Source organism: Streptomyces sp. NPDC005004 (assembly GCF_053600675.1).
Map to the genome: position 1 here is coordinate 114,036 of NZ_JBSGAH010000014.1, position 57,671 is coordinate 171,706.

At 71.0% G+C, this 57,671-nt stretch carries 48 protein-coding genes (1 of these 48 only partly in view); 31 read left to right on the forward strand and 17 right to left on the reverse strand.

Going from position 1 to position 57,671, the window contains the following annotated elements:
• Together scpA and ACWEEU_RS21260 are read right to left on the reverse strand one after the other, a co-directional pair.
• Positions 1-288: the beginning of a methylmalonyl-CoA mutase gene (scpA, locus tag ACWEEU_RS21255; protein WP_451734229.1), read on the reverse strand. The gene continues 1,887 nt to the left of window position 1, outside the view; 288 of the gene's 2,175 nt are visible here — the first part of the coding sequence; the start codon lies at positions 286-288; its stop codon lies off the left edge, out of view.
• A complete protein-coding gene (locus ACWEEU_RS21260) occupies positions 288-2,090 on the reverse strand; it encodes a methylmalonyl-CoA mutase family protein (RefSeq protein WP_451734231.1) in 1,803 nt (600 codons plus the stop codon). Before ACWEEU_RS21260 ends, scpA begins: the two co-directional genes overlap by 1 nt.
• Positions 2,091-2,329: 239 nt before the next feature.
• Here ACWEEU_RS21260 and ACWEEU_RS21265 point away from each other — a divergent pair, with 239 nt between their 5' ends.
• From ACWEEU_RS21265 to ACWEEU_RS21300, 8 genes are all read left to right on the forward strand, one after another.
• Positions 2,330-2,716 carry a cell division protein SepF gene (locus ACWEEU_RS21265; RefSeq protein ID WP_385745968.1) on the forward strand — a complete coding sequence of 129 codons (387 nt, stop codon included), beginning with the start codon at positions 2,330-2,332 and terminating at the stop codon, positions 2,714-2,716.
• A 153-nt stretch (positions 2,717-2,869) separates the two neighbouring features.
• Entirely contained in the window at positions 2,870-4,120 is a 1,251-nt protein-coding gene (locus ACWEEU_RS21270; protein ID WP_451734233.1) for an ATP-binding protein, read from the forward strand.
• Positions 4,117-4,461 (forward strand): nucleotide pyrophosphohydrolase, encoded by a 345-nt coding sequence (locus ACWEEU_RS21275; protein ID WP_385745972.1) that lies wholly within the window; start codon positions 4,117-4,119, stop codon positions 4,459-4,461. The genes ACWEEU_RS21270 and ACWEEU_RS21275 overlap by 4 nt, the downstream gene beginning before the upstream one ends.
• 209 nt (positions 4,462-4,670) lie before the next feature.
• The gene (locus ACWEEU_RS21280; RefSeq protein WP_385745973.1) at positions 4,671-5,141 is read left to right on the forward strand and encodes a DUF6099 family protein; all 471 of its coding nucleotides are present in this window, start codon (positions 4,671-4,673) and stop codon (positions 5,139-5,141) included.
• A gap of 46 nt (positions 5,142-5,187) precedes the next feature.
• Positions 5,188-6,111, forward strand: a complete 924-nt coding sequence (locus ACWEEU_RS21285) for an LLM class F420-dependent oxidoreductase (protein ID WP_385745975.1) — start codon at positions 5,188-5,190, stop codon at positions 6,109-6,111.
• A 91-nt stretch (positions 6,112-6,202) separates the two neighbouring features.
• A complete protein-coding gene (locus ACWEEU_RS21290; protein ID WP_385745978.1) occupies positions 6,203-6,736 on the forward strand; it encodes a hypothetical protein in 534 nt (177 codons plus the stop codon).
• A complete protein-coding gene (locus ACWEEU_RS21295; protein ID WP_451734236.1) occupies positions 6,727-8,313 on the forward strand; it encodes a 3' terminal RNA ribose 2'-O-methyltransferase Hen1 in 1,587 nt (528 codons plus the stop codon). The genes ACWEEU_RS21290 and ACWEEU_RS21295 overlap by 10 nt, the downstream gene beginning before the upstream one ends.
• Positions 8,310-10,853, forward strand: coding sequence for a polynucleotide kinase-phosphatase (locus tag ACWEEU_RS21300; RefSeq protein WP_451734238.1), 2,544 nt, complete (start codon positions 8,310-8,312; stop codon positions 10,851-10,853). The genes ACWEEU_RS21295 and ACWEEU_RS21300 overlap by 4 nt, the downstream gene beginning before the upstream one ends.
• Positions 10,854-10,892: 39 nt before the next feature.
• Here the strand turns inward: ACWEEU_RS21300 and ACWEEU_RS21305 are convergent, their stop codons facing one another.
• Entirely contained in the window at positions 10,893-12,260 is a 1,368-nt protein-coding gene (locus tag ACWEEU_RS21305) for an alkaline phosphatase PhoX (RefSeq protein ID WP_451734240.1), read from the reverse strand.
• Between the two features lie 224 nt (positions 12,261-12,484).
• Here ACWEEU_RS21305 and ACWEEU_RS21310 point away from each other — a divergent pair, with 224 nt between their 5' ends.
• The 3 genes from ACWEEU_RS21310 to ACWEEU_RS21320 all read left to right on the forward strand — a co-directional run bounded on the left by ACWEEU_RS21310 (position 12,485) and on the right by ACWEEU_RS21320 (position 16,426).
• Positions 12,485-13,708: an arginine deiminase gene (locus ACWEEU_RS21310; protein WP_385745985.1), complete on the forward strand. Its 1,224-nt coding sequence runs from the start codon at positions 12,485-12,487 to the stop codon at positions 13,706-13,708.
• 121 nt (positions 13,709-13,829) lie between these two features.
• Positions 13,830-14,858, forward strand: coding sequence for an ornithine carbamoyltransferase (argF, locus tag ACWEEU_RS21315; RefSeq protein ID WP_385745987.1), 1,029 nt, complete (start codon positions 13,830-13,832; stop codon positions 14,856-14,858).
• A gap of 110 nt (positions 14,859-14,968) precedes the next feature.
• Positions 14,969-16,426 (forward strand): amino acid permease, encoded by a 1,458-nt coding sequence (locus ACWEEU_RS21320; protein WP_451734243.1) that lies wholly within the window; start codon positions 14,969-14,971, stop codon positions 16,424-16,426.
• Here ACWEEU_RS21320 and ACWEEU_RS21325 read toward each other — a convergent pair.
• The gene (locus ACWEEU_RS21325; RefSeq protein WP_385745991.1) at positions 16,386-16,841 is read right to left on the reverse strand and encodes an ATP-binding protein; all 456 of its coding nucleotides are present in this window, start codon (positions 16,839-16,841) and stop codon (positions 16,386-16,388) included. The genes ACWEEU_RS21320 and ACWEEU_RS21325 overlap by 41 nt on opposite strands.
• A 344-nt stretch (positions 16,842-17,185) precedes the next feature.
• Complete coding sequence (locus ACWEEU_RS21330; protein ID WP_451734245.1) at positions 17,186-17,998, reverse strand: PaaX family transcriptional regulator; 813 nt, start codon at positions 17,996-17,998, stop codon at positions 17,186-17,188.
• A 185-nt stretch (positions 17,999-18,183) separates the two neighbouring features.
• On the opposite strand from ACWEEU_RS21330, the gene ACWEEU_RS21335 reads away from it, so the two are divergent.
• Positions 18,184-18,612 (forward strand): DUF6299 family protein, encoded by a 429-nt coding sequence (locus ACWEEU_RS21335; RefSeq protein WP_385745994.1) that lies wholly within the window; start codon positions 18,184-18,186, stop codon positions 18,610-18,612.
• 48 nt (positions 18,613-18,660) lie between these two features.
• Here ACWEEU_RS21335 and ACWEEU_RS21340 read toward each other — a convergent pair whose 3' ends face one another.
• Complete coding sequence (locus tag ACWEEU_RS21340; protein ID WP_451734248.1) at positions 18,661-19,449, reverse strand: hypothetical protein; 789 nt, start codon at positions 19,447-19,449, stop codon at positions 18,661-18,663.
• A gap of 213 nt (positions 19,450-19,662) precedes the next feature.
• Here ACWEEU_RS21340 and ACWEEU_RS21345 point away from each other — a divergent pair, with 213 nt between their 5' ends.
• From ACWEEU_RS21345 to ACWEEU_RS21360, 4 genes are all read left to right on the forward strand, one after another.
• Positions 19,663-19,989, forward strand: coding sequence for a hypothetical protein (locus ACWEEU_RS21345; protein WP_451734250.1), 327 nt, complete (start codon positions 19,663-19,665; stop codon positions 19,987-19,989).
• 23 nt (positions 19,990-20,012) lie between these two features.
• A complete protein-coding gene (locus tag ACWEEU_RS21350; RefSeq protein WP_451734252.1) occupies positions 20,013-20,294 on the forward strand; it encodes a hypothetical protein in 282 nt (93 codons plus the stop codon).
• Positions 20,295-20,437: 143 nt separating this feature from the next.
• Positions 20,438-20,926 carry an effector-associated constant component EACC1 gene (locus ACWEEU_RS21355; protein WP_451734253.1) on the forward strand — a complete coding sequence of 163 codons (489 nt, stop codon included), beginning with the start codon at positions 20,438-20,440 and terminating at the stop codon, positions 20,924-20,926.
• A gap of 163 nt (positions 20,927-21,089) precedes the next feature.
• On the forward strand, positions 21,090-22,124 hold the full coding sequence (locus ACWEEU_RS21360) for a Gfo/Idh/MocA family protein (protein WP_451734254.1): 1,035 nt from the start codon (positions 21,090-21,092) through the stop codon (positions 22,122-22,124).
• A 71-nt stretch (positions 22,125-22,195) separates the two neighbouring features.
• Here the strand turns inward: ACWEEU_RS21360 and ACWEEU_RS21365 are convergent, their stop codons facing one another.
• Both ACWEEU_RS21365 and ACWEEU_RS21370 read right to left on the reverse strand, forming a co-directional pair.
• Positions 22,196-22,690 (reverse strand): PaaI family thioesterase, encoded by a 495-nt coding sequence (locus ACWEEU_RS21365; protein ID WP_451734299.1) that lies wholly within the window; start codon positions 22,688-22,690, stop codon positions 22,196-22,198.
• A gap of 179 nt (positions 22,691-22,869) precedes the next feature.
• The gene (locus ACWEEU_RS21370; RefSeq protein WP_451734256.1) at positions 22,870-23,361 is read right to left on the reverse strand and encodes a winged helix-turn-helix transcriptional regulator; all 492 of its coding nucleotides are present in this window, start codon (positions 23,359-23,361) and stop codon (positions 22,870-22,872) included.
• Positions 23,362-23,469: 108 nt separating this feature from the next.
• Here ACWEEU_RS21370 and ACWEEU_RS21375 point away from each other — a divergent pair, with 108 nt between their 5' ends.
• From ACWEEU_RS21375 to ACWEEU_RS21385, 3 genes are all read left to right on the forward strand, one after another.
• Complete coding sequence (locus ACWEEU_RS21375) at positions 23,470-24,168, forward strand: SDR family oxidoreductase (protein WP_385746010.1); 699 nt, start codon at positions 23,470-23,472, stop codon at positions 24,166-24,168.
• Positions 24,169-24,180: 12 nt separating this feature from the next.
• On the forward strand, positions 24,181-25,764 hold the full coding sequence (locus ACWEEU_RS21380; protein ID WP_451734259.1) for an MFS transporter: 1,584 nt from the start codon (positions 24,181-24,183) through the stop codon (positions 25,762-25,764).
• 677 nt (positions 25,765-26,441) lie between these two features.
• Complete coding sequence (locus tag ACWEEU_RS21385; RefSeq protein ID WP_385746014.1) at positions 26,442-26,789, forward strand: STAS domain-containing protein; 348 nt, start codon at positions 26,442-26,444, stop codon at positions 26,787-26,789.
• Between the two features lie 235 nt (positions 26,790-27,024).
• Here ACWEEU_RS21385 and ACWEEU_RS21390 read toward each other — a convergent pair whose 3' ends face one another.
• The 4 genes from ACWEEU_RS21390 to ACWEEU_RS21405 all read right to left on the reverse strand — a co-directional run bounded on the left by ACWEEU_RS21390 (position 27,025) and on the right by ACWEEU_RS21405 (position 30,154).
• The gene (locus ACWEEU_RS21390; RefSeq protein WP_199584154.1) at positions 27,025-28,554 is read right to left on the reverse strand and encodes a helix-turn-helix domain-containing protein; all 1,530 of its coding nucleotides are present in this window, start codon (positions 28,552-28,554) and stop codon (positions 27,025-27,027) included.
• Between the two features lie 67 nt (positions 28,555-28,621).
• Positions 28,622-28,819 carry a DUF4236 domain-containing protein gene (locus ACWEEU_RS21395; RefSeq protein ID WP_385746016.1) on the reverse strand — a complete coding sequence of 66 codons (198 nt, stop codon included), beginning with the start codon at positions 28,817-28,819 and terminating at the stop codon, positions 28,622-28,624.
• A gap of 80 nt (positions 28,820-28,899) precedes the next feature.
• Positions 28,900-29,472, reverse strand: coding sequence for a hypothetical protein (locus ACWEEU_RS21400; RefSeq protein WP_385746018.1), 573 nt, complete (start codon positions 29,470-29,472; stop codon positions 28,900-28,902).
• A 100-nt stretch (positions 29,473-29,572) separates the two neighbouring features.
• Complete coding sequence (locus ACWEEU_RS21405) at positions 29,573-30,154, reverse strand: DinB family protein (RefSeq protein ID WP_451734262.1); 582 nt, start codon at positions 30,152-30,154, stop codon at positions 29,573-29,575.
• A 384-nt stretch (positions 30,155-30,538) separates the two neighbouring features.
• Between ACWEEU_RS21405 and acnA the strand changes: the two genes are divergently transcribed.
• From acnA to ACWEEU_RS21420, 3 genes are all read left to right on the forward strand, one after another.
• Positions 30,539-33,256, forward strand: a complete 2,718-nt coding sequence (acnA, locus tag ACWEEU_RS21410; protein ID WP_385746022.1) for an aconitate hydratase AcnA — start codon at positions 30,539-30,541, stop codon at positions 33,254-33,256.
• 406 nt (positions 33,257-33,662) lie between these two features.
• Entirely contained in the window at positions 33,663-36,932 is a 3,270-nt protein-coding gene (locus ACWEEU_RS21415) for a GH92 family glycosyl hydrolase (protein WP_385747687.1), read from the forward strand.
• Positions 36,933-37,024: 92 nt separating this feature from the next.
• On the forward strand, positions 37,025-37,450 hold the full coding sequence (locus ACWEEU_RS21420) for a DUF6003 family protein (protein WP_451734265.1): 426 nt from the start codon (positions 37,025-37,027) through the stop codon (positions 37,448-37,450).
• Positions 37,451-37,456: 6 nt separating this feature from the next.
• Here ACWEEU_RS21420 and ACWEEU_RS21425 read toward each other — a convergent pair whose 3' ends face one another.
• The 4 genes from ACWEEU_RS21425 to ACWEEU_RS21440 form a co-directional block, all read right to left on the reverse strand.
• Positions 37,457-38,221 (reverse strand): phosphatase PAP2 family protein, encoded by a 765-nt coding sequence (locus ACWEEU_RS21425; protein WP_385747691.1) that lies wholly within the window; start codon positions 38,219-38,221, stop codon positions 37,457-37,459.
• Positions 38,221-39,174 (reverse strand): YihY/virulence factor BrkB family protein, encoded by a 954-nt coding sequence (locus ACWEEU_RS21430; RefSeq protein WP_451734267.1) that lies wholly within the window; start codon positions 39,172-39,174, stop codon positions 38,221-38,223. Before ACWEEU_RS21430 ends, ACWEEU_RS21425 begins: the two co-directional genes overlap by 1 nt.
• A gap of 1 nt (position 39,175) precedes the next feature.
• Positions 39,176-40,897 carry a diacylglycerol kinase family protein gene (locus ACWEEU_RS21435; RefSeq protein ID WP_451734269.1) on the reverse strand — a complete coding sequence of 574 codons (1,722 nt, stop codon included), beginning with the start codon at positions 40,895-40,897 and terminating at the stop codon, positions 39,176-39,178.
• Positions 40,898-41,046: 149 nt separating this feature from the next.
• The gene (locus ACWEEU_RS21440; RefSeq protein ID WP_451734301.1) at positions 41,047-44,790 is read right to left on the reverse strand and encodes a GH92 family glycosyl hydrolase; all 3,744 of its coding nucleotides are present in this window, start codon (positions 44,788-44,790) and stop codon (positions 41,047-41,049) included.
• Positions 44,791-45,181: 391 nt separating this feature from the next.
• On the opposite strand from ACWEEU_RS21440, the gene ngcE reads away from it, so the two are divergent.
• From ngcE to ACWEEU_RS21485, 9 genes are all read left to right on the forward strand, one after another.
• Positions 45,182-46,627 carry an N-acetylglucosamine/diacetylchitobiose ABC transporter substrate-binding protein gene (gene ngcE / locus ACWEEU_RS21445; protein ID WP_385747145.1) on the forward strand — a complete coding sequence of 482 codons (1,446 nt, stop codon included), beginning with the start codon at positions 45,182-45,184 and terminating at the stop codon, positions 46,625-46,627.
• A gap of 54 nt (positions 46,628-46,681) precedes the next feature.
• A complete protein-coding gene (locus ACWEEU_RS21450) occupies positions 46,682-47,608 on the forward strand; it encodes a carbohydrate ABC transporter permease (protein ID WP_385747143.1) in 927 nt (308 codons plus the stop codon).
• Between the two features lie 5 nt (positions 47,609-47,613).
• Entirely contained in the window at positions 47,614-48,540 is a 927-nt protein-coding gene (locus tag ACWEEU_RS21455) for a carbohydrate ABC transporter permease (RefSeq protein ID WP_385747141.1), read from the forward strand.
• A 197-nt stretch (positions 48,541-48,737) separates the two neighbouring features.
• A complete protein-coding gene (locus ACWEEU_RS21460; RefSeq protein WP_385747139.1) occupies positions 48,738-49,949 on the forward strand; it encodes an ROK family transcriptional regulator in 1,212 nt (403 codons plus the stop codon).
• Between the two features lie 133 nt (positions 49,950-50,082).
• Positions 50,083-51,180 (forward strand): substrate-binding domain-containing protein, encoded by a 1,098-nt coding sequence (locus ACWEEU_RS21465; RefSeq protein WP_385747149.1) that lies wholly within the window; start codon positions 50,083-50,085, stop codon positions 51,178-51,180.
• Between the two features lie 193 nt (positions 51,181-51,373).
• Positions 51,374-52,165 carry an ATP-binding cassette domain-containing protein gene (locus ACWEEU_RS21470; protein ID WP_199584193.1) on the forward strand — a complete coding sequence of 264 codons (792 nt, stop codon included), beginning with the start codon at positions 51,374-51,376 and terminating at the stop codon, positions 52,163-52,165.
• On the forward strand, positions 52,162-53,454 hold the full coding sequence (locus ACWEEU_RS21475; protein ID WP_451734273.1) for a sugar ABC transporter permease: 1,293 nt from the start codon (positions 52,162-52,164) through the stop codon (positions 53,452-53,454). The genes ACWEEU_RS21470 and ACWEEU_RS21475 overlap by 4 nt, the downstream gene beginning before the upstream one ends.
• Before the next feature lie 179 nt (positions 53,455-53,633).
• Complete coding sequence (gene dxs, locus ACWEEU_RS21480) at positions 53,634-55,553, forward strand: 1-deoxy-D-xylulose-5-phosphate synthase (RefSeq protein ID WP_385747137.1); 1,920 nt, start codon at positions 53,634-53,636, stop codon at positions 55,551-55,553.
• A 176-nt stretch (positions 55,554-55,729) separates the two neighbouring features.
• Positions 55,730-57,244, forward strand: a complete 1,515-nt coding sequence (locus tag ACWEEU_RS21485) for an amino acid permease (protein WP_451734276.1) — start codon at positions 55,730-55,732, stop codon at positions 57,242-57,244.
• Positions 57,245-57,274: 30 nt separating this feature from the next.
• Here the strand turns inward: ACWEEU_RS21485 and ACWEEU_RS21490 are convergent, their stop codons facing one another.
• Positions 57,275-57,667 carry a PIN domain-containing protein gene (locus tag ACWEEU_RS21490; protein WP_385747133.1) on the reverse strand — a complete coding sequence of 131 codons (393 nt, stop codon included), beginning with the start codon at positions 57,665-57,667 and terminating at the stop codon, positions 57,275-57,277.
• Positions 57,668-57,671: the final 4 nt, after the last annotated feature.

Here is a 57,671-nt window from a genome sequence, read left to right on the forward strand (position 1 = left end):
CTCGGCCGTGGAGAAACCCGCGTACTGCCGGATCGTCCAGGGCTGGTTGACGTACATCGTCGGGTAAGGACCGCGCAGATACGGCGCGATGCCCGGGTACGTCTCCAGGAAGTCCAGGCCCTCCAGGTCCCGCCCGGTGTACAGCGCCTTCACCCCGATGCCCTCGGGGGTCTCCCACACCGGCTCACCGCCCCCGGTCGCCCGCTCGACGGCGGCCCGCCACTCCTCGGCACCACCGTCCACGGCCGGGGTGCCCAGCTCGATCCCGGAGAAGTCGGGGATTCCCATCAGGACACTCCCATGCGGTCGAGAGTCGCGGACAGTACGGCGACGGCGTCGCAGCCCGCGAAGACGTAACTGTCGACGCCCGCGTACCCGGCGGGGCGTCCGGCCAGGGCCACATGGCGGGCGCCCGCCGCGCGCAGCGCCTCGGCGGCCCGCTCGGCCTCCTCCGCGTACCGGCTGTCGCTGGAGCAGAGGACCGCCTCGGTGGCGCCGCTGTCCTCGAACTTCCCGGCGGCGACGGGTTCGATGCCGCCCGCCTGGAAGAGGTTGGCGGCGAAGGAGGCGCGCGCGGTGTGCTCGGCGGCGGGCCCGAGCGTGGCGAGGTAGACGCGGGGACGGGTACCGGTGGCCGCGAGATGGGCGTCCGAGCGGGCCCGCAGCGCCTCGTACGCCTCGTCCCGGCGCACGCGCGGCAGACCGCCGGAGCGCGGTTCGGGGGCGGGCTCGCGCACGACCGGCTTCTCCGCCAGGAACGGGAACTCGCTGACACCCGTGATGGGTTCGCGCCGCTTGGCGAGCTTCGCGGACCGCTCCCGCCAGGTCTTCGCGAGGTCCTCGCGGAGCCTGCCCGAGCGCAGCACGGCCGCCTGGCCGCCGTCCTGCTCGATGGAGCGGAAGAACTCCCAAGCGGCTTTGGCGAGTTCGTCGGTCAGTCGCTCCACGTACCAGGAGCCGCCCGCAGGGTCGATCACCCGGGCCAGATGCGACTCCTCCAGCAGGATCGTGGAGGTGTTGCGCGCGATACGGCGGGCGAACGCGTCGGGGAGACCGAGGGCGTGGTCGAAGGGCAGCACGGTCACCGAGTCGGCGCCGCCCACCCCGGCCGCCAGGGTGGCGACCGTGGTGCGCAGCATGTTCACCCACGGGTCGCGGCGGGACATCATCACCGGCGAGGTCACCACGTGCTGGGTCTGCGCGCCCGGAGCCCCGCACACCTCCGCCACCCGCGCCCACAGCCGGCGCGCGGCGCGCAGCTTGGCGACGGTCAGGAACTGGTCGGCGGTGGCCGCGTACCGAAACTCCATTTGAGCGGCCGCCTGTTCGACGCTCAGCCCGGCCTCGGTCAGCTCCCGCAGACACGTCACGGCGGTGGCCAGCGAGGCACCCAGCTCCTGCGCGGCCGAGCCGCCCGCCTCGTGGTACGGCAGCGCGTCCACCGTGAGCGTGCGCAGCCCCGGGTACGCCTCGGCCACCCGCTTGGCGAGCGCGGCCACGGGGGCGAAGTCCAGCGCAGTGCCGGTGCGGGCCTCGTGGCCCAGCGGGTCGGCGCCGAGGCTGCCGCGTACGGCCTCGGGGGCCACGCCCCGCTCCTCGTACAGCCGCAGCAGCGCGGACGCGGCGGCCTCGGTGTCGGCGCCCGCGTCCAGCACGACGGGCGCGAGGTCCAGATAGACGCCGTCGAGCGCCCGGCCGAGGTCCGCGACGGGGATGCCGCCCTCGCCCAGGACCAGCCAGAGCGAGGTGGCGCCGTTCTCCAGGTCGGCCAGCACGGTGCCGTCGCCGAGCGTGGCGTGCCGCTGCCGTACGTCCCAGCCGCCCGCGGTGTTGCCCTCGGGCCTGCCGCCGCGCGTGAACGGGGCGAAGCCCGGCAGCCCGGGGTCGGGGGCGGCGTCGCGCGCGGTGTACAGCGGGCGGGTGCGCAGCCCGTCCTCCAGCGTCGTGGACAGGGCGTCCTCAGCCGCGCCGCCGGAGACTTCCTTGCCGGACTTGCGCAGTACACCCTCGACCAGGCGTTGCCACTGCTCGTGCGTCGCGTCAGGGAACTCGGCGGCCAGGGAGAGCCCGTCGTCAGGCAGGACCGTCATGCTCGGATGTTAGGACAGGGGGCTCAGATGACAGCAGAAGGCCGGGCTGTGACGTTTCCCTCGTTGCGGTTGTGATCCGGACCTCTGGACGGGCCATGTGGCGCCGTGCGCACGGCGGATGGCGCCGCGAGCGGACATGCGGGGGGTCGCACAGTGTGTCGCTGTTGGGCTGAACGGGTGACTTGGCGTAAGAATTGGCAGGTGCAGGCATCGCAAGCGAGTCAGGTCAGGGGGAGCCGGTGAGCCGTTACGACGTCACCGATGAACAGTGGGAAGGGCTCGCCCAGGTCGTGCCGCTGCGGGGCCGGGACGCGTGGCCGTCCGCGGTGAACCACCGCTCGCTGCCGGACGCCGACACCGAGACACGCCGCCGCTTCGTCGTCCTGAGGGTCAATGTGTTCGCGGACGCGCGCGACGTGGCCGAGACCCTGATGGCCGGCATCCCGGTACTGCTCGACCTGTCCAGCGCGGAGACCGAGGTCGCCAAGCGCGTCCTCGACTTCAGCACCGGCGTCGTCTTCGGCCTGGCCAGCGGGATGCACCGGGTGGACCGGAACGTCTTCCTGCTGACGCCGCCCGGGACCGAGGTCAGCGGGCTGATGGGCATGGAGGCGTCGGGCGGCTGAGGAGCCGTCACGACCCCTCGCGCGTGCCGCTCGTAGGGTCGTAGGACTTGGCCGGGGTGGACGGTGTGCCCCGTTTTGACCCGGTCGCCCGATCGTGGGAAGGTCCGCGGGACAAAACGGTTCGCCGGTCCGGGGCGGTCCTACGGTCCGCGTATGCCCGTGCCTTCCCTGACCGCCGAGCCGTCCGCCGGAGCCCCCGGCGAGCCGTTCGCCGCGCCGCCTGCCGCGACTTCCGCGGAACGCGCCGCCGGACCCGCCGCGTCGGCGGACCCCGATCTCGGCGCCCTCACCGACGTCCGCGCCCGGATCACCGAACTGCGGCTGTCCGCCTTCGCCGGGCACCGCCGGGCCGCGTTCCCGCTCGGCGCCGTCACCCTGTTCGCCGGGCCCAGCGGTACGGGCAAGTCCACCGCCCTCGCGGCCTTCGAGGCGCTGGCCCGGCTCGGCGGCGGCGCGCGCCTGGCGGAGGTGTTCCCGGACCCGCTCGCCTGGGTGCCCGAGCGGGCGCGCCCGGACCGCGAGGGCAGGCGCGGCTTCCGCATCGGCTGTACGGCGGACGGGGTCGCCGGGCCGGTGCTGCTCGACGTCGCGGTCCAGGCCGAGCCGCAGCTCAGGATCGTGGGGGAGCGGCTGACGGCGCGCGGGGTGGTCCTGCTGGAGACCGCGCTGCGCGATCCGGCGCGCCGGGCCGTGCAGGCCGCCTGGCACACGGCGGGCGCCGCCCCGGTGACCCGCGCCCCGCTCCCCGACGACCGCCTGGGCACCCCGCTGCTGCCCCTGCGCGTGGCCGGGGCGACCGACGGGCAGCGCCGGGTGCTGGCGGCGGCAGAGCAGATGGTCGTCGCGCTGCGCTCGGTCTTCCCCTGCGATCCGCGCCCCGAGTTCATGCGCGTACCCGTCCCCAGCGGGTCGGGACATCTGCTGCCGGGCTGCGACAACCTGGCCGACGTCGTCGCCCGCACCCGCACCGAATGCGGGCGGCGGCACGCCCTGCTGGTCGAGACGGTGCGCGCGGGCTGCGCGGGCCCGGTCGCCGACCTGCTGGCCGAACGGCTTGCGGACGGCACGGTGCGGGCGCTGCTCGACCGGGGTGACGGCCACCGCACCGACCTGGCCCGCCTCGGCGAGGGCGAGCTGCGCTACATCGCCCTCGCCCTCGTGCTGATGACCGGTCCCGGCGTGCTGGACGTGGACGCGCCGGGGGAGGTGCCCGACGCGCTGCGCACCCTCACCGTGCTGGCCGACGGCTTCGACCGCTGCCTCGATCCCGGCCGGCGCCGCGAACTCCTCGCCCTCGCGGCCCGGATGGGCGAGCGGGGCCACGTCCGCTGCGTGGGGGCGGTGAACGACGCGACCTGGGCCTCGGGGACGCCGGGCGTCACGGTGGTACACCTGGGGGCGTGACCGAACGCCCCGATCTCCCCGGACTCCAGCGCAGGCTGGCCGAGTTCGCCGCCGCGCGCGACTGGCAGCCGTACCACACCCCCAAGAACCTCGTCTCCGCGCTCAGCGTCGAGGCGTCCGAACTGCTGGAGATCTTCCAGTGGCTGACGCCCGAGGAGTCGTCCCGGGTGATGGCGGACCCGGACACCGCGCACCGTGTCACCGACGAGGTGGCCGACGTGCTCGCCTATCTCCTCCAGTTGTGCGAGGTGCTCGGCGTCGACCCGCTGACGGCGCTCGCGGCCAAGATCGAGCGGAACGAGAAGCGGTTTCCGGTGGGAGGCGACGGAGGGGTCGCCTGAGGTGGGCGGGGGAGGGGCGGCGTCCCTCAATAACCGGACTATCAGACTCCGTTGTCACTCTATGGAGTCAATCTCCCTGCCGATTCCGAATTGTTGTCCACAGATTTCCGCCTTCCTCTGGCTTTTCGCACCAAGCACCCTCACTCTGGGTAGTGAACAGAAAGAGTGCGGACAGGTGTACGGCAACTTCGGCGAACCGGGGGCAGCGGATGGATGCGGTGCGGCTCATCGAGACGAGCAGGCGTGCCCTGGCGGAGGAGGCCGAGGCGCCCGAGGGCATGGTGGAGGTGTGGCAGGCACAGGCCCTGGCCCAGGCGATAGGCAGCCGCCTCGCGGTCTCCGGTCCGCCGGAGCTGCGCGGGGAGGCGCTGGGGCTCACCGAGCTGGCGGGCCGGGGCTGCGGCGTCCTGGACCCTCCCGAGCTGGAGCTGGGCGACCTGCGCGCCGCCCAGCTCACCGAACTCGCCGACGCCCGCCAGACCCTGCTGTGCCTGTGCGGACTCCTCGGCGAGGTGGGCATCGCCCTGGTCGGCATGGCCAGCGCGGCGGCGGACGAGACGACGTACTGGCAGTGCATGGAGGCCATCGACGCCGCCGACGAGTCCCGCGACCGAGTTCTGGAGATGCTGCGCAAGCTCGCGGCACGGGAGGAGATGGTGCATGACAGAGAGGCGGGCTGAGCGGGGTTGCCGCTGGTAGGGCGCGCGGGTGTTGCAGGATGGATGTATGGACCTTCGAATCTTCACCGAGCCCCAGCAGGGGGCCACCTACGACACCTTGCTGACCGTGGCGAAGGCCACCGAGGACCTCGGTTTCGACGCCTTCTTCCGCTCCGACCACTACCTCCGCATGGGCAACGTCAGCGGTCTGCCCGGCCCCACCGACGCCTGGATCACCCTGGCGGGCCTCGCTCGCGAGACCCGGCGCATCCGCCTCGGCACGCTCATGACGGCCGGCACCTTCCGGCTGCCCGGCGTGCTCGCCATCCAGGTCGCCCAGGTGGACCAGATGTCCGACGGCCGTGTCGAACTCGGCCTGGGTGCGGGCTGGTTCGAGGACGAGCACAAGGCGTACGGCATCCCGTTCCCCAAGGACAAGTTCGCCCGCCTGGAGGAGCAGCTCGAGATCGTCACCGGGCTGTGGGCGACCGAGGCCGGCAAGACGTACGACTTCCACGGGAAGTACTACGACCTCACCGAGTCGCCCGCGCTGCCCAAGCCCGCCCAGTCCAAGGTGCCGGTGATCATCGGCGGCCACGGCGCGAAGCGCACCCCGCGCCTCGCGGCACGCTTCGCGGACGAGTTCAACATCCCCTTCGCCTCCGTCGAGGACTCCGCCCGCCAGTTCGGCCGGGTCCGCGCCGCCGTCGAGGAGGAGGGGCGCGCGCCCGACTCGCTCGTCTACTCCAACGCGCTCGTGGTGTGCGTCGGCCGTGACGACCAGGAGGTCGCCCGCCGCGCCGCCGCCATCGGCCGCGAGCCCGAGGAGCTGAAGGCCAACGGCCTGGCGGGCACCCCGGCCGAGGTCGTCGAGAAGATCGGCCGCTACGCCGAGACCGGCTCCGAGCGGATCTACCTCCAGCTCCTGGACCTGACCGACCTCGACCAGTTGGAGCTGATCTCCGCCGAGGTCATGCCCCAGCTCTCGTAGAGCGGTCCCCGAGGTCGGCTGTGACGGTCCTGTGACCGGAACTGTGGCTTCCATCACGGCCCCTGGCGGGCCGTGATGGTCGTCTCGGGCGATGGAAGCGTTGCGCTCGCTCGTCTTCGTCATGATGCTGTTCCCGGCCGCCATCGGGGCCCTCGTCTGGCCTGTCGTCCTGCTCGGCAAGATCGTCTCGGTCGCGCTCCCGGGACGCCGCCCCGACTGGCGGTACGGCCTGCTGCGCTGGGGAGCCTGGATGGCGGGGGCGGCGGCGCTGATCCTCTACTTCCTCGGTGCCGGAAGCGTCGCGATCTCCGTGAACGAGTCGTCCCACGGCGCGGACTCCACTCCCGCCCAGGAGTGCCGGGACGACTACTCGATGGACCGGCTGAGGGGCCAGCGGGGCTCCTACCTCCCCCTCGGCTTCGACTGCGTCCTCGACGACGGCAGCACCGGCCCGAGCACGAACGCCTACTTCTGGCTCAACACCTCCGTCGCCGTCTCCGCGCTGACCGCCTTCGGCCTGGTGATCACCATGGGCGGGATCAGTGAACACAGAGCCCGTATCGCTCTGCGAAAACCACTGGTCACCACGGTGGACGATCCACCAGACTCGGACAGGTGTTCCTGACGATCTCCACGCGCGGCACCGCCGCCACCCCGGCCACCGACCTCGGGTATCTGCTGCACAAGCACCCCGATCACGCCCAGACGTTCGCCACGTCCCACGGCACGGCGCACGTCTTCTACCCCCAGGCGGACGCCGAGCGCTGCACGGCGGCGCTGCTGCTGGAGATCGATCCCGTCGCGCTGGTCCGCAAGGGCAAGGGGAAGGGCCGGGGCGGCGCGCCCGACACCGCGCTCGCGCAGTACGTCAACGACCGCCCCTACGCGGCCTCCTCGCTCCTCGCGGTCGCGCTCAGCTCGGTCTTCTCCAGCGCCATGCGCGGCGTCTGCAAGGCCCGCCCGGAGCGCGCCGCCGCCCCGCTGCCGCTGCGCGTCGAGGTGCCAGCGCTGCCCGCCCGGGGCGGCCCGGAGCTGGTACGGCGCCTCTTCGAGCCGCTCGGCTGGACCGTGGGCGTCGAACCCGTCGCGCTGGACACCCGCTTCCCGGAGTGGGGCGACTCGCGCTACGTCCGGCTGGTCCTGGAGTCCGACACCCTCACCCTGGCCGAGGCGCTGCGCCATCTGTACGTCCTGCTCCCGGTCCTCGACGACGCCAAGCACTACTGGGCCTCCGCCGACGAGGTGGACAAGCTGCTGCGCGCCGGTGAGGGCTGGCTGCCGGATCACCCCGAGCAGAAGCTCATCACCAGCCGCTACCTCTCCCGCCGCTGGTCCCTGACCCGCCAGGCGATGGAGCGACTGGAGCTGGCCCGCCTCGCCGAGGCCGACGACAGCGAGGTCGAGGACATCGACAACGCGGTGGCACAGGAGACGCCGGAGACGGAGGAGACCGGGGCCGCGGACGGCACCGGTGCCGAAGCGGGCACTCCCGCCGCCGAAGCCGCCCGGACCACCGACGCTCCCCGGACCGCCGAAGGCACCGCCTCCGACGCCAAGCCCCTCCCGCTCGCCGTCCATCGCCGCGAGGCGATCCTCGCCGCCCTCCACGACTCCGGCGCCGCCCGCGTCCTCGACCTCGGCTGCGGCGAGGGCACCCTGCTGCGCGCGCTGCTCCAGGACCCCCGGTTCACCGAGATCGTCGGCATGGACGTCTCCGCCCGCGCCCTCGCCATCGCCGCGCGCAGGCTGAAACTGGACCGCATGGGCGAGCGCCAGGCGTCCCGGATCAGCCTGCTCCAGGGCTCGCTGGCCTACACCGACAAGCGGCTCGCGGGGTACGACGCCGCCGTGCTCAGCGAGGTGATCGAACACCTCGACCTGCCCCGGCTGCCCGCGCTGGAGTACGCGGTCTTCGGCGCCGCCCGGCCGCGCACGGTGGTCGTGACGACCCCGAACGTCGAGTACAACGTCCGCTGGGAGTCGTTGCCCGCCGGACACGTCCGGCACGGCGACCACCGCTTCGAGTGGACCCGCGCCGAGTTCCGTTCCTGGGCGGAAGCCACCGCCCAACGGCACGACTACGCCGTCGAGTTCCGTGCCGTCGGACCCGACGACCCCGAGGTGGGGCCGCCCACCCAGATGGCCGTGTTCCACCGGCACACCACCCCGCAGGAAGAGAAGAAGGAGGCGAAGGCGGCATGACCGAGAACAGCGAGGGGCGCGTGCTGCCCGTCACCGACCTCTCCCTGGTGGTGCTCGTGGGCGCCTCCGGCTCCGGCAAGTCCACCTTCGCCCGGCGGCACTTCAAGCCCACCGAGGTGATCTCCTCCGACTTCTGCCGGGGTCTGGTCTCCGACGACGAGAACGACCAGAGCGCCACCCGTGACGCCTTCGACGTCCTGCACTACATAGCGGGCAAGCGGCTCGCGGCAGGACGCCGCACCGTCGTCGACGCCACCAGCGTGCAGCAGGACGCCCGCCGTCAACTGATCGACCTGGCCAGGCAGTACGACGTGCTGCCCATCGCCATCGTGCTCGACGTACCGGAGGAGGTGTGCGCCGAGCGCAACGCGGCCCGGCCCGACCGCGCCGACATGCCCCGCCGGGTCGTCCAGCGACACACCCGTGAACTCCGACGCTCCCTGCGGCACTTGGAGCGCGAGGGCTTCCGCAAGGTGCATGTGCTGCGTGGCGTGCAGGAGGTCGAGCACGCCACCGTCGTCACCGAGAAGCGCTTCAACGACCTGCGCCACCTCACCGGCCCGTTCGACATCATCGGCGACATCCACGGCTGCTCGTCCGAACTGGAGTCGCTGCTGGCCAAGTTGGGCTACGAGGACGGCGTGCACCCCGAGGGCCGTACCGCCGTGTTCGTCGGCGACCTGGTCGACCGGGGGCCCGACTCCCCGGGCGTGCTGCGCCGGGTCATGGGCATGGTCCGCGGCGGCAGCGCGCTGTGCGTGCCGGGCAACCACGAGAACAAGTACGGCCGTCACCTCAGGGGCCGCAAGGTCCAGCACACCCACGGCCTCGCCGAGACCATCGCCCAGATGGAGGGCGAGAGCGAGGAGTTCAAGGACGAGGTGCGCCGCTTCCTGGACGGACTGGTCAGCCACTACGTCCTCGACGGCGGCCGGCTGGTCGTCTGCCACGCGGGCCTGCCGGAGAAGTACCACGGCCGCACCTCGGGCCGCGTCCGCTCGCACGCCCTGTACGGCGACACCACCGGCGAGACCGACGAGTTCGGCCTGCCCGTGCGCTACCCCTGGGCCGAGGACTACCGGGGCCGCGCCGCCGTGGTATACGGCCACACCCCGGTCCCCGAGGCCACCTGGCTCAACAACACCCTCTGCCTGGACACCGGCGCCGTCTTCGGCGGCAAGCTCACCGCGCTGCGCTGGCCGGAGCGCGAGGTGGTGGACGTGCCCGCCGAGCGGGTCTGGTACGAGCCGGCCAAGCCGCTGCGCACCGAGGCGCCCGGCGGCCGCGACGGCCGTCCGCTGGACCTCGCCGACGTGCGCGGACGCGGTGGCGTGGAGACGCGCCACCTGGGCCGGGTCGCCGTCCGCGAGGAGAACGCGGCCGCCGCCCTGGAGGTGATGAGCCGCTTCGCGGTCGACCCGCGCCTGCTGCCGTACCTCCCGCCCACCATGGCCCCGACCCCGACCTCGCGGGAGGAGGGGTACCTGGAGCACCCGGTGGAGGCGTTCGCGCAGTACGCGCGGGACGGTGTCGCGCGGGTGGTGTGCGAGGAGAAGCACATGGGCTCGCGGGCGGTCGCCCTGGTCTGCCGGGACGCGGCGGCCGCGCGCGAGCGGTTCGGCGTCGAGGACGGCCGCACGGGCTCGCTGTACACCCGCACCGGGCGCCCCTTCTTCGACGACGGGAAGGTGACCGAGGAGATCCTCGGCCGGGTCCGCTCGGCGGTCACGGAGGCGGGTCTGTGGGACGAACTCGCCACCGACTGGCTTCTGCTGGACGCCGAGCTGATGCCGTGGTCGCTGAAGGCGGGCGGGCTGCTGCGCCGCCAGTACGCGGCCGTGGGCGCCGCCTCCGGTGCGGTCTTCCCGGACGCGCTCGCCGCCCTGGAGTCCGCCGCCGCGCGCGGTGCCGACGTGGCGGACCTGCTCGGCCGGCAGCGCGAACGCGCCGTGGACGCCGCCGCGTTCACCGACGCCTACCGCCGCTACTGCTGGACCACCGACGGTCTTGAGGGCGTCCGCCTGGCGCCCTTCCAGGTGCTCGCGGCGCAGGGCCGCAGCCTCGCCGGACTCCCGCACGACGAGCAACTGGCCCTCCTCGACCGGCTGGTGGAGCACGACTCGTCCGGGCTTCTCCAGACCACCCGGCGCCTCTACGTCGACACCGGCGACCCGGAGTCGGTGCGCGCGGGCGTCGACTGGTGGCTGGAGATGACCGGGCGGGGCGGTGAGGGCATGGTCGTCAAGCCGCTCGGCGCCCTGGTCCGTGACGACAAGGGCCGCCTGGTGCAGCCCGGCGTGAAGTGCCGGGGCCGGGAGTACCTGCGGATCATCTACGGCCCCGAGTACACCCGCCCGGACAACCTCGACCGCCTCCGGCAGCGCTTCCTGAACCACAAGCGCTCCCTCGCGGTCCGCGAGTACGCCCTCGGCCTGGAGGCCCTGGACCGCCTCGCCGACGGCGAGCCGCTGTGGCGGGTGCACGAGGCGGTCTTCGGGGTGCTCGCGCTGGAGTCGGAACCGGTGGACCCGCGCCTGTGACCGACCGGTCCCCTGGCGCGGGCCCGCCGACCGGGCGGTCTACCCGTGCCAGGGCCCGGTCACCGCGAACGTGGTGCCGGGCGTGTAGCAGTTGACGTACATCGTGCCCCCGTCGGGGGAGAAGGTGACGCCCGCGAACTCGCCCCACTCCGGCTTCTCCGGCGTGCCGATGTTCTGCCTGCCCCGGGCCATCGCGTAGACCTCGCCGCCCCGGGTGACGCCGAAGACGTGCTGGGCGCCGTTGCCGTCCTCGCACACCATCAGGCCGCCGCTCGGGGCGAGGCAGATGTTGTCCGGGGACTCGCCGGGCAACTGCACGTCCGTGTCCGGGCCGAAGACGATCACCAGGGTGAGGCGGCGCCGGTGCGGGTCGTAGCGCCAGATCTGGCCGAAGTGGTCGGCGGCGGAGCCCTCCGCGCTGTGGGCGAAGGACGACACGAAGTAGACGCAGGTGCCGCCCCAGTAGCAGCCCTCCAGCTTCTGGGCGTGGGTGATGCCGCCGGAGCCGTAGTCCTGGAGGCGGGTCGGGGTGGCGGCGGCCAGCGGGTCGGGGACGTCCACCCACTCGATGCCGTCGAAGCTCGCCCCCGTCTCCCGCACGGCCGACAGATCGGGCACCCCGGGCACCCGCATCGCCTGGAGCCGGCCGCCCGCGCGCAGCGAGCCCACCCCGCCGAGCGGCTTGTGCGGCAGGAAGCGGTAGAAGAGGCCGAAGGGCTTGAGGAAGGCGTCCTCGGTCTCGTAGACGACGCCGGAGCGCGGGTCGACCGCGATCGCCTCGTGCTGGAAGCGGCCCATCGCGGTCAGCGGGACGGCGCCGGTGCGGTGCGGGTCGGTGGGGTGGACCTCGAAGATGAAGCCGTGGTCCTTGGTGTGGCCGTTGTCGCCTGCCCGGTCCTCGGTCTCCTCGCAGGTCAGCCAGGTGCCCCAGGGGGTGCGGCCGCCCGCGCAGTTCACGGCCGTACCGGCGATGGCCACCCGCTCCGACAGCACCCGGTTGCGTGAGTCCAGCTCCAGGGCCGTACAGCCGCCGTGGCCCTCCGGGTCGTAGGTGAGCCCCTCGACGGCCGGCACCCGGATCTCCGCGGTCGGGCGGTTCTCGTGGTTGCGCACGAGGTGGGTACGGCCGCCCCGGCCGGAGAAGGCGGCCATGCCGTCGTGGTGGGAGGGCACCGGGCCCTCGCCGGAGCGCAGCGGGGCACCCTCACGGGAGAGCACCTGGTAGCGGAAGCCCTTCGGCAGGTCGAGCAGGCCGTCGGGGTCGGGGACGAGCGGACCGTAACCGGTACGGCCCAGCGAGCGCGCGGCGGCGGTGCCCGCGAAGAGTTCGGAGAGAGCGCCGGTGAAGACGATGCCCGCCCCCACCGCGCTCGCGGAGGCCAGGACCTGACGTCGTGATGCGGACATGCGGGAGCAACCTTCCTGCTGGCGGACAGGAACACGTGCGTTCCGCTGTGTGTACCACCCGTCACGGATCACGGGAACCACGCGTGCGCCACCTGTCACTCTCCGAGCACACGCCACGCGGGCTCCGCCGGCTCCCGTCGCCCGGCGCGACCCACGGTGAAAACCGGGGCACGCAAACGGTCGGGAAGCGCGTGAACCCGGTCGCGGACGGCCAGGATGAAGGCATGGCATTCCACGTCGATTCCGAGGCCGGACGGCTGCGCCGGGTGATCCTCCACCGCCCCGACCTCGAACTGAAACGGCTCACCCCGAGCAACAAGGACGCCCTGCTCTTCGACGACGTGCTGTGGGTGCGCCGGGCGCGCGCCGAGCACGACGGGTTCGCCGACGTGCTGCGCGACCGCGGGGTGGAGGTCCATCTCTTCGGCGACCTGCTCACCGAGACCCTCGCGGTCCCCGAGGCACGCGCCCTGGTCCTGGACCGGGTCTTCGACGAGAAGGAGTACGGCCCGCTCGCCACCGACCACCTGCGCGCCGCCTTCGACCGGATGGCCCCGGACGCGCTGGCCGAGGCGCTGGTCGGCGGCATGACCAAGCGCGAGTTCCTGGACGCGTACCCGGAGCCCACCTCGGTCCGCTTCCATGTCATGGACCTGGACGACTTCCTGCTGGGCCCGCTGCCCAACCACCTCTTCACCCGAGACACCTCGGCGTGGATCTACGACGGTGTGTCCATCAACGCCATGCGCTGGCCCGCCCGGCAGCGCGAGACCGTGCACTTCGAGGCGATCTACCGGCACCATCCGCTCTTCCGCGACGAGACCTTCCATGTCTGGTCGCGCGGCCAGGCGGACTACCCCTCCACCATCGAGGGCGGCGACGTGCTGGTGATCGGCAACGGCGCGGTCCTCATCGGCATGAGCGAGCGCACCACACCGCAGGCCGTGGAGATGCTCGCGCACAAGCTGTTCGCGGCGGGCTCCGCGCGCACCATCGTGGCGCTCGACATGCCCAAGCGGCGCGCCTTCATGCACCTCGACACCGTGATGACCATGGTCGACGGCGACACCTTCACCCAGTACGCCGGGCTCGGCATGTTGCGCTCGTACACGATCGAGCCGGGCGTGGGCGACAAGGAACTGAAGGTCACCGACCACCCGCCGGAGCACATGCACCGGGCCATCGCCGCCGCCCTCGGGCTCGGGGAGATCCGCGTGCTCACCGCCACCCAGGACGTGCACGCCGCCGAGCGCGAGCAGTGGGACGACGGCTGCAACGTGCTCGCCGTCGAACCCGGCGTCGTCGTCGCCTACGAGCGCAACGCCACCACCAACACGCATCTGCGCAAGCAGGGCATCGAGGTCATCGAGATCCCGGGCAGCGAACTGGGCCGGGGCAGAGGCGGGCCGCGCTGCATGAGCTGTCCGGTGGAGCGCGAGGCGGTGTGAGGCGGGGCCGCGTCGGCGGAGCACTGTGAGACTCCGCATAATCATGCTGCGAAATGAATAGCCATGCTGAGCTTCGGATAGAATCACCGCAGCCCCCGTACCCGGACCCCTGGAGCGCCCCATGGCGACAGTCCCGACCGCCCTCGCCGGCCGCCACTTCCTCAAGGAGATCGACTTCTCCGCCGAGGAGTTCCGCGGTCTGGTCGAGCTGGCCGCGGAACTGAAGGCCGCCAAGCGCGCCGGGACCGAGACGCGGCATCTGACCGGCAAGAACGTCGCGCTGATCTTCGAGAAGACCTCCACGCGCACCCGCTGCGCGTTCGAGGTCGCCGCCGCCGACCAGGGCGCCCACACCACCTACCTCGACCCGGCCGGCTCCCAGATCGGGCACAAGGAGTCCGTCAAGGACACCGCCCGGGTGCTCGGCCGGATGTACGACGCCATCGAGTACCGGGGCCACGGTCAGGGCGTCGTCGAGGAGCTGGCCGCGCACGCGGGCGTCCCCGTCTACAACGGGCTGACCGACGAGTGGCACCCCACCCAGATGCTCGCCGACGTGCTCACCATGACCGAGCACAGCGACAAGCCCCTGGACGGGATCGCCTTCGCCTACCTCGGCGACGCCCGCTACAACATGGGCAACTCCTACCTGGTCACCGGCGCCCTGCTCGGCATGGACGTGCGGATCGTCGCCCCCCGGCTGCTGTGGCCGGACGAGACCATCGTCGCCCTGGCCCGGCAGCTCGCCGAAGCCTCCGGCGCCCGCGTCACCCTCACCGAGGACGTGAAGGAGGGCGTGCGCGGCGCCGACTTCGTCGCCACCGACGTCTGGGTGTCCATGGGGGAGCCCAAGGAGGTCTGGGACGAGCGGATCGCGCTGCTCGGCCCGTACGCCGTCACCATGGACGTGCTGCGCGCCACCGGCAACCCGGACGTGAAGTTCCTGCACTGCCTGCCCGCCTTCCACGACCTCGGCACCACCGTCGGCCGCGAGATCCACGAACGGCACGGACTGACCGAGCTGGAAGTCAGCGACGAGGTCTTCGAGTCGGCGCACTCGGTGGTCTTCGACGAGGCCGAGAACCGTATGCACACGATCAAGGCGGTGCTGGTGGCGACGCTCGGCGATATCTCACAAACCCTTGCCTGACCCGCCTCACCTGGCCTTATCCTGACCGACGGCCTGGCCCCACCCCCGCCGCGCCGACGCAGCGGCCTCACCCGGGCCGTCCGCACCACCCAGAAACGAGCACCACCCCTATGCCCGCTCCCCGCATCAAGTCCCCGCAGCTGCTCGTCGCCGAATCCGGCGCCGACCGCGAGGGCCACGGTCTGAAGCGCACCATGGGCCTCTTCCAGCTCATCTGCTTCGGCGTCGGCGCCATCGTCGGTACCGGCATATTCGTCGGCCTCTCCTCCTCCGTCGCGCAGGCCGGTCCCGCCGTCGTCGTCTCGTACATCCTCGCCGCGATCACCTGCGTGTTCACCGCCTTCTCCTTCGCGGAGCTGGGCGGCGCCATCCCGGTCTCCGGCTCCTCGTACTCCTTCGCCTACGCCGGTCTCGGCGAGACCACCGCCTTCCTGGTCGGCTGGTGCCTGCTCCTGGAGTACGGCATCTCCATCTCGGCCGTCGCGGTCGGCTGGAGCGAGTACGTCAACGAACTCCTGCACAGCCTCACCGGCTGGCAGATCCCGGCTGCGCTCTCCGCCGGACCCGGCGACGGCGGCATCGTGAACCTGCCCGCCGTCATCGTCATCGCCATGGCCTCCGTGCTGCTGGTGCGCGGCGTGCGCGAGAGCGCGCGGGCCACCGCCGCCATGGCCGCGGTCAAGCTGATCATCCTGCTCGCGTTCTGCGCCATCGGCTACAGCGCCTTCAAGCACGGCAACCTCACGCCGTTCTCCCCGGCCGGCCTCGGCGGCATCGGCGCGGGCACCACCGCCGCGTTCTTCTCCTACATCGGCTTCGACGCGATCACCACCGCCGGTGAGGAGGCCAAGAACCCGCGCCGGGACATCCCCGTGGCGATCCTCGTCTGCATGGGTCTGGTCACGCTGCTGTACTGCGCGGTCGCGCTCGCCGCGATCGGCGCCATCGGCGGCAAGGAGGTCGGCAGCCGCTCCGCCGCGCTGTCCTACGTCGTCAACGAGGTCACCGGCTCCGCCATCGGCGGCGGCGTCATCGCCTTCGGCGCGGTCGTCGCCATCGCCTCCGTGGTCCTCGCCGTGATGTACGGCCAGACCCGCATCCTGCTGTCGATGTCCCGCGACGGTCTGGTCCCGCGCGTCTTCGAGAAGGTCTCCCCGAAGACCTCCACGCCGGTCGCGGGCACGCTGATCGTCGCCGTCGTCTTCGCGATCCCGGCTGCCTTCGCCTCGCTGGACGCCACGGTGAACCTGTGCACCATCGGCACGCTGGCCATCATGGCCGTCGTCAACATCGCGGTGATCGCCCTGCGCCGCCGCCAGCCGGACCTCAAGCGCGGTTTCCGGGTGCCGCTGTACCCGGTCGCCCCGCTGCTGGGCGTCGCCTTCTGCCTGTACCTGATGTACGAGACGGGCTGGCGGACCTGGGTGCAGTTCGCGGTGTTCCTGGCGGTCGGCCTGGGCGTCTACTTCGCCTACGGGCGCCGGCACTCGCTGATGGCCAAGGGCGCGGGCGCCGAGACCATCGAGGTCACGCAGAGCGCCGCTGAGCGGGAACCACAGGCAGTCTGAACCAGACCGCCTTGCCCGACGAGGTGGGGCGGTGACCGCAGGACGAACTGAGGGCGCGGATCAGCAACAGGCCGCGCCCTCCCTCCTGCCAGGGGTCGGGCTCCTCGATCACGGGACGCGTCAGATGGCCCGGCGGCGCCGGGTCCGGGTCGTGCACCTCGACCTGGCAGCCGCTCGGCCGCAACTCCACGACCAGCTCGATCGGGCCGCTGCCCGCGGTGTGCTCCACCGCGTTGGCGACCAGCTCGGCCGTGAGCAGCTCCGCGGTGTCGCGGTCGGCCGTGTGCTCCACCCCGGCCAGCGCCGACCGCACCAGCGCGCGTGCCACCGGCACCGCCGCGGCGGTGTGCGGCAGCGCGATGCGCCAGGAGGCCGATTCGGCGGGGCGTTCGTGCAAGGCGAGTAGTCCGTTCATGGAGCAGGCTGTCCTGCTTTCGACTGTAGGAAATGGTACGGGCCCGCCCTCACGGACGGTCGGCCGCCGCCGGACGGTCCCCGAGGGCCCCGCCACGCCGCTGCCTACCCGCCCGGGAAACCCGCCGCACCCGCCCGTGCCAGCCGTTACGGCGTTGTCGAACCCCGGTGACACGTGTGACGAGACCGGGTTCGAGGGACGAGCCGGCCGCACACACGTGACGACATTCACAAACGATCCCGGGGCGGGCGAGGTCACTTCCGTACACGCGCGCGCACGAGGCGTGCGCGCGGTCACTCCACGCGGACGAGGGTTCACCCCCCCCCCCGCGGACCACCGACGGCTCACACTCCGGCGAACTCGGCTCCCGCGTCGCGCAGCCGCCCGTGCAGGGCGCGGAAGACCTCCGCCGAGGCGATGCCGGGCCAGTCGGCGGGCAGCAGCCGGGCCGGCAGCCCCGGGTCGGCGTAGGGGAGGTGCCGGAAGGAGTCCAGGGCGAGCAGATAGTCGCGGTAGGCGTCCTCGGGCGGGGTGTCCGTACGCTGCCGCCAGGCCCGCAGCACGGGCGCATGGGCGTCCAGGAACCGCTCGTGCTCCTTGGCGATCGCCGCGAGGTCCCACCAGCGGCCGACGGCCTCGGCGGTCGGCGCGAAGCCGAGGTGGTCCCCCCGGAACAGGTCGACGTACGGGTCCAGACCCAGACGGCTCAGCACGTGCCGGGTCTCCTCGTACAGCCGTGCCGGGGCCACCCACACCCCGGGCGCCGCCGTGCCGAAGCCGAGGGCGGCCAGCCGCGAGCGCAGCACGTGCCGCTTCTGCCGCTCCGACTCGGGCACGGAGAACACCGCGAGCACCCAGCCCGCGTCGTCGCCGGGCCCGGCGGCGCGGGAACGGCTGTCGCTGTCCTGGAGCAACCGGCGTGCCTCGGCGGAGAGTTCGTACCCGGCCGAACCCTCGGCCGTACGGGCGGGCAGCAGCAGGCCGCGGCGCTTGAGACGGGACACCGAGGAGCGCACCGACGGGGCGTCGACGCCGACCGCGGCCAGCAGCCGGATCAGTTCCGCGACGGGCATCGGACCCGGCAGAAAGCGGCCGTACGCGCCGTAGAGCGTGACGATGAGAGACCTGGGGGCGTGCTGCTCGGACACGTTGATCATTTTAGATCTTCGGCATCGGTGCTGGTCACCACCGGTGTGGCGGGCGGCTGGTACGCCCGGCCCAGTGACGCGCCACCGCTCGGGTGATGATCGCGCCCGGTCCCGGGGGCGCCCCGCGCCAGGGGGCAGACCCCCTCCAGGAACCATCCCCTGGACCCTTGGCAACCCGACCGGGAGGCACCCCCATGCTCGTACGCCCCGCCCTCGCCGCCGTCCTCGGCGCCGCCGCGCTGCTGTGCGCCGTCGCCGCACCGGCCGCCGTCGCCGCCCCGTCCGAGAGCGTCACCGTCGACCCGGTCGCCGCGATCGACGAGGACGGCACCGTGACCCTCTCCGGCACCTACCGGTGTCTGTCCGCCACCGGCTCCGCCTTCGTCAGCTCCTCCATCGACCAGGACGACTCCCGCGTCAGGTACGGCATCGGCGGCACCCGTGCCACGTGCGACGGCGCGTTGCACCACTGGACCAACTCCGGCCAGGTCCCGGACGACGCGCTGCGCGCCGGTCCGGCCCACGTGGAGGCGACGGTGACCGAGCTGCACCCCGCCGGCATCGCCTTCCTGCCGGTGTTCCACGCGACGGGCGAACGGGACGTGACGGTGGTCGAGGACTGACCGCGCGCCGTGGCCGGCCCGGTGACGCCGGGCCGGCGCGTGTCCCGGCTACGCGGGCGGCATCTTCCCGGTCAGGGCACGCCACTTCCGCCGTTCGGTCTCCAACTCCTCGCGGGCGTCGTGGAGATGAGGGTTGGCCTCGTTGCGTTTCCGCACCCTGGCAAGCCGCTCGCGCGCCCGTTCCCGGGCGGCGGTGTCCGCGCGGACGCGGTCGAGTTCGGCTTCGGTCTCCTTGAGGCGCTCGGGGAGACGGGCGCGGAAGGTGTTCTCCTGCGCGGCGGCGTTCTGGACGCCGTCCGCGAAGTCCCGCACCCGCTTCTCGGTGAAGCGCGGCTGTTCCGTGTCGTCCGGATCGGCGCCGAGGCGGGGGTAGTCGACCCGGACGCGCTGTTTGTCCGCCCGGACGAGATACAGGTGGTAGCTCTCCTCGCCCCGGTCGAGCTCCACGCCGAGCCCGGCGAGTGGCAGCGTGTGCCGTACGCCGCTCGCGTCCTTCGCCACCACGACGTGCTCGTACAGGGCCACTTCGCCGAGGCCGGCCAGCCGCTTGCCGGTTCCGGGATTGTTCAGCGTGGCGATGAGCCGCTCCCGGGTCCGCACCTCGTTCTTGTACCGCCGCTCCTGCTCGGCCAGTTCGGACCGGGCCGCCGACTCGTCCGCGCGGGCCGCCCCTTCCAGACCGCGCACCTTCGACCGTGCCTCGGCGAGTTCACGCCGCTCGGCGGCGAACCGCGCCGCCAGGGCGAAGGCCCAGCCCCCGGGGAACAGGTACCGCCGCCACCCGGCGTACGCCCCGCCCGCGACGACCGCGATCACGGCCGGCCATATCGCCCCCATACCGCCCCCTGTATCCGGTCGCAGTACCGCCCGCAGGGGTTCTGCTCGCCACCGAGGCGGACCAAACGGGCCGAAGAAAAGGGTAGTTGGAACGGGCGGGCAGATCCGGGGGTCGCGGCGAACCGGCGCTCGCGATCTGTTGCGAACATGCCAACAGGGCTACGGTTTACCCGCGTCCACCAGCCCTCCCCCCCCACGAGGAGTCGATGTGCCGTGCCCGTCCTGAGACGCACCCTCACCCGAGTCCTGGCCGCCACGTTCCCCGCGCTGGCGACCGCCACGCTCCTCCAGGCCCCCGCCCACGCCGTCGTCGTACCGGAGCACGCGGTCATCACGTGCCAGAGCGCCAGCTTCTACGCCAACTACGACAGCGCGTCCGGCCCCGTCGGTCTCGTCCGCACCCTCTCCTACGGCGACAAGGTCGGCCACACCCCCGGCGCCCACCCCGTCTACAACGGCTGGGCCGCCACCTTCGACTTCGGCCCCAACGACTGGGGCTACGTGCGCATCGAATGCATCGGCGGATACGGCTCGTGGTGAGCCGGAACCAGGGAGGAACCAGCATGTCCGCACGCCGTCGCGCCGCCGCCCTCACGGCGGGCGCCGCCACCGCCCTGCTCCTCGCCACCGTCCCCGCCGTCGCCGCCAACGGCTCCGTCGGCACCCGCGAAACGGTCTGCGCCCAGGACCTGTTCGTCCGCACCGAGCCCGGCGGCGCCTGGATGGGCACCTTGAGCAAGGGCCAGACCTTCCTGGTGGAGAGCGAGCAGTCGGGGTGGGCGTACGGGTTCGCCTACGGCGACATCAACCGGCACGGGTGGGTGCAGGACGGCTGGTTCTGCTGACCCGGCTCGGATGCGACGGGGCGCACGGTGACCGGCGAGGGCCGAGAGGCGCTCGCCCTCACCTCGCGCCCCTTTTCCTCCCTCCCGGACCGTTGCTAGCCTCCCGGCACGGCAAACACGACCGGCGGGCAGACGGGGGCGTCATGGACGTACGGCTGGACGCGGAGGGTCCCGAAGCCGCGGACCTGCTCCGTTCCTTGCGCGAGTGGCTGAGCGACGACCCGTCGCTGCGGGGCCGGCTCGGGCTGCGCGAGCGGCCGCCGGACCCGGGGACCCTCGGGCCGGTCCTGGAGGCGGTCGTCGTGGCGCTCGGCCCCGGCGGCGCGGCGACCGCGCTGGCCACCGGGGTCATCGCGTGGCTGCGCAGCCGGCGCGGCGAGGTGCGGATGAAGGTCACCCTGGAGAACGGCCGCTCGCTGGAGCTGACGGCCAAGCGCGTGGCCGCCCTGGACGCCGCCGCGCTGCGGCAGCAGGCCGCCGATCTCGCCGCCCTGCTGAGCGGGGACGGGACCGCCGTGCTCGACGGGGACGACCCGGGCGGCGACGCGGCGCTCGGCTCGGACCGCCGGAGCGGCGACGCGGCGCTGGGCTCGGACCGACCGGGCGGGAGCGCGGGCCGCGAGTTGCCCTGAGTGATCCGACGGGTCCCGGCATCCCGTTCCCGCCCTTCGCGACCGCCGGGCACGACGCCCCGACCCCGCCCGCCGTGCCGTGCGTGGCCCCCACACATCGCGCCCCACGCACCGCCCTGTTCCGGGGGCGGGAGACACCGCCCCGCCTGGCACACTGATGCCCATGTCTCAAGGCATCAGGGTCGGGCTGCTCGGAGCAGCCGCCATCGCGCCGAGCGCACTGATCAAGCCCGCACGGCTGACCCCGCGCGTCACGGTGACCGCGGTCGCCGCCCGCGACCGCGGACGCGCCGAGAAGTTCGCCCGCAGCCACGGCATCCCCGTCGTGCACACCGGCTACGAAGCGCTCCTTGCCGACCCCGAAGTGGACGCCGTCTACGTGCCGTTGCCCAACGGGCTGCACGCGGAGTGGACAATCAAGGCCCTGCGCGCCGGCAAGCACGTCCTGTGCGAGAAGCCCCTGACCGCCAACCGTGCCGAGGCGGAGCGCGTCGCGGCCGCCGCCGAGGAGGCGTACGCGCGCAGCGGCCTGGTGGTGATGGAAGCCTTCCACTACCGTCACCACCCGCTCGCCGCGCGTATGCGGCAGATCGTGGAAAGCGGTGAACTCGGCGAGCTGCGGCACGTCGAGGCCCAAGTGTGCTTCCCCCTGCCCCGGTTCGGCGACATCCGCTACGACTACGCACTGGCGGGCGGCGCCACCATGGACGCCGGCTGCTACGCGGTCCACGTCGCCCGCCTCCTCGGCGCAGACACCCCGGCCGTCACGGCCGCCCGGATGCTGACCCTGCGCAAGGACCGGCGCGTCGACCGTGCCATGAGCGCGGACCTCGCCTTTCCGGGCGGCGCGACCGGCCGGGTGCGGACGTCCATGTGGTCGCGCCGTCTGCTGTCGATCCGGGCGCGCGCCATCGGCTCGGCCGGCGAACTGCACGTCACCAACTTCGTGATGCCGCAGCTCTACCACCGACTCACCCTCCGCACACCGCGCTCCGAGGGCCACCGCGTGGTCCGCCGCGAGCGTCTGCGACCCAACCCCTCCAGCTACGCCTGCCAGTTGGAGGCGTTCGCCTCCGCGGTGCTGGACGACGGCCCGGTCCTCACCTCACCCACCGACGCCGTGACGAACATGGGCGTCCTGGACGAGATCTACCGGTCCGCCGGGCTTCCGCTCCGGGGCGAGCCACAGGACCTATAGGGGAACCGGCGGGTGTGCGCCCTGCCGGTCACCAGGTCCGTGGGTCCCCTCCCTCGCGCCGCCCACGGTGGTCAGCGGGCCGCGACCGGGAAGAGCATGCAGCTGCTGGTGGCATGGGCCAGGAGCCGGTCGTCGGAGTCGCGGAGCTCTGCCTGGGCGAGGGCGGTGCGGCGGCCGCTGTTGAGGAGGGTGCCTATGGCGCGGACCTTGCCGGTGTCGACGGTGATCGGGCGCAGGAACTTCAAGGTCAGGTCGATCGAGGTGTACCCCATGCCCTGAGGCAGCACGGACTGCACCGCGCAGCCCGCCGCCGAGTCGAGCAGCGTGGCGTAGACGCCGCCGTGGACGCTGCCGATCGGGTTGTAGTGCTCCTCGCCCGGCATCAGGACGAAGACAGCCCGGCCGTGCTCGGCCTCCTCCAGAAAGAAGCCCAGGGCGGCGGCGATCGGCGGGGCGGGCAGGCGTCCGGCCAGGATCTCGCGGAGGAAACCGAGGCCGCTGTGGCGAGGGACGGCGTCGGCGGAAATGGCAGGGTCTTCCCAGTCGAACACGCGTGATCTGTGCACGGCCGCGCCTGCCCGGTCGGTCGCGTCGGGACTCGGGGACTTCTTCGATGCTTCGGACATGCGGGAGCTCCTGGAGGGCGTGAGTCGTCGGTGTGGCGTGCCGGGGGCGATGGCAGGGGGCGGGTGGGCCCACTGCCGCGGCGGAATCGTCCTGTCGGGTGGTTCAGCCGCCGCCGTGGTCAGGGGCTGTCCGGGCCGACGCGGATGAGACCCGGGCCGGCGTCGACGAACGAGTCCCCGGACGGCACGTCGTGGCCGTCGTCGCAGCGGAGCACCGCGTGCACCGGGGCGCCGCAGTTCTCGTGGCGCACGACCACGGGGGGCCCTTGTTCATCCGTGGCCCAGGTGTCGCCCCACTGCCGCAGCGCCATGATGACGGTCCGGAAGTCCCGTCCCTTCGGAGTCAGTTGATAGGCGTACCGGGTCCGCTGGCCGGGCTCCTGGTAGGGGACGCGTTCCAGGAGACCGGCGGCGGTCAGTTCCTTCAGGCGTGCGGCGGCGGCTGGTTCGCCGATGCCCACGCGCTTGGCGAAGTCGTCGAACCGGCGCGTGCCGAGGAACGCCTCGCGCATGATCAGCAGCGCCGTCCTGTTGCCGACGATCTCCAGAGTCCTGGCGACGGAGCAGTTGGCCATGGACCAGGCGTCCCGCTCCTCCAGCAGATCCTTCATCTCTCCACCCTTCGCCTGGCTTGCCTCAGGCTAAGCCAGCCTATATCGTCGTAGCTGACTTACGCAATCAAAAGTCAGCTGTATTGTGCGCACCACGAGGGAGCAGTCATGGACATCAGCACAGCGACCGTCCTGGTCACCGGAGCCAACCGCGGACTCGGCAGGGCGCTCGCCCAGGAGCTTCTCGCGCGTGGCGCCACGGTGTACGGGGCGGCCCGCCGACCGGACCAGATCGATCTGCCCGGCGTGAAGGCGATACAGCTCGACATCACCGACCCCGCCTCCGTCGCCGCGGCCGCCGAGGAGGCCCGTGACATCTCCGTCCTGATCAACAACGCGGGCAGTTCCACGGGCGCCGATCTGCTGACCGGCGACTGGGACGCCATCCGCCTGGAGATGGAGACCCACTATCTGGGCACCCTCGGCATGATCCGGGCCTTCGCTCCCGTGATCGAGTCCCAGGGCGGGGGCGCCGTCCTGAACATCCTGTCCGCGCTGTCGTGGATCACCTTTCCCGGCGTCGGAGCCTACGCCGCCGCCAAGTCCGCGGAGTGGAGCCTGACCAACTCGCTTCGCCAGCAGCTCGCGCCCCGGGGCATCACCGTGTCCGGACTCCACGTCGGCTACATGGACACCGACATGGCCCGTCACGTCGACGAGCCCAAGACCGACCCGGCGGCCGCCGCCCGCGTCGCCGTCGACGGCATCGCCTCCGGGGCTGCCGAGATCGTCGTCGACGACCGCAGCCGCCAGATACGGGCCGGCCTCTCCGGCGGCGTCGCCGCCCTTTACCCGCAGTTCGGCTGAGACGGGGACACCGTGACCTCCCTCCCTCCTCCCGCCCTGGGCCGGCTCGATCGTGCCGACCGGCACACCGGTGTCCGGCCCTCCCCGAACCACCCCTCCCCGCTCGCCGCCAGAGTCACGCTCGTCGCGATGTGCCTGGGCGCCATGACGACCTTTCTGCTGATCACCGCATCGGTGTCGGCGCTGTCGGCCATCCAGGACGACCTGCACGTCTCCCCGACCGGCCTCGTCTGGATCCCCTCCGCGTACACCCTGGTCGTGGCCAGTCTGGTGATGTCCGCGGGCACCATCGGCAACCTCTACGGCCGCAAGCGCGCCTTCGTCGCGGGCGCCGCGGTCATGATCGTCGGGTCGCTCATCGTCTACACGGCGGGTTCGGCGGGAGGCGTCATCGCCGGCCAGCTCGTCTCCGGCGTCGGCGGCGCACTCATCCTGCCCAACAGCCTGGCCACCCTGGGAGCCACGTTCCCCGACCCCCACCGGCGCACCGAAGTCGTCACCGTCTGGGCGGCCTCCTCGGGCATCGGACTCGCCGCGGGCCCCCTCATAGCGGGCACACTCCTGGACCACTTCCACTGGAACACGGTCTTCCTGTCGACCGCCGTCCTCGCCGTGATCACCCTGGCCGCAGCGGCCTTCGTGGCGGAATCGCGCGGCCCCGCCGGCAAGCTCGACGTCCCCGGCCAGGTCCTGGCCGTCCTGGGCGTCACCGCCCTCGTCTACGCCCTCATCGAAGGCGGACACGACGGCTACACCAGCCCCCGCATCCTCATCGCCTGGATCACCGCGGCCGCGGCCCTGACCGGTTTCGTCCTCGTCGAGCGCGCCGGCCGCACCCCCATGCTGGACGTCACCCTGTTCCGGTCGGCATCCTTCAGCGCCGTCATGTTCGTCGCGGCCGTCTCCCTGTTCGGCTTCACGGGTCTGGCCATCCTGTCGGTGCTCTTCTACGAGCGGGTCCAGCACCTGTCCGCCCTGGACGTGGGCTGGCGGCTGCTGGCCTTCTTCGGCGTCTACGTCATCGTCAGCTACGCGACCGGACGCGTGATCCGCCGCACCGGCTTCAAGCTCCCACTGACCCTGGGCTTCCTCATCGGGGCCGCCGCCACGGCAGGACTCACCACGCTGGAGCCGACCACCCCCTATGCCCGGGTGTGGTGGCTCTTCGCGCTCTTCGGAGCCGCGAGCGGGATGGTGGCCGCGCCGAGCACCGCCGCCGCCCTGGTCAGCGTCTCCCATGAACACGCCGGCATGGCCTCCGGAGCCGTCAACACCTTCCGCCAGATCGGATCCGTCACCGGCACCTCCCTCCTCGGCGCGCTGCTCGCCAGCCGGCTCCAGTCCCGACTGCCGGCCCAGCTGGATGCCCACCACGTGCCCCGAGCAGCCTGGCCCACCGTCGAACACGCCGTATCCAGCGGCAGCGTGGGCCACCGGGCAGCCCCGCCGAACGTGACCGGCGCGATCGGCGACGCCTTCACCTCCGGCGTCCACGCAGGGATGATCGTCATCGCCGCCGTGTTCCTGTGCGCTGCCCTCGCCTCAGCCCTGCTGGTGCACAACCGACCGCACCACACCACCGCCACGCCCGACTGACGCGCGGCTTCCCGCCATCGCGGCGACGCGTACAGCGCACAGGAGTTCCAGGGCGGGTACTCATTCTGTCTCGCCACGTTCCGTCTCTTCGCAAGGGAACAACCGACGGGGCACCTGCACGGATTCCCAGCCCTCGATCTGTCACGACGTGGATCACGCCTCCCAGGGAAGACCTGTCGGCGAGCGAGGCGGCTCGGCTCGACGAGGTTCGAGCCACGAGCCTGTCGAGCCGCCCGAGGGGGGATCGGAGACGGACCGTTCACGGAAGCGCGGACGGGACCCCGAGAGCGGGCGCCTCCTGCTCGCAGTGGCCCCGCGCCTGGTCGGGGGATCTCCCCAGCCGTGGGCCACCTGGTCCACGGCTGGGGTTGTCCCGTAACCGGCTTTGTCCGGAGCGGGGTTGGTGAGGACGGGGCATCCCGCGAGAAAGGCGTGCCCGTCGTCCTGCGGTGACGAGCGGACGTCCTGGTGGGTTCGGACCAGGGTGTGCGAGGGTGGTTACACGACCAGCCTGGTCTGGTAGGAGACCCCGCACCGTCTTTGCGGGCCACCGCAGTGGCCGGGGCGCGGCGCGGGTGGTCTTGCTTGGCTGTGCGCGGCCCCGATGTAGTCGCGCGCTTGACGCCCCCGCCGAGCGGGGGCGTGATGGGCTCGACCCCTGACGGGAGGGGCGAACCATGGACAACCTCACCGTGGTCACCCAGCAGTACCACGACCGCACCGTGATCACTGTCGCCGGAGAGATGGACCTTCACACCTGTCCGGCTCTCAGGGATGCCACCAGTGTCATCCCACCGGACGACAAGGCGCTGCACCTGGAGATGTCAGGCGTGTCCTTCATGGACTCCAGCGGCATCAATCTTCTGCTCCAGCTGCACCTCCGCCTTCTTGGCGAGGGCAGGCAGCTGGTCATCGACGGCCTGCGAGACCAACCCACCCAGGTGCTGCTTCTCACCGGCGCCTACGACGTGCTTGTTCCCAGCTCTGCCGCTGCGCCGGACACTGCCGGCTTCGGTCCGGCGTAGGGAAAGCCTCCACCGCGGCGGAGACCGACACGGGCGGCCCCCCGCCCCCGCTGCCTTTTCTACCCGCTACCGCTCCTCGCGCGGGTCGTGGACCTCGTCCATGTCCGGCGCCCGGGCCTGCGCGGCTCGTAGCCCGCCGCGGGGCCCGAAGCCCCAGTGAAGTCCCGGACATGCCGCCGCACCCCTCCCTGCCCGCTGAACAGCAGGTCGGACGGAGTGCGGCGGCATCGTCGTATCAAATGTCCCGGAAGATCTCGATCTGTGCCCCGATCGAGTTCAGCCGTTCCGCGAGGTCCTCGTACCCGCGGTTGATGACGTAGACGTTGCGGAGGACGGACGTGCCCTCCGCCGCCATCATCGCCAGGAGGACGACGACCGCGGGGCGGAGTGCGGGCGGGCACATCATCTCGGCGGCGCGCCAGCGGGTGGGACCTTCCACCAGCACCCGGTGGGGGTCGAGGAGTTGAAGGCGGCCGCCGAGGCGGTTGAGGTCCGTGAGGTAGATCGCGCGGTTGTCGTAGACCCAGTCGTGGATGAGGGTCTTGCCCTGGGCGACGGCCGCGATCGCCGCGAAGAAGGGGACGTTGTCGATGTTGAGGCCGGGGAACGGCATCGGGTGGATCTTGTCGATCGGCGCCTCCAGCTTGGAGGGGCGGACCGTGAGGTCGACCAGGCGGGTACGGCCGTTGTCGGCGAAGTACTCGCGGCTGCGGTCGTGGTCGAGGCCCATCTCCTCCAGGACCGCCAGCTCGATCTCCAGGAACTCGATCGGCACCCGGCGGACCGTCAGCTCCGACTCCGTCACCACGGCCGCGGCGACCAGGCTCATCGCCTCGACCGGGTCCTCGGAGGGGGAGTAGTCGACATCGATGTCGATGTTCGGGACGCCGTGCACGGTGAGGGTGGTGGTGCCGATGCCCTCGACCCGTACGCCCAGTGCCTCCAGGAAGAAGCACAGGTCCTGGACCATGTAGTTGGAGGAGGCGTTGCGGATGACGGTCACGCCGTCGTGGCGGGCGGCCGCCAGCAGCGCGTTCTCGGTCACGGTGTCGCCGCGCTCGGTCAGGACGATCGGGCGGTCGGGGCGGACGGTGCGGTCCACCACGGCGTGGTACTGCCCCTCGGTGGCCGCGATGTCCAGGCCGAAGCGGCGCAGCGCGATCATGTGCGGCTCGATGGTGCGGGTGCCGAGGTCGCAGCCGCCCGCGTACGGCAGCATGAAGCGGTCCATGCGGTGCAGCAGCGGGCCGAGGAACATGATGATCGAGCGGGTGCGGACGGCCGCCTCCGCGTCGATCGCGTCCATCTCCAGCTGGGCCGGGGGGACGAGTTCGAGGTCGACGCCGTCGTTGATCCAGCGAGTGCGCACGCCGATGGAGTTGAGCACCTCCAGGAGGCGGTACACCTCCTCGATGCGGGCGACCCGGCGCAGGACGGTGCGGCCCTTGTTCAGCAGGGACGCGCACAGCAGGGCGACGCAGGCGTTCTTGCTCGTCTTGACGTCGATGGCGCCCGACAGGCGGCGCCCGCCGACGACGCGCAGGTGCATCGGGCCCGCGTAGCCCAGCGACACGATCTCGCTGTCCAGGGCTTCCCCGATGCGGGCGATCATCTCAAGGCTGATGTTCTGGTTCCCGCGCTCGATGCGGTTGACCGCGCTCTGACTCGTGCCGAGAGCGTCCGCGAGCTGGGTCTGAGTCCAGCCGCGGTGCTGCCGGGCGTCACGGATGAGCTTGCCGATGCGTGCGAGGTAGTCGTCTGACATGAGGTTGAGGCTATCTCAGATATGAGATGGAACCCCCCTTGGGGGGGTCCATTCGGGTGATGCCGGGTCAGTGGCCCTTGGTCGTGGTCTTGCGCCAGCCGAACGGGCCGGGCAGATCCATCGAGGTCGTACGGCGTCCGGTGCTGCTGTGGGTGTGGCGGGGCCCGTGCTTGCCGCCGCCGGTCGTGATGGACCAGGAGTGGCGGTTGATGTTCAGTCGGACGCCGGGCAGGATGCGGAAGCTCTTGCGGAACGTGAGGCCCACGGTTGTCTCCTCCGATTGTCGGCGCGGCGGAAGGCCGCTCAACTCGGATACCCCCGAACGGGTTACTGATGGCCGCGGCTTCACCGTCCCCGCTTCCTCTGTTCCTTCCGCTCCTCCCGCCGGAGTGCCCGCCGCTGCTTGCCCGGTAGCGTTCCGGACAATTCGCCCACTCGGGAGGCATGGTGGCCCCCGGTCTCCGCACTTCCCGGGCACCACCAGGTGACCGCCTCCGCGTCGGAGCGCACATGCGCCCCCAGCTTGTGCGCCGGACACACCGGCCACACCTGCCAGGACATCTCCATCACCGTCTCCTGGGCGGCGTCGGCGACCAGGGTGAGCAGCTCCACGGCGTCCGTCGGCTCCGGCAGACCGGAGTCGTCCGTCGTGTCCGGGGGATGCACGGCGTTCCCCTGCCAGCGGCCGTCCGGCAGCGCCACGTAGACCCGCTCGGGTGTCCCCGCGCCGTCGGCGGGTTCCACCATCAGCACCAGCGGAGGGTGCCCGGGCAACGTGGCCACGAGATCTCGGTTCACCGCCTCCAGCGCCCTCTCGAACCCCGGCCACGCGCCGGGCTCCGCCCGCCGGGGCTCGGGGGCGTGAAAGGCGCCGGGCGGTACGCCGTGGGGGAGCGGGTGGTGCGAGAAGTGGCTCACCCGGGGATGATCTCACCGGGTGCGGGCTCCGGGCGAGGAAATTCACCGGAATGGCGGTGTTGCGGGGAGGGTTGGGTGTGCAGTCAAAAGGCGTGCGGCGCTACGCCTCCCGCGCCGCCCGCTCCAGCCGGTCCCGGTACGTCTCCCACCACTCCGCGTCCCCCGGCGGCAGGCTCGTGTTGCCCTGCTCCATCCCGACGGCGCCGTCCATGAGCTCCCGGAGGATGTCGGCGTGCCCGGCGTGGCGGTGTGTGTCAGCGGTCACGCGCAGGACGGCGTGATGCAGCGTCACCTCGTCCTTCCCCTCGGGCCACCACGGCACCCTGCCGACCGTGTCCAGCGGCAGCGCGTCGATCGTCGCGTCCGCGTGTGTCCACGCCCTGCGGTACAGGTCCACGATGTCCGCGCGTGACTCCTCGGCGGTGGCCCACATGTCCCCGTTGGGTTCCGCGTCCTCGTCGAGCCAGGGCAGCGGTACGCCCGACGGACGCCCGAAGGTGTCGCCGAGATAACCCAGCTCCACGCCGGCCGCGTGCTTCACCAGGCCCAGGAGGTTGGTTCCGGTCGGTGTCATCGGACGGCGGATGTCGTACTCGGAGAGCCCGTCGAGCTTCCAGAGCAGGGCGTCGCGGGCGGCCTGGAGGTAGAAGCGCAGGTCGGCCTTGGGGTCTGAGGCGGTCATGGGGTCAGTCTGTCGTCATGGTTCCGCGCGGCGCGGATGTTTTTCCGGCACCCCGCCCGCCCTGGCCGTGCGCCGCGAGACGCGCGGCGAGCCGGCGGATCGTGTGCAAGTCCGGGTGCCCCCACGTTCCGAGCTCCGTGTCCTCGGCGTCGACCTCCCGGTCGCCCCCACGTGACCAAGCCCACCCCTGCCCCGCACCCCGGTCCGGGCATGACCATCCAGCCCCCATGTACTAGAGTTATCTCGACATCGAGATATCTACCGAGGCGCACCGCGGCAGCCAGCCCGGTAAGGGTTACCTAACTTAGCCTTACCTTAGCGGATTGCCGGACCGGCGTGGCGGCAGGATGCGGTGGAACGCGCACATCAATGAAGGAGACTGTCGTGTCGGCGAACAGCTTCGACGCCCGCAGCACGCTGCAGGTGGGCGACGAGTCGTACGAGATCTTCCGGCTGGACAAGGTCGAGGGCTCGGCCCGCCTGCCGTACAGCCTGAAGGTCCTGCTGGAGAACCTGCTCCGCACGGAGGACGGCGCGAACATCACCGCCGACCACATCCGTGCCCTCGGCGGCTGGGACTCGCAGGCTCAGCCCAGCCAGGAGATCCAGTTCACGCCGGCCCGCGTGATCATGCAGGACTTCACCGGTGTTCCCTGTGTCGTCGACCTCGCCACCATGCGTGAGGCCGTCGCGGCGCTCGGCGGCGACCCCGCGAAGATCAACCCGCTCTCCCCGGCCGAGATGGTCATCGACCACTCCGTCATCGCCGACAAGTTCGGCACCAACGACGCGTTCAAGCAGAACGTCGACCTGGAGTACGGCCGCAACAAGGAGCGCTACCAGTTCCTGCGCTGGGGCCAGACCGCCTTCGACGACTTCAAGGTCGTCCCGCCGGGCACCGGCATCGTCCACCAGGTGAACATCGAGCACCTGGCCCGCGTCGTCATGGTCCGTGACGGCAAGGCGTACCCCGACACCCTGGTCGGCACCGACTCGCACACCACCATGGTCAACGGCCTCGGTGTGCTCGGCTGGGGCGTCGGCGGCATCGAGGCCGAGGCCGCCATGCTCGGCCAGCCGGTCTCCATGCTGATCCCGCGCGTCGTCGGCTTCAAGCTCACCGGTGAGCTCACGCCCGGCACCACCGCCACCGACCTGGTGCTCACCATCACCGAGATGCTGCGCCAGCACGGTGTGGTCGGCAAGTTCGTCGAGTTCTACGGCGAGGGCGTGGCCGCCACCTCCCTGGCCAACCGCGCCACCATCGGCAACATGTCGCCGGAGTTCGGCTCCACCGCGGCGATCTTCCCGATCGACGACGAGACGCTGAACTACCTGCGCCTGACCGGCCGCAGCGACCAGCAGGTCGCGCTCGTCGAGGCGTACGCCAAGGAGCAGGGCCTCTGGCTGGACCCCAAGGCCGAGCCCGACTTCTCCGAGAAGCTGGAGCTGGACCTCTCCACGGTCGTCCCCTCCATCGCCGGCCCGAAGCGCCCGCAGGACCGCATCGTCCTCGCGAACGCCGCCGAGCAGTTCAAGTCGGACGTCCTCAACTACGTCGACGTCGTGGACGAGGCGGGCAAGGAGTCCTTCCCGGCCTCCGACTCCCCGGCCATCGCCCCCAACGGCACCCCGTCGAACCCGGTCACCGTGACCGCCCCCGACGGCACCACCTACGAGCTGGACCACGGTGCGGTGACGGTCGCGGCCATCACCTCCTGCACCAACACCTCCAACCCGTACGTCATGGTCGCCGCGGCGCTCGTCGCCAAGAAGGCCGTGGAGAAGGGCCTGACCCGCAAGCCGTGGGTCAAGACCACCCTCGCCCCGGGCTCCAAGGTCGTCACCGACTACTTCGAGAAGGCGGGCCTGACCCCCTACCTCGACAAGGTCGGCTTCAACCTGGTCGGTTACGGCTGCACCACCTGCATCGGCAACTCCGGCCCGCTGCCGGAGGAGGTCTCCAAGGCCGTCAACGACCACGACCTCGCGGTCACGTCGGTCCTCTCGGGCAACCGCAACTTCGAGGGCCGGATCAACCCCGACGTCAAGATGAACTACCTGGCCTCCCCGCCGCTGGTGGTCGCCTACGCCCTCGCGGGCTCCATGAAGGTGGACATCACCAAGGACGCCCTGGGCACCGACCAGGACGGCAACCCGGTCTTCCTCAAGGACATCTGGCCCTCCGAGGCCGAGGTCAACGAGGTCGTGGCGAACGCCATCGGCGAGGACATGTTCGCCAAGTCATACGAGGACGTCTTCGCGGGCGACGCCCAGTGGCAGGCCCTGTCGATCCCGACCGGCAACACCTTCGAGTGGGACGCCGAGTCCACCTACGTCCGCAAGCCCCCCTACTTCGAGGGCATGCAGACCGAGCCGTCCCCGGTCACCGACATCACCGGCGCCCGTGTGCTCGCCAAGCTGGGCGACTCGGTCACCACCGACCACATCTCCCCGGCCGGCGCCATCAAGGCCGACACCCCGGCGGGCAAGTACCTCACCGAGCACGGTGTGGAGCGTCGTGACTTCAACTCCTACGGCTCGCGCCGTGGCAACCACGAGGTCATGATCCGCGGCACGTTCGCCAACATCCGCCTGCGCAACCAGATCGCGCCGGGCACCGAGGGCGGCTACACCCGCGACTTCACGCAGGAGGGCGCGCCGGTCTCCTTCATCTACGACGCCTCGCGCAACTACATCGACCAGGGCATCCCGCTGGTCGTGCTCGCGGGCAAGGAGTACGGCTCCGGCTCGTCGCGCGACTGGGCCGCCAAGGGCACCGCGCTCCTCGGCGTCAAGGCCGTCATCGCCGAGTCCTACGAGCGCATCCACCGCTCGAACCTCATCGGCATGGGCGTGCTGCCGCTCCAGTTCCCGGAGGGCGCCACCGCGGCCTCCCTCGGCCTGACCGGCGAGGAGACCTTCTCCTTCACCGGCGTCGAGGAGCTGAACAACGGCACCACCCCGCGCACGGTCAAGGTCACCACCGACACCGGCGTGGAGTTCGACGCGGTCGTCCGCATCGACACCCCCGGCGAGGCCGACTACTACCGCAACGGTGGCATCATGCAGTACGTGCTGCGCAACCTGATCGCCAAGTAAGCGCTCCGGAAACGCGGTTGAAGGGCCGCACCCCCTCGGGGGTGCGGCCCTTCGTCGTGGCGGGAAACGCGGTCGCCGTGCCGAGGAGCACGCGCGGCATCGCTCTGGGCGGACCCGGCGGAGAACGGTCCACCGGGTCCGCGAGCCGGGTGGGCGAGGGGGTGTGCCCGTCCGGATGGGGCTGGTCCTGCGGGGTGCTGCGGCTTGTGGGGGAGAGGCGGGGGCCTCGCCCGGTGGGGCGGCGACAACGTTGTCTATTGGGTCCTTGCACGACTTTACCGCTTCAACGGACAACGATGTCAACCCAGTTGGCGGTCTTCCGTGGGGCGGGCGGCGCACGTTACTGTCCCTGCGGCTTGTGCGACCCGTGGGGCGCGACCCGTCCGCAAGGAGGAAGGGCCGCGTCATGCGTTTCCGTCCGATGTCCCTGCTGCTCGCCGCCGTGCTCGCGCTCGGCGGCGGCGTCACCCCCGCCCTCGCGGCGACCCAGGCACCACCGGCTCTCGTCAACGACCCGACGCCGTACGTCGATCCGCTGATCGGCACCAGCAACGGCGGCGACACCTTCCCCGGTGCCGTCGTGCCCTTCGGCATGTTCTCCTGGAGCCCGGAGAACACCAGAGGCGACGCCACCCGCACCGCCGCGCCCGCCGGTTACCACTACGACGCCACCCGGGTCAGAGGCTTCAGCCTCACCCACATGTCCGGCACCGGCTGCGCGGGCGGCAGCGGCGACATCCCGTTCTTCCCGTACGCGGGCGAGGTCACCTCCTCCCCGGCGAGTGACACCAAGGACGCCGTCTACGCCTCGGACTTCCGGCACGCCGACGAGACCGCCGAGCCCGGCCACTACAAGCTGGGCCTCGCCTCCGGCGTCACCGCCGACCTCACCGCGACCGCCCGCACCGGTGCGGCGCGGTTCACCTACCCCGCCGGCAAGCCCGCCTCGCTGCTGGTGCGCACCGCCAACTCCGAGGTGGGATCGGAGGACTCGACGGTCAGCATCGACCCGGCCGGCCACACGATCACGGGCTCCGTCACCTCCGGCAACTTCTGCGGCTACCTCGACCCCGAGGGCCAACGCTCCTACTACACCCTCTACTTCACCGCCCATTTCGACCGCGCCTTCAAGGCCACCGGCACCTGGCAGGACGACAAGCTCACCCCCGGCTCCACCAGCGCCTCCGGCGGCACCGGCGGCTTCTCCCACGGCGGCCGCCCCGTCGCGGGCAAGGGCGCCGGAGGGTACGTCGAGTTCGCGCCCGGCGACGGCCCCGTCAACGTCAAGGTCGGCATCTCCTACGTCAGCAAGGCAGCCGCCGAGGCCAACCTCCGCGCGGAGAACGCCGGTCACCGCTCCTTCGACGCCGTGAAGAACGCCGCCCGCGCCGCCTGGCGCGAGCGCCTCGGCGCCATCAGGACCGGCGGCGGCACCGACGACGAGCGCACCACCTTCTACACCGCGCTCTACCACGCCCTGCTGCACCCCAACGTCATCAGCGACGCCGACGGCCGCTACCGGGGCGGCGACGGCGAGGTCCACCGCACCGCACCCGGCCACCGCGCCCAGTACGGCACCTTCTCCGGCTGGGACGTCTACCGCGACCAGGTCCAGCTGCTCACCCTGCTCGACCCGCGCACCGGCTCCGACATCGCCCAGTCGCTCTACGAACTCAGCAAGCACAACGGCGGCGTCTGGGACCGCTGGCTGCACGGCGCGAGCGGCACCCACGTCATGAACGGCGACCCCTCGCCCACCGCCCTGGCCGGCATCCACGCCTTCGGCGGCACCGGCTTCGACCTCAAGGGCGCCCTGAAGTCCCTCGTCAAGGCGGCCACCGTGCCCACCGAGCAGGACCTGTCCGCCTCCGGCAAGCCGGTGCTCTCCGTCGGCCAGCGCCCCTCGCTCGACAAGTACCTGAAGCTGCACTACATGCCCAGCGTCTCCAACGCCTGGGGCGGCGCCGCCGAGACCCTGGAGATGTCCACCGCCGACTTCTCCCTCTCCCAGCTCGCCGCGGCGGCAGGGCAGAAGGGCACCGCCAAGACCTTCGCCGCCCGCGCCCAGTGGTGGCAGAACAACTTCAACATCGCCGCCGACCCCACCGGCGGCTACATCGCCAACCGCAAGGCCGACGGCAGCTGGGTCACCGGCTTCACCCCGGACACCGGCAACGGCTTCGTGGAGGGCAGCGCCGCCCAGTACACCTGGATGGTCCAGCACAACCCCGCCGGGCTCTTCGCCGCGCTCGGGGGCACCGGCAAGGCACTCGCGCGCCTCGACGACTTCTTCCACACCGCCGACGGGAAGTGGGCCCTCACCGGCAACGGCGGCGCCAAGTCCGAGCTGGACAACGAGCCCTCGATCAACGTGCCGTACCTCTACGACTACGCGGGTGCCCCGTACAAGGCGCAGGAGACCGTCCGCGCCGCGATGCGGCAGCTCTGGGCGCCCACACCCGGCGGCATCCCCGGCAACGACGACCTCGGCGCGATGTCCGCCTGGTACGTCTTCTCCGCGATGGGTATGTACCCCCAGGTTCCCTCGCGCGCCGAACTCGTCCTCGCCTCCCCGCTGTTCGAGCGGATCGAGATCAACCGCCCGCACGGCAAGGACATCTCCGTGCGCGCCACCGGAGCGGCGGCCGACGCGCCGTACGTCCAGTCCCTGAAGGTCGACGGCCGCTCCAGCGACCAGCCCTGGCTCCCCGCGTCCTTCGTCCGGGACGGCGGCCGCCTCGACTACACCCTCGGCACCACCGCCAACCGCGCCTGGGGCGCGCACAACCCGCCGCCGTCCTTCCGGCAGGGCGAGCAGCCGTACCAGATCGGCGTCGGCCCCACCACGGCCACGCTCGCACCCGGCGACAGCACGAAGATCGGCATCCGCGCGCTGTCCCTGAGCGGGGGCACCGGACCCGAGGTGCGCTACCGGGTCGAGACCCCGGACGGCGTGACGGCCACGCCCGGCGAGGGCACGGTCACCGGCGGCTCCCAGGAGATCACCCTGACCGCCGCCCAGGGCTCCGAGCAGGGCTTCTACACCGCCAAGGTCACCGTGACCTCCGGCGACACCTCCTACGAGCAGCCCGTGGCCCTCACGGTCGCCGCCCCGGGCACCCTGCTCGCCGCCTACGACAACACCGGCGTCTCCGACGACCAGGGCGACCACGACGAGGCCGACTACGACGGCGGCGGCTGGTCCTACTCCCGCCAGGCCCTGACTGCGGCCGGACTCGACGCGGGCAAGCGGTACGCCACCAACGGCCTCGCCTTCACCTGGCCCGACTCGCCCGCGGGCCGCCCGGACAACGCCACCGGCGCCGGACAGACGGTCCAACTCAAGGACGGCGTGACCCGGTTGGCGTTCGTCGGCAGCGCCGTCAACGGCAACCAGCAGGCCAAGGCCACCGTCACCTACACCGACGGCAGCACCGCGACCGCCGATCTCTCCTTCACCGACTGGACCGTCGGCGGCGGAGGCGGCACCGTCCAGTACGGCAACGAGGTCGTCGCCAGGACCGCGTACCGCAACGTCGCGGGCGCCGACAAGGACCCGGTCGCCACCTACGTCTTCGCCACCAAGCCGTTCACGGCACCGGAAGGCAAGACGGTCAAGAGCGTCAAGCTGCCCGACGACGCCGACCTGCACGTGTTCACCGTCGCCACCGACTGACACGGGGCGGTTCCGCCTCCCCGGCGCGGCGCGCGGCGGCAGTAGCATCGTCCTCCGCACCCGAATCGACACCGAGAAGGCGGAACCGCCCGATGGCCGACGAGGCTTTCCTCTTCCTGCTCCCCGACCGCCACCCGAGCCTCGGCGCGGCCATGGCGGCCGTCGCCCCGCTGGAATGCGACCAGACCCCGGCCGTGCGCGGCTGGATCTCCGCCCACGATGTGTCCCCGTCCTCCGAGCAGCTGAGGATCCTGCCCGCCGGGTCGCAGATCCTCATTCCCGAGGAGGCCGAGCGGCTGCCGATCCCGCTGACCGAGGAGGAGGAGGCCCGGGTCCGGCAGGAGTGCGCTCCCCAGTCGGTCACCGACATGGAGCGGGAACTGCTGGACTTCCGGGACACCACCCAGGGCTGGGAGTCCCTGGTGCACCGGGCGCTGACCGCCGGTGTCCCGGCGCCGCGCATCGCCCGGCTGACCGGGATCGACCCGCGGGAGATCGGCCGGATGACCGGCGTGTGACGCGTCTCAGCGAGGGGTGGTGTCCGGCTCCGGGCTCGGCTCGGTGAGCTCGGGCTCCAGCCCCTCGCGGACGGGCGCGGGCCGCATACCGGCGTCGGACCGCCACGCCTCGAAGGCCCAGCCGGTCAGTACGACGACGGCCAGTCCGAGCAGCCAGCCGCCCAGCACGTCGCTGAACCAGTGCACGCCGAGCGCGACCCTGGTGAAGCCGACCCCGAGCACCGACAGCACCGCCACGGCCCAGCACGCGGCACGGGCCCGCCGGGGTACCAGGGGCAGCAGGACCAGCAGGAACACCGCGAACGAGGTGGTGGCGGTCATGGCGTGCCCGGAGGGGAAGGAATAGCCCGGCGCGTGCGCCACGGGGTCCTCCAGCGCGGGGCGCGCCCGCTCGACCACCGTTTTGACCCCGAGCCCGATCAGCCCCCCGGCCACCGCCGTCACCGCCGCCCACGCGGCCAGCCGCCGGGCACCGCGCCACAGCAGCCAGCCGGTCAGCAGGGCCACGGCCGCGCGCAGGGTGAGCGGGTCCCAGACGTAGTCGGAGAGCACGTGCAGGGTGCTCGTCCAGGCCGGGTGGCCCACGGCGACCCGGTGCAGGCCGTTCGCGGCGTCGCGGTCGAGGTCGCGCAGCGGCCGCCAGCGGCCCTCCACCAGGACCAGCACCAGCGCGAACGGCACCGCGGCGACCGCGGCGGCGCCGGCGGCCGCCAGCAGCCGCATACCGAACCTGCGGTCGGTGGCCCCCAGGGCCGTGGTCTTCTTCGGCATCAGACCCCCGGATCGGGTTGGATCGGATCGGGCCGCCGCCCGCGCGCCGCCTCCAGCTGGGCCGCGAAGGAGAGCCCGAGGAACAGCGCGAGCGAGGTCAGATAGGCCCACAACAGCAGGGACATGAAGGCGCTGAGCGGACCGTAGACGGTGTCGAAGGAACCGCTCATGTCGAGATACAGGGTGAGTACCCAGGTCAGCGCCATCCAGAGCACAAGGTAGACCGCCGCGCCGAAGGCGAGCCAGGTGTAGCCGGGCTGTTTGCGGCGCGGCGAGCGGCGGAATATCGCGCTGGCGGAGATCAGGGCGAGCAGCAGCCCGAACGGCCAGCGCACGATGTCCCACACCATCTGCGCGTGGGAGCCCAGTCCGTAGACCGTCCCCGCGGCCGAGGCCAGGTCGTCGCCCGCGACCATGACGACGAAGCCCAGACCGAGCGGGAACCCCGCGCACAGCGCCATGACCAGGCCGCGCGCGTACTTGAGGTGGAAGGGCCGGTCGCGCTCGTTGCCGTAGATGCGGTTGGCGCCGCGCTCTATCTGGCACATCGCCGTGGTGACGTTCACGAGCGAGAAGATCGCGCCGAACCAGAGGGCGACCTCCGCGCCGTCGCCCGCCTTGCGCCGGCTGCGGTCGAGGGCGTCGTCGACCACCTCCGCGCTGGGCCCCGCGGCGATCCGGTGGATGGTCAGCTCGGCCAGCCTGCCGATGTCCTCGGTGTGCAGGCTCGCGGAGAGGCCGACGAAGGCCAGGGCCAGCGGTATCACGGACAGCACCGTCTGGAGGGCGAGCGCGCGGGAGTGGCTGAAGCCGTCGGCGTACCGGAAGCGGAGGAAGGCGTCGCGCAGCAGCGGCCAGCCGCCGTACCGGCGCAGGGTCGTCCACGCCTCGTCGGCGGAGAGCTCGTCCCCGCTCATGTCCCGGGTCTCCGGGACCTTGGTGGCGCTGCCCATGTCAGTTCTCCCGGCTCGGGGCCAGCACGGTCAGCGCGCCCGGCACGACCTCCACCAAGAGCCGCCGTCCGGTGCCGACCGGGTCGCCGTCGATCTCGCGGGGCTCCGGGGCGTCGAAGGTGAACTCGGCGCGCCGGAAGGCACGGAACTCCGGCCGTCCGTCGTCCCCTTGCGTGTCCCGCTTCCGGCGCAGCAGGAGCGCGCCGACCGTGCGCAGCCAGCCGCCGGGGCCGTGCGGGTCGAGGATCAGCAGGTCCAGCACGCCGTCGTCGGGGCGGGCGTCGGGGATCAGCCGCAGCCCGCCCTGGAGTGCGCCGGTGTTGCCGACGAGCACCATGCGGGCCGTACGGCGCAGCGGCCGGCCGCCGTCGAGGCGGAGGCTCAGGCTCATCCGGGGGCCGCGCATCGCCTTCGGGGCCGCCAGGACGTAGGCGGGCCAGCCGAGCACCGCCTTGGCCCGGTCGTGCTCCTCCGCGTACTTCATCATCGCGGCGTCCAGACCGACGCCCGACATGACGGCGAAGTGGGTGGCGGGGAGGCCGTCGCCCTCGACCCGGGCCAGGTCGAGGGCGCGGGGCGCGCCGCCGAGCGCCGCGTCGAGCGCGGCGGCCGGGCTGAGCGGGAGACCGAGGTTGCGGGCGAGGAGGTTGCCGGTGCCGCAGGGCACGACGGCCAGCGGGACCCCGCTCCCGGCCAGCCGGTCGGCGGCCGCGCGGACGGTGCCGTCGCCACCGCAGACCACGACCAGCCCGGCGCCCTCCTCCAGCGCGCGGGCGGTCTGGCCGCCGCCGGGGTCGGCGGCCGTCGTCTCGATGAACACCGGCTCCGTGTGGCCGTGCCGGGAGAGGACCTGGCGCAGCTCGGCGCGTGCGCCGCCGTCGACCGTGGTGGGGTTGACGATCACCGCGACCCGCCCCGGCAGCGGTTCCGCGCGGGCGGGCTCGGGCACCACGGGAAGCGCGGCGGGCGCCGACACGCGGCCGTCACGGAGCAGGGCGTGCCCGACGATCAGCAGGGACAGCGCGCCGTTGAGCACGCCGCCCACCACGTCGGTCGGGTGGTGCATTCCGCGGTAGAGGCGGGACACGCCCACCACGACCGGCAGCAGGAGCAGCACCGCCGCCGCCACGCGCCGCCAGGGACCGCGCACGCGGGACAGCACGAGTACGGCGAGACCCCCGTAGACGGCGGTGGCCGCGCCGGTGTGGCCGGAGGTGTAGCTGGAGGTCGGCAGGGAGCCGTCGAGCCGGTGCACGTCGGGGCGTTCGCGCTCCACCGCGATGGTCACGACCAGGAAGACCAGCGACTGGAGCGCGACCGAGAGGGCGAGGAACGACGCCTGGCGCCACCACGGCAGCCTGGGCAGCAGGACCAGCGCCAGACAGGCCCCCAGCGTCACGCCGATGACGGTGCCCGTGTTGCCCAGCTCGGACCCGATGGAGGACAGCGTGGTGAGGGTGGAGGTACGCAGCCGTTCCAGGCCCCGGTTGACGCCGTCCTCGGCGGTCAGGGGCCACAGATGCCGGGCGGGACCGGTGATCAGCAGGCCCAGGCCGATCATCAGGGCGGCCTGGCACACGGTCAGCGCGCCGATGGAGGCGGCCGCCCGTGTCAGTCCACGCGGCACCCCGGCCGCGCTCCCCGGGGCGGCCGTCACGGGGGCGCCGGGACGGCCGCCGTCCACGGCGGGCCCGGAGGATCTTTCCGGCAGGGCGGTCGGCATCTCGGCTGCTCCTCGACTCGGTCGGCGGGGTCGGGCCGGGCCCGCACGGGCCCGGCCAACCCCACTCATGCCCCCGCATGGGCGGAGCAGACGGCACGAGAAAGGGGCGGCCCGCGAGGGACCGCCCCTTCAGGACCCGACAGGAGCCGTCAGGAGAGCAGTTCCACCTCCGCCAGCGTCGATTCGCCGTCCAGCACCAGCCGGTACTTCGTGTACGACCCCGGCTTCGCGACGCTGAACGCCCGCGTCTGCCGGTCCCACGCGAACGACTCGCCCGACCGCTTGTCCAGCGTCGTCCACGTGGTGCCGTCCGCGGACCCCTGGAGCGTCCAGCCGGCCGGCGCCTTCGTGTGGTCCGCCGGTGAAGTCAGCGTGTACTGGACGCCCTTGGCGGCCCCGCTCACCGGCAGGTCCACCGAGGTGACCGTCGCGCTCGTCGCCGAGGTGTTGTCGAACAGCGCGCCGTCACCCTTCAGCACGTCCGCGCGCGGGGTCGGCACCTTGTCGTCCCGGGTGACGGAGACCGGTGCCGCGTCCTTGCCGGTGCCCCACGACGAGGGCTTGTCGCCCATCGAGAACTCCAGCACCCCGCCCTTGGACAGCAGCGAGTGGGGGAGCGAAGTGGATTTCCAGTTACGGCCGTTGAGGCGCACGCCCTGCACGTAGACGTTGCGGGCGCTGTTCCTCGGGGCCTTGATCACCAGGGACCGTCCGTTCTCCAGGTGGACGGTGACCTTCTTGAACAGCGGGGAGCCGATGGAGTATTCACCGCTGCCCATGACCAACGGGTAGAAGCCGAGCGAGGAGAAGAGGTACCAGGCCGACTGCTCGCCGTTGTCCTCGTCGCCGTGGTAGCCCTGCCCGATCTCGCTGCCCGTGTACAGCCGGGACAGCGCCTGGCGCACGTTCGCCTGCGCCTTCCAGGGCTCGCCCGCCGCGTCGTACATGTAGATCACGTGGTGCGCGACCTGGTTGGAGTGGCCGTACATGCCCATCCGGACGTCCCGCGCCTCGGTCATCTCGTGGATGACACCGCCGTAGGAGCCGACGAACTCGGGGGAGGCCGTCTCCGGGGTGGCGAAGTAGGTGTCCAGCTTGTCGCCGAGGGCCTTGCGGCCGCCGTAGAGGTTGGCCAGGCCCCGGCTGTCCTGCGGGGCTGTGAAGGCGTAGCCCCAGCCGTTGGTCTCCGTGTAGTCGTATCCCCACACGCGCGGGTCGTACGTGGCGGAGTCCACGCGCCAGGCGCCCTTGGCGGTGCGGCCCTGGAAGAAGCCGGCCTTGTCGTCGAAGAGGTTGACGTAGTCGCGGGCCCGGTTGAGGAAGTACTCGGACTCCTCGTGGTACCGCTTCTCGCCGGTCTTCTTGTAGAGGGCCTCGCCCATCTTGGCGATGCCGTAGTCGTTGACGTAGCCCTCCATCGCCCAGGAGAAGCCCTCGCCGGTGTCGGTGCTGGTGTAGCCGAGGAAGGGCGAGGTGGCCATGCCCTTGCGGCCGACACCCGAACTCGGCGGCACCACGGTCGCGTTCTTCACCGCCGCGTCGTAGGCCGCCTTGGCGTCGAACTTCACCCCCTTGACGTAGGCGTCGGCGAAGGCCACGTCCGAGGAGGTGCCGGTCATCAGGTCGGCGTAGCCGGGGGAGGACCAGCGGGAGGTCCAGCCGCCGTCCTTGTACTGCTGCACGAACCCGTCGACCATCTCACCGGCCTGACTGGGCGTCAGCAACGAATACGCCGGCCAGGTCGTCCGATAGGTGTCCCAGAAGCCGTTGTTGACGTACACCTTGCCGTCCACGATCTTGGCGCCGGTGTGCGTCGGGGAGTCCGGGTTCGGCATCGGGGAGAACGGCGAGGCGTACTGGTACTTCGAACCCACCTTCTCGAAGCCGGAGTTGGGGTAGAGGTACAGCCGGTACATGCTGGAGTACAGCGTGGTGAGCTGGTCCGGGGTCGCGCCCTCCACCTCGACCTTGCCGAAGAGCTCGTCCCAGGTGTGCCGGGCGCGCGCCTTCACGGTGTCGAAGGAGGTGCCGTCTGGGATCTCCTGGCGCAGGTTGTCCTTCGCCTGGTCGATGCTGATCAGCGAGGTCGCCAGGCGCAGCGTCAGGGTGTGGTCGGAACCGGTCTTGAACCGCAGATACCCCTTGACCCCGCTGGAGGAGCCGTCCGTCACGGGCTTGTCGAAGACGCCGTACACGAAGAGCCGCGTCGCGCCCGTGGACAGGCCCGACTTGACGTCGGAGTAGCCGGTGACGACGCCGTGTTCCTTGTCCAGGGTGAGCCCGGCCTGCTCGGTGACGTTGTCGAAGAGCACGCTCGCGTCGTCACCGGGATAGGTGAAACGGAGCGAGGCCGCGTGGTCGGTCGGGGTCATCTCGGCCTTGAGACCGTTCTCGAACGTCACGCCGTAGTAGTACGGCCGCGCGGTCTCGTTCTCGTGCCGGAACGCCAGTTCGCGCGCCTCACGCCCGGTGTCCGGGGTGCCCTTCGCGGCCGACGGCATGAGCTGGAAGGTCTGCCGGTCGCCCATCCACGGGCTCGGCTCGTGGCTCGCGCTGAACGCCTGGACGGTCGGCAGGTTGTCGTCGTTGTTGGCCCGCGCGTACTCGTACAGCCAGCTCAGGGAGGACGCGTTGGTCACGGGGGTCCAGAAGTTGAACCCGTGCGGCAGCGCGGTCGCGGGGAAGTTGTTGCCGCGCGAGAAGCTGCCGCTGGAGTTGGTGCCCCGCGTGGTCAGCGCGTAGTCCGACAGGTGCGCCCTGGGCCGCTCGGGCGCCACCCGCTTCAGCGCCACGTCGTCGAGCCAGCCCCGGAACTTCGCCGGCCCCTTGGGGGAGTCGTAGGCCAGCAGGATCCGGTCGACGGTCTTGCCCGCCGCGACCGAACCGATCCGCGAGGCCACGTTGTTCCACTGGTTGACGTAGAGCACCTTGGCGTCGCCCTGGCCGCGCGGGGTCAGCGGGAAGCCGTGCTGGTCGCTCGCGCCCAGGCCGCTCAGATAGGTGCCGTCGGTGAAGGCCAGGTCCACGGAGACGTTGGTGGCGTCGTAGTCCCGGTCGCCGTCGGCCATCGACGGGAAGAGGCGGTACGACAACTGGGTGTCGCGGCCCACCTTCACATCGACGTCGAAGACCTTGTTGTACGAGTAGGCGCGGCCGTCGGCGGTGTGCCGTCCCGCGTAGCGCAGCGCGTGCCTGCCGGTGAAGCCCGCGCCCGCCTTGGCCGTGGGCGAGCCGCTGGGACCGCGGTCGACCAGCGAGAGCATGTCGTGCGGGACCGGGCCCTGGCCGCCGCCGGTGGAGAACTGGACGTCGGCGAGCTGGAGGGCGTCGGTGGCGCCGTTGTTCTTCGTCACCTCCAGGCGGAAGTGCTGGTACTCCGCCGGGGCCGCGAGATCGTAGGACTTGGTCTGGAAGCGCTCGGAGAAGGACTCGCCCGTGCGCGAGTCGACGTCCTTCCAGTCCTTGCCGTCCGTCGAGCCGAGCAGCTTCCAGTCCTTGGGGTCGCGCTCGTCGTGGTCGTTGGCCGAGGTGAGCGCGTAGGTGGCGAGCTTGACCGGCTTGTCGAGGTCGAACTCGACCCAGCCGGTGGGCTGGAAGGTCAGCCACTTGGTGGTCGGGTCGACGTCGGTCAGGTTCTCCTTGACCTCGCCCGCGCCCGTGTTCTCGCCGTTGGCCCGCAGATCGGTGACGTGGTCGGTGACATTGCCCGGGATGCCGTTGCTGAAGCCGCCGTCCACCCCCGAGGAGCGTTTCGAGCCGTCCGGCCCGGTGTCCACGGTGCTGAGCCAGTCGGGCGCCGGATCACCCGCCTCGAACGAGGAGGCGAACTCCGTCTCCGTGGCCTTGGGTTGGGCGGGCAGGGCGATCGCCGCCCCTTGCGCCCCCACGGCCATGACAAAGGCGGCCGTGAGGACGACCGCCGGAGTCCCTCTGTGCCGAGTTCTCCGCTGCATCTACGGATTCCCCTCCTGCGCTCACTGCGGACAACGTTGTCAACTTGCTGCGCAAGAACCAGTAGGTGGTCAAGTGACTCACGATGTCAAGGGTGTTGGGTGTGGCATTCAGGGGGTTGTCGCGTGCATTCGGCGCAGGAGCCGGGACGCGCCGCACCGGTATTTCCGGCAGGTCTCAACTCGGAAAAGTCCCGAGGTCCCGTTGTGCTCGATCTTGCCCCGTTGGCGGGAAGTGGACTATACCTATCGGCGTTTCCCGCACGAACCAGCACTACCCGACGCGGTGCCGGGGGGAGATCCGGTTCACCGCCTGAGTGGCGAGGACTTGCGCATGGGATCACTTCCGCAGCACGGTGGAGAGGGCGTCGGACGGCGCGACCTGATCAGGCGTTCGGCGGCGATCGGCTTGATCGCGGCCCCCGGGATGGGACTGCTGTCGGCCTGCGCGAGCAGCGGGGGCGACACGCAGGGCAAGGCGAAGGCGGGCGAGAAGACCAAGAAGAACCCGCTCGGTGTCAACAAGACCGCGGGGATGGAATTCGTCCTCTTCGACGGCGGTTTCGGCAAGGAGTACGCCGAGGACGCGGTCAAGCTCTACGAGAAGTCCTTCCCCGGCGCCAAGGTGAAGTTCTCGGCCACCCAGAAGATCCAGTCCACCCTCCAGCCCCGCTTCAACGGCGGCACCCCGCCGGACCTCATCGACAACTCCGGCGCCGAGCAGATGGACATGGGCGGCCTGGTCGGCAAGAAGCAGCTCGCCGACCTCACCCCGCTGCTGGACGCGCCGTCGTACGACGACCCGTCGAAGAAGGTCCGCGACACCCTGCGCCCCGGCATCGTGGAGATGGGCCAGTTCGACGGCGACCCGGTCTGGATCATGTACTACGCCTACACCGTGTACGGCGTCTGGTACTCCCAGAAGGCGCTGGACTCGCTCGACGAGAAGTACCCCGAGACCTGGGACGACATGCTCAAGGTCTGCGCCAAGGCCAAGAAGAAGGGCATCGCGGGCTGGACCTACGCGGGCAAGTACCCGTACTACATCCCCTTCTCGCTCTACCCGATGATCGGCAAGGTCGGCGGCGTGGAGGTGCTGAACGCCATCGACAACCTGGAGCCGAACGCCTGGAAGCACCCCGCGGTCAAGGCGTGCTTCGAGGCCTACTACGAGCTGTACAAGAAGGGGTACGTGCTGCGCGGCACCCCGGGTCTCGACCACATCCAGTCGCAGACCGCGTGGGCCAAGGGCGAGGCGCTCTTCATCCCCAACGGCTCCTGGGTGGAGAACGAGTCGGCGAACGTCATCCCCGCCGACTTCGACCTGGCGGTGGGAGCGCCCTCCGGCATCGACAGCTCGGACAAGATGCCCTTCGGCACCACCTGGGCCTCCGGCGGTGAGCCGTTCATCGTCCCGGCGAAGGCGGCCAACCCCGAGGGCGGCATGGAGCAGTTGCGCATCATGCTCTCCGAGGCGTCCTCGAAGAACTTCACCTCCAAGGTGAAGTCGCTGACCGCGTTCAACGGCGGCACCGACGGCATCACCCTCACCCCCGGTCTGAAGTCGGCCGTCGCGGTCCTGGAGAAGGCCGGGACGAACCTGGTGAACCCGCGCATCCCCGACTGGTACGTGCAATTGGAGAAGGAGAAGATCGGCGTCTCCGGGCTCGGCGAGATGATGGCCGGCCGGATCACCCCCGCCGAGGCGATCAAACGCATCCAGGGCTATGCCGACCAGGCCGCCAAGGACTCGTCGATCAAGCATTACAAGCACCAGTAGCGCGGCTTTCGTCATCGGCGGCGGCATCTGACCGAAGGATCGGGGTCGGCAGCAATGCAGCACGGCAAGTACCGCTTCATCGTGGGGTTTCTGGCGCTCCCGCTCGGGCTCTACGCGCTCTTCGTCGTCTGGCCGTTCATCCAGTCCATCTACTACACGTTCACGGACTGGACCGGACTGAGCCCGGAATTCAAGACGGTCGGGTTCGACAACTACCAGCGGATGCTGCACGACGACATCTTCTGGAAGTCGCTCTGGCACAGTCTGCTGTTCGCGCTGGTGCTGCCGCTGGTGACGCTCGGCATGGCGTTGTTCTTCGCCTTCATGATCAATGTGGGCGGGCGGCAGCGCAGGGGAGGACCGGCGATCTCCGGGGTCCGGGGATCGGGGTTCTACAAGATCGTCTATTTCTTTCCGCAGGTGCTCTCGATCGCCATCGTGGCCCTGCTGTTCACCTTCGCCTACAACCCCGACACCGGGATGATCAATTCATTCCTGCGGGACATCGGGCTGGACGGTCTCCAGCCGCTCTGGCTGGGCGACCCGTCCCTCGCGCTGTGGTGCGTGATGGCGGTGCTCGTGTGGTCCACGACCGGCTTCTTCGTGGTGCTCTTCTCGGCGGGCATGGCCTCGATCCCGGTCGAGCTGTACGAGGCGGCGCTCCTGGACGGCGCGAGCCGCTTCGCCACCTTCTTCCGCGTCACCCTGCCGCTGCTGTGGGACACCGTGCAGTCCGGCTGGGTCTACATGGGCATCCTCGCGCTCGGCGCCGAGTCGTTCGCGGTCGTCCAGATCATGACGACGGGCCCCGGCGGCCCCGACTACTCGACCACCGTGCTGGTCCTGTACGTGTACCAGAAGGCGTTCCGGGACGGTCAGGCCGCCTACGCCACCACCATCGGCGTCGCCCTCCTCGTCGTCACCCTCGCGTTCGCCGCGATCGTGATGCGGCTGGGCCGCCGCGAGCGGCTGGAGTACTGAGAGCGATGAAGACGACCGAGCCTCCCGCCCCGCTGCCGGCCGAACGCGGCCCGGCCATCGCCACGTCGGACACCCCCGGGGCACGGACCGGGCGCCGGAAGGAGACCGAGGGCACGGTCCTCAACGTCTTTTCCCACGGCGTGCTGGTGATCTGGGCGATCATGGTGGTGCTGCCGCTGGTGTGGGCGGTGATGACCTCGTTCAAGGACGACAACTCGATCCTCACCTCGCCCTGGTCGCTGCCTGACCGACTGCACTTCGACAACTGGTCACGGGCCTGGACCGAGGCCAACATGAGCGACTACTTCTTCAACACCGTTCTGGTGGTCGGGGGTTCACTCATCGGCACGATGATCCTGGGCTCGATGGCGGCCTATGTGCTGGCCCGCTTCGACTTCCCCGGGAACCGGTTCGTCTACTACCTGTTCGTCGGTGGCATGAGCTTCCCGGTGATGCTCGCGCTGGTACCGCTGTTCTACGTCGTGAACAACATGGGCCTGCTGAACACGATCCACGGGCTGATCCTGGTCTACATCGCCTACTCGCTGCCGTTCACGGTGTTCTTCCTGACGGCGTTCTTCCGCACGCTGCCGACCTCCGTCGCGGAGGCGGCCTTCGTCGACGGCGCCTCGCACAGCCGGACCTTCTTCCAGATCATGCTCCCCATGGCCAAGCCCGGACTGATCAGCGTCGCGATCTTCAACTTCCTCGGTCAGTGGAACCAGTACATGCTCCCGACGGTCCTGAACACCGACCCGGACAAGAAGGTGCTCACCCAGGGGCTCGTGCAGCTCGCGGTCAGCCAGGGCTACAAGGGCGACTGGTCCGGGCTGTTCGCCGGGCTGGTCATGGCGATGCTGCCGGTCCTCGCCGCCTACATCGTCTTCCAGCGGCAGGTCGTCTCCGGACTGACGGCGGGCGCGCTCAAGTAGGATCACACACGGTACGGAGTCGATCACTCACCCGATGTCGTAGCTTCTGACGGCGATTTCCGTCAAGGACTTGACTGCGGGAACCCCTTCGGCACAGCTTGGAGTTCATAACTTGTAAGTGGCCCGGTTCCGCAGATGTGACCTGGGCCACGGGCGGCGATGGGGCCGCCCGGCCGATGGCGGGAGTGAATGGGTCGATGGAGACTCCGGGGTCGCAGTCGTCGCTGCACCGAGCCAACCTGGAAAGAGTCGTACGAGCGGTGCGGCTGGCAGGGTCGCTCACGCAGGCCGAGATCGCCCGCACGACCGGTCTGTCCGCCGCGACGGTCTCCAACATCGTGCGCGAGCTGAAGGACCACGGGACCGTGGAGGTCACGCCCACGTCGGCCGGTGGCCGGCGGGCCCGCAGCGTGTCGCTGAGCGGGGACGCGGGCATCGTGATCGGCGTCGACTTCGGGCACACGCACCTGCGCGTCGCGATCGGCAACCTCGCGCACCAGGTGCTCGCCGAGGAATCCGAGCCGCTGGACGTGGACGCCTCCTCCGCGCAGGGCTTCGACCGGGCCGAGGAGCTGGTCGACCGGCTGATCGCGGCGACCGGGGTGGACCGGTCCAAGATTGCCGGGGTGGGCCTCGGCGTGCCCGGGCCCATCGACGTGGAGTCGGGCACGCTCGGCTCGACCTCGATCCTGCCGGGCTGGGGCGGCACCAAACCCGCCGACGAGCTGCGCGAACGCCTCGGCGTCCCGGTCCACGTGGACAACGACGCCAACCTCGGCGCCCTCGGCGAGCTGGTCTGGGGGAGCGGCAAGGGCGTGCGCGACCTGGCCTACATCAAGGTGGCCAGCGGTGTCGGGGCCGGTCTGGTGATCGACGGCAAGATCTACCGGGGCCCCGGCGGGACGGCCGGTGAGATCGGGCACATCACCATCGACGAGTCGGGTCCGGTGTGCCGCTGCGGCAACCGCGGCTGCCTGGAGACCTTCACCGCCGCGCGGTACGTCCTGCCGCTGCTCCAGGCGAGCCACGGCAGCGCGCTGACCATGGAGGGCGTCGTGCGTCTCGCGCGGGACGGAGACCCCGGCTGCCGTCGTGTGATCGCCGACGTGGGGCGGCACGTGGGCAGCGGGGTGGCCAATCTCTGCAACCTGCTGAACCCCAGCCGGGTCGTCCTGGGCGGCGATCTGGCCGAGGCCGGCGAACTCGTCCTCGGGCCCATCCGGGAGGCCGTGGGACGCTATGCGATTCCCAGCGCGAGCCGTCAACTGTCTATTCTTCCAGGGGCACTTGGCGGTCGCGCCGAGGTGCTCGGCGCCCTCGCCCTCGCGCTCAGCGAAATGGGCGATTCGACCCTTCTGGACGGTTCCGCGACAGCCGCCCTGCCTGTCGTCGCGCCTGCGTTCACTTAAACAACGATTGGCACCGTTGCCATCTCGTTAAGAATTTACTTCTTGACGCCGAACGCGTGGCCGAGTTGACTTCCAGCCACCTCGGCCGCAACGACGCGGCCTCGTCAGGGAGGTTTCTGAAGTGAACACGCGTATGCGTCGTGCGGCCTTCGCCGTTGCTGCTGGTGCCATGGCCGTCTCGCTCGCCGCTTGCGGCAGCGCCAAGGAGTCCACGGGCGGCGCCTCGAAGTCCGCGGACACCAAGAAGGGCGACGCGATCAAGGTCGGTCTGCTCCTTCCGGAGAACCAGACCGCGCGTTACGAGAAGTTCGACCGTCCGCTGATCGAGAAGAAGGTCTCGGAGCTGACGAACGGCAAGGGCAAGGTCGTCTACGCCAACGCCAAGCAGGACGCGACGCTGCAGAGCCAGCAGGTCGACACCATGATCACCAACAAGGTGGACGTCCTGGTGATCGACGCGGTGGACGCCGCGGCCATCAAGAACTCGGTGCAGAAGGCCAAGGACGCGGGCATCCCCGTGGTGGCCTACGACCGCCTGGCGCAGGGCCCGATCTCCGCCTACACCTCGTTCGACAACGAGACCGTCGGCAAGACCCAGGGCGAGGCGCTGCTCAAGGCGCTGGGCTCCAAGGCCAAGTCCGGCAAGATCGTCATGATGAACGGCTCCTCCACCGACCCGAACGCCGCGCAGTTCAAGAAGGGCGCCCACGAGGTGCTCGACGGCAAGGTCAAGGTCGGCAAGGAGTACGACACCAAGGAGTGGAAGCCGGAGAACGCCAACTCCAACATGGAGGGCGCGATCTCGGCTCTGGGCAAGAAGAACATCGTCGGCGTCTACTCCGCCAACGACGGCATGGCCGGCGGTATCATCACCGCCCTCAAGCAGGCCGGCATCAGCGTCCCGGTCACCGGCCAGGACGCCGAGCTGGCGGGTGTGCAGCGGATCGTCGCCGGTTCGCAGTTCATGAGCGTCTACAAGCCGTACGCCCCGGAGGCCGCCGCCGCCGCCGAGATGGCCGTGGACCTCGCCCAGGGCAAGTCCCTCGACTCCGTCGCCAAGGACAAGGTCGACAGCCCGACCACGAAGGGTGTCCCCTCGGTCCTCGTCGCCGTCACCTCGCTGACGAAGGACAACATCAAGGACACCGTCGTCAAGGACGGCGTGTACACCATCGCCGACATCTGCACGGCTCAGTACAAGGCCGCCTGCGCCAAGGCCGGCCTGAAGTAAGCGCCGCCGCCCCGCTCGGGGGCCGGACTCCGCCGTGAGTCCCGCCCCCGGCCGGGTCGCAGGCCGCAAGGCCGCATCAGGCTCCCTCCGGCGCCCCGCGCCTTCACACAGCCCCGCAAGCTCGTCGCGGGGCGCCGGACGGAATTCCCCCAAACTTCTGCACAACCTCCCGCCGGGTCAGGCGGCGAAGGAGTTGGTTCACGTGTCCGCTACGCCCGTGCTGGCGTTGCGCGGAGTCTCCAAGCGATTCGGTGCCGTCCAGGCGCTCACCGACGTCACGCTGGAGGTCCACGCCGGTGAGGTGGTCGCCCTGGTGGGCGACAACGGTGCCGGAAAGTCCACGCTGGTGAAGACGATCGCCGGTGTGCACCCCATCGACGAGGGCGTCATCGAGTGGGAGGGCAAGACCGTCCAGGTCAACAAGCCCCACGACGCCCAGAACCTGGGCATCGCCACGGTGTACCAGGACCTCGCGCTGTGCGACAACATCGACGTCGTCGGCAACCTCTACCTCGGCCGTGAGCTGCGCCGCACCGGCGTGCTGGACGAGGTGGAGATGGAGCGGCGCTCGCGCGAGCTGCTGGACCAGCTCTCGATCCGCATCCCCAGCGTCCGCATCCCGATCGCCTCGCTCTCCGGCGGTCAGCGGCAGGTCGTGGCCATCGCCCGCTCCATGCTCGGCGAGCCCAAGCTGGTGATCCTCGACGAGCCCACCGCCGCGCTCGGCGTCGAGCAGACCGCCCAGGTCCTCGACCTGGTCGAGCGGCTGCGGGAGCGCGGCCACGCCGTCATCCTCATCAGCCACAACATGGCCGACGTCAAGGCGGTCGCCGACAAGGTGGCCGTTCTGCGACTGGGCCGCAACAACGGCGTCTTCGAGGTCAAGTCGACCTCTCAGGAAGAGATCATCTCCGCCATCACCGGCGCCACGGACAATGCCGTCACCCGTCGTGCGGCGCGCACCAATGGGGAGAGCACGAAGTGAGCATCGACAAGACCTCCACGTCCTCGGGGGGCGCGGCCGTGGCGAACCCGGAGGCCGCTCCCGGCGCCGGTGTCGCCGTCGACCCCCGGCTGCTGGTGCGCGAGCAGGGACTCGCGGGCTACGTCGGCGAGTTCAAGCGCAAGATGAAGGCCGGCGACCTGGGCTCGATGCCCGTCGTCGTCGGACTCATCGTCATCTGGATCATCTTCCAGAGCCTGAACTCCAACTTCCTCACCGCCGGCAACCTCTCCGACATCTCCGTCGCCATGGTCGGCACGGGCATGATCGCCGTCGGCATCGTGTTCGTCCTGCTGCTCGGCGAGATCGACCTCTCGGTCGGCTCCCTCTCCGGTGTCGCGGGCGCGACCTTCGCGGTGCTGAACATCACCAACGGCATGAACGAGGTGCTGGCCTTCGTGCTGGCGATCCTCACCGGCACCGTCGCCGGCGCCGTCCAGGGCTTCTTCTTCGCCAAGATCGGCGTGCCCGCCTTCGCGGTCACCCTGGCGGGTCTGCTGTTCTGGAACGGCCTGATGCTCAAGATCCTGGGCGACAACGGCACGATCAACCTCAACAGCGACGGCCTCGTGGCCAACCTGACGAGCTACTACTTCTCCGACGTGGCCGCCGCCTACGGTCTGGCCGCCGTGGTGACCGTGCTCTTCTTCCTCAACTCCTTCCTCGGCAACAAGCGCCGCGAGGCCGCCGGTGTGCCGTCGAAGCCGCTGAGCGAGACGATCCTGCGCACCGCGCTGCTCGGCGTCCTCTCCTTCGCCGTCGCGATCGTCTTCAACCAGTACAAGGGCCTGCCCCTGGCTGTCGTGATCTTCGTCGCGATCCTCTTCGTCACCGACTTCGTGCTGCGCCGCACGGCCTACGGCCGCAAGGTGTTCGCGCTCGGCGGCAGCGTCGAGGCGTCCCGCCGTGCCGGCATCAACGTGGACCTGGTCCGCATCTCGGTGTTCGCCATCTCCGGCACCTTCGCGGCGCTGGGCGGTCTGTTCATCGCCTCCAAGATCGCGTCCGCCAACCAGGGCGCCGGTGGCGGCGACCTGCTGATGAACGCCATCGCGGCGGCCGTCATCGGTGGCACGTCCCTCTTCGGCGGCCGCGGCCGCACCTGGAACGCGCTCCTCGGTGTGCTGGTCATCGTCTCGATCCAGTACGGCCTGGCCCTCCAGGGCATCCCCTCGCCGGTGCAGTACATGATCACCGGTGGAGTCCTGCTGGCGACCGTCGTCATCGACGCCGTCACCCGCAAGACCCAGAAGTCGGCCGGCCGCGCGTAAGCGCGGCTGGCTCAGAGGCCCGGCGCAACGGAGCGCCGGGCCTCTTCGGCGTCTCCGGCCGCTTCCCCGTGCCCGTGAAACAACCGTGGGCACGCCCGGACACCGGCGGCCGGAGCGGAACATTAGACTCATCAAGCCCGGCAACAGCTCGATCAGCTCTTATCTGCAAGGAGGCACGGGTGCCGCTGCTGACCCGCATCACGGGACCGCGCGATCTGGACCGGCTCAGCCTGGAGGAGCTGAACCTGCTGGCAGAGGAGATCCGGACCTTCCTCGTCGAGGCCGTCTCCAAGACCGGCGGCCACCTCGGCCCCAACCTCGGTGTGGTCGAGCTGACCATCGCCATGCACCGGGTGTTCCACTCGCCCAAGGACAAGGTGCTGTGGGACACCGGCCACCAGTCCTACGTGCACAAGCTGCTCACGGGCCGCCAGGACTTCTCCCGCCTGAAGATGAAGGGCGGCCTGTCCGGCTACCCCGCCCAGGCCGAGTCCGAGCACGACGTCATCGAGAACAGCCACGCCTCCACCGTGCTCGGCTGGGCCGACGGCATCGCCAAGGCCAACGAGCTGAAGCAGCGCGACAGCCACGTCGTCGCCGTCATCGGTGACGGCGCGCTGACCGGCGGCATGGCCTGGGAGGCGCTGAACAACATCGCCGAGGCCAAGGACCGCCCGCTCGTCATCGTCGTCAACGACAACGAGCGCTCCTACGCGCCCACCATCGGCGGCCTCGCCAACCACCTGGCCACCCTGCGCACCACCGACGGCTACGAGCGCTTCCTCGCCCGCACCAAGGACCTGCTCGACCGCACCCCGGTCGTCGGCCGCCCGCTCTACGACACCCTGCACGGCGCCAAGAAGGGCCTGAAGGACTTCATCGCCCCGCAGGGCATGTTCGAGGACCTGGGTCTCAAGTACGTCGGACCCATCGACGGCCACGACATCGAGGCCCTGGAGTCCGCGCTGGCCCGCGCCAAGCGGTTCGGCGGCCCGGTCATCGTGCACTGCCTCACCGAGAAGGGCCGCGGCTACCAGCCCGCCCTCCAGGACGAGGCCGACCGCTTCCACGCCGTCGGCAAGATCCACCCCGACACCGGTCTGCCCATCGCCACCTCCGGCGCCGACTGGACGTCCGTCTTCGGCGAGGAGATGGTCAGGCTCGGCGAGGAGCGCGAGGACATCGTCGCCATCACGGCGGCCATGCTCCAGCCCGTCGGCCTGGACAAGTTCGCCAAGCGCTTCCCCGACCGCGTCTACGACGTCGGCATCGCGGAGCAGCACGGCGCCGTCTCGGCGGCCGGTCTCGCCCACGGCGGCGTGCACCCCGTCTTCGCCGTCTACGCCACCTTCCTCAACCGCGCCTTCGACCAGGTCCTGATGGACGTGGCCCTGCACAAGTGCGGCGTCACCTTCGTCCTGGACCGCGCGGGCGTCACCGGCACCGACGGCGCCTCCCACAACGGCATGTGGGACATGTCCATCCTCCAGGTCGTCCCCGGGCTGCGCCTGGCCGCGCCGCGCGACGCCGACCAGGTGCGCGCCCAGCTGCGCGAGGCCGTCGCCGTCGAGGACGCGCCGACCGTGGTCCGCTTCTCCAAGGGCGCCGTCGGCCCCGCCGTACCCGCGCTGCGCAAGGCGGGCGGCATGGACGTGCTGCGCGAGCCCGGCGCCGACCGGCCCGACGTGCTCCTGGTCTCCGTCGGCGCGCTCGCCCCGATGTGCCTGGAGATCGCGGACCTGCTCGACAAGCAGGGCATCTCCACCACCGTCGTCGACCCCCGCTGGGTCAAGCCGGTCGACGAGGCGATGGCCCCGCTCGCCAACGAGCACCGGGTCGTCGTCACCGTCGAGGACAACAGCCGCGTCGGCGGTGTCGGCTCCGCGATCGCGCAGGCGCTGCGCGACGCGGGCGTGGACGTGCCGCTGCGCGACTTCGGCATCCCGCCGCGCTTCCTCGACCACGCCTCGCGCGCCGAGGTCATGGCCGAGATCGGGCTGACCGCTCCGGACATCGCGCGTCAGGTCACCGGTCTGGTCGCCAAGCTGGACGGCCGCTTCGAGGACAGCGCCGCCGCCGTGGAGTCCGCGCGCGACTAGCGGGGACAGGAGCGCGCGGTCGGACGCGCGCTCCAGGAACAACCCTCCGGGCCGGTTCCGCCGCCTCTCCAGGTGGCGGAACCGGCCCGCCTGCGTGAACCTGCCAGTGCCGGGGCAGACGAATCCCCGGCCCTCTCGATCATGTCGAGGTCGACGAGCGTGGGAGGTAGGTAGGTGTGAGCACGCTCTTCCGGACGAAGAACGTCGAGCAGTCCATCCGGGACACGGAAGAACCCGAGCATTCCCTCAAGAAGTCCCTCTCCGCCCTCGACCTGACCGTCTTCGGCGTCGGTGTCATCATCGGCACCGGCATCTTCGTCCTCACCGGCCAGGTGGCGAAGAACAACGCGGGCCCCGCGGTCGCGCTGTCCTTCGTCGTGGCCGGCATCGTCTGCGGTCTGGCGGCGCTCTGCTACGCCGAGTTCGCCTCCACGGTCCCGGTGGCCGGGTCCGCGTACACCTTCTCGTACGCCTCCCTGGGCGAACTGCCCGCCTGGATCATCGGCTGGGACCTGGTCCTTGAGTTCGCGCTGGGCACGGCGGTGGTGGCGGTCGGCTGGTCCGGCTACATCCGCTCGCTGCTGGACAGTTGGGGCGCCACCCTGCCCCCGTATCTCTCCGGCCGGGACGGCGCCACCGGGTTCGGCTTCGACGTGCTCGCGGCCGCGCTGGTGCTGCTGCTGACCGCCGTGCTGGTCGTCGGCATGAAGCTCTCGGCGCGGATCACCTCCGTGGTCGTCGCCATCAAGGTGATCGTGGTGCTCATCGTGATCATCGGCGGCGCCTTCTTCGTCACGGGCTCCAACTACGACCCGTTCATCCCGCCGGCCCAACCTGCCAAGGCTGGCGGCGACCTGAGCGCCCCGCTGATCCAGCTCATGTTCGGTTGGGCCCCGGCGAACTTCGGGGTGATGGGCATCTTCACCGCCGCCTCGGTCGTGTTCTTCGCGTTCATCGGGTTCGACATCGTCGCCACCGCCGCCGAGGAGACCCGCAACCCGCAGCGGGACATGCCGCGCGGCATCCTCGGCTCGCTGATCATCTGCACCCTGCTCTACGTCGCGGTGTCCATCGTGGTGACCGGGATGCAGAAGTACACCAAGCTGTCGATCGAGGCGCCGCTCGCGGACGCCTTCAAGTCGCTCGGGCACCCCTGGTTCGCGGGGGTCATCAGCTTCGGCGCGGTGATCGGTCTGACGACCGTGTGCATGATCCTGCTGCTCGGCCAGACCCGGGTGTTCTTCGCGATGAGCCGGGACGGACTGCTGCCCCGCTTCTTCTCCCGCGTCCACCCGCGCTTCCGCACCCCGCACCGGCCGACCATCCTGCTCGGCGTGATCATCGCGGTCATCGCGGGCTTCACCAGCCTGAGCGAGCTGGCCGAGCTGGTGAACATCGGCACGCTGTTCGCGTTCGTCGTCGTCGCGCTCAGCGTGATCATCCTGCGCAGGACCCGCCCCGACCTGCCCCGCGCGTTCCGCACCCCCTGGGTGCCGTTCCTGCCGATCCTCTCGGTGTGCGCCTCGCTGTGGCTGATGGTCAACCTGCCCGCCGAGACCTGGCTCCGCTTCGCCATCTGGATGGCGATCGGCTTCGTCGTCTACTTCGCCTACGGGCGCACCCACAGCCGCCTCGCGGTACGGCAGCGGGAAGAGGCGAAGGAGACCCCCTCGGAGGGCGGTGCCCGCTGAGCGCGGGCGGCACCGGCGCCGCGGGCGGACTCAGCCCAGGGCGGTACGGGGACCGGACACGTCCGCGCCCAGATCGCCCACCCGGCGGCGCAGTTCGCGGTCGGCCGTGACCACCAGACGGTCGCGGTCGCCGGCACCGGCGACCAGCTCCACGATCCAGTCGTCGCCGCTGCCGGGAGCGGACTCCACCCGGACCCCGGGCACCGACTCGACCCCGCGCGCCGCGCCCTCCACGACCAGCACGATCTCCACGTCCTCCGTGCGCCCGGGCAGACCGTCGGCGGCCAGCCGGTCCCGCAGCCGCTCGGCGGCGCCCTTGCGGTCGCGCCACCAGCCGTCGGGGCGCGAACCGACGACGTTCGCGCAGTCCACGATCGCGAGGAGCGGGCCGTCCTGGTCAGCGTTGCCTTGCACGTCGTCCATGCCT

Excerpts from the sequence above, each read along its gene's own strand:
- ACWEEU_RS21355 (WP_451734253.1), top strand. The coding sequence starts at position 20,438 with ATGGACGTACGGCTGGACGCGGAGGGTCCCGAAGCCGCGGACCTGCTC.
- ACWEEU_RS21350 (WP_451734252.1), top strand. The coding sequence starts at position 20,013 with ATGTCCGCACGCCGTCGCGCCGCCGCCCTCACGGCGGGCGCCGCCACC.
- ACWEEU_RS21260 (WP_451734231.1), bottom strand. The coding sequence starts at position 2,090 with ATGACGGTCCTGCCTGACGACGGGCTCTCCCTGGCCGCCGAGTTCCCT.
- ACWEEU_RS21285 (WP_385745975.1), top strand. The coding sequence starts at position 5,188 with ATGGACCTTCGAATCTTCACCGAGCCCCAGCAGGGGGCCACCTACGAC.
- ACWEEU_RS21320 (WP_451734243.1), top strand. The coding sequence starts at position 14,969 with ATGCCCGCTCCCCGCATCAAGTCCCCGCAGCTGCTCGTCGCCGAATCC.
- ACWEEU_RS21460 (WP_385747139.1), top strand. The coding sequence starts at position 48,738 with ATGGAGACTCCGGGGTCGCAGTCGTCGCTGCACCGAGCCAACCTGGAA.
- ACWEEU_RS21440 (WP_451734301.1), bottom strand. The coding sequence starts at position 44,790 with ATGGCCGTGGGGGCGCAAGGGGCGGCGATCGCCCTGCCCGCCCAACCC.
- ACWEEU_RS21415 (WP_385747687.1), top strand. The coding sequence starts at position 33,663 with ATGCGTTTCCGTCCGATGTCCCTGCTGCTCGCCGCCGTGCTCGCGCTC.
- ACWEEU_RS21325 (WP_385745991.1), bottom strand. The coding sequence starts at position 16,841 with ATGAACGGACTACTCGCCTTGCACGAACGCCCCGCCGAATCGGCCTCC.
- ACWEEU_RS21270 (WP_451734233.1), top strand. The coding sequence starts at position 2,870 with ATGCCCGTGCCTTCCCTGACCGCCGAGCCGTCCGCCGGAGCCCCCGGC.
- ACWEEU_RS21375 (WP_385746010.1), top strand. The coding sequence starts at position 23,470 with ATGGACATCAGCACAGCGACCGTCCTGGTCACCGGAGCCAACCGCGGA.
- ACWEEU_RS21370 (WP_451734256.1), bottom strand. The coding sequence starts at position 23,361 with ATGAAGGATCTGCTGGAGGAGCGGGACGCCTGGTCCATGGCCAACTGC.
- ACWEEU_RS21430 (WP_451734267.1), bottom strand. The coding sequence starts at position 39,174 with ATGGGCAGCGCCACCAAGGTCCCGGAGACCCGGGACATGAGCGGGGAC.
- ACWEEU_RS21300 (WP_451734238.1), top strand. The coding sequence starts at position 8,310 with ATGACCGAGAACAGCGAGGGGCGCGTGCTGCCCGTCACCGACCTCTCC.
- ACWEEU_RS21385 (WP_385746014.1), top strand. The coding sequence starts at position 26,442 with ATGGACAACCTCACCGTGGTCACCCAGCAGTACCACGACCGCACCGTG.
- ACWEEU_RS21465 (WP_385747149.1), top strand. The coding sequence starts at position 50,083 with ATGCGTCGTGCGGCCTTCGCCGTTGCTGCTGGTGCCATGGCCGTCTCG.
- ACWEEU_RS21455 (WP_385747141.1), top strand. The coding sequence starts at position 47,614 with ATGAAGACGACCGAGCCTCCCGCCCCGCTGCCGGCCGAACGCGGCCCG.
- ACWEEU_RS21330 (WP_451734245.1), bottom strand. The coding sequence starts at position 17,998 with ATGATCAACGTGTCCGAGCAGCACGCCCCCAGGTCTCTCATCGTCACG.
- ACWEEU_RS21335 (WP_385745994.1), top strand. The coding sequence starts at position 18,184 with ATGCTCGTACGCCCCGCCCTCGCCGCCGTCCTCGGCGCCGCCGCGCTG.
- ACWEEU_RS21425 (WP_385747691.1), bottom strand. The coding sequence starts at position 38,221 with ATGCCGAAGAAGACCACGGCCCTGGGGGCCACCGACCGCAGGTTCGGT.
- ACWEEU_RS21340 (WP_451734248.1), bottom strand. The coding sequence starts at position 19,449 with ATGGGGGCGATATGGCCGGCCGTGATCGCGGTCGTCGCGGGCGGGGCG.
- ACWEEU_RS21450 (WP_385747143.1), top strand. The coding sequence starts at position 46,682 with ATGCAGCACGGCAAGTACCGCTTCATCGTGGGGTTTCTGGCGCTCCCG.
- argF (WP_385745987.1), top strand. The coding sequence starts at position 13,830 with ATGGCGACAGTCCCGACCGCCCTCGCCGGCCGCCACTTCCTCAAGGAG.
- ACWEEU_RS21305 (WP_451734240.1), bottom strand. The coding sequence starts at position 12,260 with ATGTCCGCATCACGACGTCAGGTCCTGGCCTCCGCGAGCGCGGTGGGG.
- ACWEEU_RS21290 (WP_385745978.1), top strand. The coding sequence starts at position 6,203 with ATGGAAGCGTTGCGCTCGCTCGTCTTCGTCATGATGCTGTTCCCGGCC.
- ngcE (WP_385747145.1), top strand. The coding sequence starts at position 45,182 with ATGGGATCACTTCCGCAGCACGGTGGAGAGGGCGTCGGACGGCGCGAC.
- ACWEEU_RS21405 (WP_451734262.1), bottom strand. The coding sequence starts at position 30,154 with ATGACCGCCTCAGACCCCAAGGCCGACCTGCGCTTCTACCTCCAGGCC.
- ACWEEU_RS21310 (WP_385745985.1), top strand. The coding sequence starts at position 12,485 with ATGGCATTCCACGTCGATTCCGAGGCCGGACGGCTGCGCCGGGTGATC.
- ACWEEU_RS21490 (WP_385747133.1), bottom strand. The coding sequence starts at position 57,667 with ATGGACGACGTGCAAGGCAACGCTGACCAGGACGGCCCGCTCCTCGCG.
- ACWEEU_RS21435 (WP_451734269.1), bottom strand. The coding sequence starts at position 40,897 with ATGCCGACCGCCCTGCCGGAAAGATCCTCCGGGCCCGCCGTGGACGGC.
- ACWEEU_RS21360 (WP_451734254.1), top strand. The coding sequence starts at position 21,090 with ATGTCTCAAGGCATCAGGGTCGGGCTGCTCGGAGCAGCCGCCATCGCG.
- ACWEEU_RS21280 (WP_385745973.1), top strand. The coding sequence starts at position 4,671 with ATGGATGCGGTGCGGCTCATCGAGACGAGCAGGCGTGCCCTGGCGGAG.
- ACWEEU_RS21420 (WP_451734265.1), top strand. The coding sequence starts at position 37,025 with ATGGCCGACGAGGCTTTCCTCTTCCTGCTCCCCGACCGCCACCCGAGC.
- ACWEEU_RS21390 (WP_199584154.1), bottom strand. The coding sequence starts at position 28,554 with ATGTCAGACGACTACCTCGCACGCATCGGCAAGCTCATCCGTGACGCC.